This is a genomic window from Pelagihabitans pacificus (genome assembly GCF_009371985.2).
In the GTDB taxonomy this organism is placed as follows: Bacteria; Bacteroidota; Bacteroidia; order Flavobacteriales; family Flavobacteriaceae; genus Pelagihabitans; species Pelagihabitans pacificus.
Genome location: NZ_VIKU02000001.1, coordinates 1,209,951 through 1,267,621, shown reverse-complemented (window position 1 = coordinate 1,267,621; position 57,671 = coordinate 1,209,951). Strand labels below are relative to the sequence as shown.

Below are 57,671 nucleotides of genomic sequence, written 5' to 3'. Positions count from 1 at the left end.
GCTGTTTTGCTAATTTTATCACGAATAACGGTTTATGAGAAAGCTTTACATATTTTTTATTTTGGCCGGTCAGTTAGTCTGGGCGCAAAATGGTGGGGACAATAACGAATCTGCCTTTAAGCCCGGGGAATGGCTAAAGTTTCGTATGCACTACGGCATTTTGAATGCCAGTTACGCCACATTGCACGTAAAGTCGGACAAAATCGAAGATGTTCCGGTGTACCACGTGGTCGGAAAAGGCAAGACTACGGGATGGGCCAGCATCTTCTTCAAGGTAGACGACACCTACGAAAGTTATTTTGGGAAAAAAGATGGTAAACCCTATAGATTTATAAGAAAGATTTACGAGGGGGGGTATACCAAGGATATTGAAATCGATTTCGACCATGAAAAGGACAAGGCAATTCTGAACGACAAAAAAAACAAGAAAAAGCATAATTTTGACCTTCAGGATAGCGTACAGGATTTGATCTCGGCTTTTTATTATCTTCGAAACAATTATGATCCCGGAGAGTTGGTCGAAGGCGAGGCCGTTAAGCTAAGGATGCTATACGATGATGACGGTATATTCAACTTTAAACTCAAGTATTTGGGCACCGAAGTATTGAAAACCAAATTCGGTAAAGTGGAATGTTATAAATTTAGGCCTTTAGTACAGTCCGGAAGGGTCTTTAAGGAAAAAGAAAGTCTTTCGTTGTGGGTGTCGACCGATGACAACAGAATTCCTATAAGGATCAAGGCAGATTTGGCGGTTGGGGCCATTAAGGCAGATCTCGATGCCTATAACGGACTTAAACATCAATTTAAGATAATAATGGATTAGCCTACATATGGACAAGAAGGAGCACATCGAATCCCAAATCTCAAAACTTGAGGAAAAGTACAAGGATTCGGGACAAGACTTAAGCTCCTATCTAGACGGTCTGCTATACCAGCGCTATCTCACCTACTGGGATTATATCCATTTAGATACATTGTTGAGCTTACAGGTACCAAGGACCTACTTCCCCGATGAAGAGATTTTTATCATGTACCATCAGATTACCGAACTCTATTTCAAGCTGATCTTGCATGAACAAAAACAACTGGTCGACGACAAGTCGCAGAATCTGGATTTTTTTATCGAGCGGGTAAGAAGGATCAATAGTTACTATCAGGCATTGATTTCCTCTTTTAGCATTATGATCAGAGGTATGGAGCGGGAGCAGTTTCTTCAATACCGTATGGCACTTTTACCGGCAAGCGGATTTCAATCGGCCCAATACAGAATGATTGAGATTTATGCGACCCCGATGGAAAATTTGGTCCACCATACCGAAAGGGCTCTTTTTTCTTCCTCAAACAGCATTGAGGAACTCTATGAGCATATTTATTGGAAAAAAGGAGCTACCGACCTTACCACCGGGGAAAAAACCTTGACCTTGAAACAGTTCGAGTATCGTTACACGCCGCGTTTAATACGAATCGCAAAGCAGGTCAAAAACAGCACTATCTATCACAAATTCCTACAATTACCCGAGGAAAAACAAGATAATAAAGTCCTTATTGAGGCGTTAAAGAATCTGGATATCAACGCAAATGTAAACTGGCCACTGATGCATCTTGGATCTGCCCACCGTTATTTGGGTAAGGATAAACAGGAAATCAATGCCACTGGCGGTACGAACTGGAAAGAGTATTTACCACCAAGTTTTCAAAAAGTCGTTTTTTTTCCTAAACTGTATACAAAACAAGAGTTAAATAATTGGGGAAAGCAATGGGTAGACCATATCTTTAACCCTCAAAAAGCCAAAGGCGTAAAATGAACAAATTCTGGGGCATTGTTTTACTGACTAGTCTTTTCGTTTCCTGTAAACAGGAGAAACTGTCGGAACCCGTAAAAAAAGAAATTGCCGAAGTAACAAAGGTGGTGGAAAAAGTGACCGCCAAACAGTTCGGATTCAATCTAGATGATTTTAAGGTAAAGATCGATACGGTAAAACGCGGTGATAGCTTTGGCGAATTGATGCTTTCCTATAAGGTAGACTATCCAAAAATCGCAAAGATTTCCCAAGACTTTAAAGATACCTTCGACGTTCGAAGAATTAGAGTGGGGAAACCCTATATGATACTGCAATCAAAAGATACTTCGGAAACCGCACAAGTATTCATTTATGAGAACGACCCCATCAATTATACGGTCGTGGATTTACGGGATAGCGTTGTCGCCTATAAAGAAAGGAAAAAGGTAAAGTACGTGGAGCGGGAAGCCTCCGGCATTATAGAAACATCCTTATCGGAAGCTATCCTAGCACAGGGAATCGATTACAATGTAACCAACAACCTTTCGGAAATATATGCTTGGACCGTTGATTTCTTTAAGCTTCAAAAAGGAGACAAATTCAAGGTGATTTATAAGGAAAAATTTATCAACGACTCGGTATATGCGGGAGCCGGACCAATCGAAGCTGCCTATTTTGAGCATAACGGTCGGCCTATTTATGCTTTTGCCTATGAGAACGACTCCTTGAAGAATATTGTGGATTACTTTGATGAAGAAGCCAATAACCTGCGAAGAACATTTTTGAGGGCTCCCCTAAAGTTCGGCAGATTGTCGTCGCGGTATAATTTGAAAAGAAGAATCCGTTATTACGGTAATCGCGTCCGACCCCATAGGGGAACCGACTATGCCGCCCCGGTAGGTACCCCTATATTGGCTACGGCAGATGGTACCGTAACCGAATCGACCCGTAGGGGGGGCAATGGAAAGTACGTAAAAATTCGTCATAACGGCACCTATTCTACCCAGTACCTTCATATGAGAAAACAAAAAGTGAAAAGAGGCGATTTTGTACGTCAAGGGGATGTTATCGGCTGGATAGGTATGACCGGAAATACCAGTGGCCCCCATGTGTGCTATCGTTTTTGGAAAAATGGTCGACAAGTAGACCCGCTTCGTGAAGATCTTCCCAAGGCCGAACCGCTGGCTGAAAGTTTACAGCCCGGCTACTATGAATATATCGAACCGATAAAAGATCAGCTAGATTGTATGGTCTATCCCGAACCGACGGAGGAAGAACAAAACGAAGATATGCTGACCCTCAATTAGTGACCGTCGGATTACGATTTCGTTAAGGGCTCCTGATTTCTAGGGAGAATGATTACTTTTGTTTCCCGTTTCGGGGAATAATATAATGATTCGAAAACCCTAAAATCATAAGATGGCACTAGCTAGCACCGATCCTACAACAACCGCTGCCTGGAAGAAACTACAACAACACCATAAAGATACCAAAGAGCAGCAGCTCAAGGAGCTCTTCGCTTCCGATCCAAAAAGGACCCATAATTTGAGCTTGAAATGGAACAATTTTTTGGTAGATTTTTCCAAGAATAGAATCACGGACGAAACATTGAACCTATTGATGCGTTTGGCCGATGAGGTGCAACTGAAAGCCGCTATCCAAAAATACTTCGATGGGGACACCATCAACGAGACCGAAGGAAGGGCGGTACTGCATACGGCACTTCGGGCGCAACCTACCGATACCATTTTGGTGGATGGTAAAAATGTAGTGCCGGAGGTGTACAAGGTTAGAGCCCATATGAAGACATTCTCGGAATCAGTGATTTCAGGAGAAAGAAGAGGATTTACGGGAAAGCCCTTTACCGATGTGGTGAATATCGGTATTGGGGGTTCTGATTTAGGGCCGGCAATGGTTGCCGAGGCTCTCAAGTTTTATAAAAACCACTTAAGGGTACATTTTGTCAGTAATGTCGATGGTGATCATGTTCGGGAAGTATTACGGGAGTTGAACCCTGAGACTACGCTCTTTGTCGTTGTATCCAAGACCTTTACCACCCAAGAGACCCTAAGCAACGCGACCACCATTAAGAAGTGGTTCTTACGGCATGCCGCACAGAAAGATATTGCCATGCATTTCGCCGCTGTATCGACCAATACTGAAAAAATAGCCGAGTTTGGAATAGCCCAGGAGAACGTATTTCCCATGTGGGATTGGGTAGGAGGCCGTTTTTCACTTTGGAGCGCTGTTGGACTTTCCATTGCCTTGGCCGTCGGGTATGACCATTTTGAATCATTGCTCGAGGGTGCCAATGAAATGGATAGGCATTTTAAAACCACGGCTTTTGATGAGAACATTCCGGTGGTCCTGGCGCTCTTGAGTGTTTGGTACAACAATTTTTATGGGGCGGAAACGGAGGCAATCATTCCCTATTCCCAATATTTAAGTCGATTTTCGGCCTATTTGCAGCAGGGAATTATGGAAAGTAACGGTAAAAGCGTCGACCGGAAGGGAAAGCGGGTCGACTACCAAACCGGGACCATCATTTGGGGCGAGCCGGGTACCAACTCGCAACATGCCTTTTTTCAACTGATCCATCAGGGAACCAAATTGATTCCTACCGATTTTATTGGGTTCAAACAATCGTTATATGGTGAGACCGACCATCATCAGAAACTAATGGCCAATTTTTTCGCTCAGACCGAAGCCCTGATGAACGGTAAAACCGAGGATGAGGTGAGGAGCGAATTGCAAGCGAAGAATATGTCGGGAAATGAACTGCAAAAGTTACTTCCATTCAAGGTATTTGAGGGAAACAAACCGACCAATACGATTTTGATCGAGAAACTTACCCCTAGAAGCTTGGGAGCCTTGATCGCCCTTTATGAGCATAAGATTTTCGTACAAGGGGTCGTCTGGAATATTTTCAGCTATGACCAGTGGGGGGTAGAATTGGGTAAACAGCTGGCGGGGACCATCTTGAAAGATATCCAGGGTTCGGAAATTAGCGATCACGATGCCTCTACAATGCAGTTGTTGCAATCTTTTAAGAAATAAAATACTACTTCCGTATTTCTTGATAAACTCTGATAACTTCCTGTTTTTCAATATTCAGGCTTGCCAATTTTATGTTAAATTTGCGCCAGCTAATTTAACATTAGCTTAATGCGGAAAGGCAAAAAATACTGCACTTTTGCGGAAAATTAAGCTAAATAAAACACGAGAACAGATGAGACAAAAGTACTTCGCATTGGTTGCGTTTTTCATGACCGCCATTGCATTTTCACAGGGTGTTACCACCTCGGCTATCGGTGGAAAAGTAACGGATAATACTGGGGAGCCTCTATTTGGTGCGAGTGTCGTCGCAGTGCATACACCTTCTGGCACTAAATATGGTGCGGCTACTGATTTTGATGGATTCTACCGCATATCTGGAATGCGTTCCGGAGGACCGTATCAGATAACCTATTCGTACGTTGGTTTTAATGAGGATACCAAAGAAGGTATTTATCTGAACCTCGGTGCTACCAATAAAATAGATGTTCAATTGGCCGAGTCGGCTACTGCCTTGGAGGAAGTGGTCGTAACGGCGACTTCCAATGGGGTTTTTGGTGCCAACAAGACAGGTACGGAGACCAACATCTCACAACGCCAAGTTGCGGTAACCCCTGCCGCATCGCGTAGTTTGGCAGATTTTGTGCGTTTAACGCCTCAAGCCCAGTTAACGGAGGGCGATGATGGGTTTTCAATTTCCCTTGCAGGACAGAATAACCGTTACAATGCCATTTATATAGATGGTGCGGTGAATAACGACGTATTTGGATTGGCAGGGTCCGGTACCAATGGAGGTCAAACCGGTGTGAATCCTTTATCGGTAGATGCCATTGAGACTTTCCAAATCAATATCGCCCCTTTCGATGTAAGACAATCTGGATTTTCCGGTGGTTCGGTGAACGCGATAACAAGGTCCGGTTCCAACGAGTTTGAGGGGTCTGCATATTTCTTTACAAGAAACGAGAATTTGGTTGCTAAAACTCCGTCCGCCCTTGTGAACGAAGGAGACGAGCGCGAAAAGGTTTCCGATTTTTCGGCTAATACGTATGGTGTTCGTATCGGTGGCCCAATTGTCGAGGACAAACTTTTCTTCTTCGTTAATTATGAACGAAACGAGACAGAAATCCCCCAGCCATTCATCTTTAGCAATTATACTGGACGCTCTTCAGAAGCCGATTTGGGAAATCTCAGTAATTTTTTACAGACCAACTACGGGTACAATCCTGGCATTTTCGACAACAACACCCGAACTTTGGAAAGTAATACCGTAGTCGCCAAGTTGGATTGGAATATCAATGAGAACCATAAAATGTCTTTGAGACACAGCTATGTTGGAGCAGAAAATTTGGAGGCGAGAAGTTCTGGAAATAGAAATATCGGTTTTATCAACGGCTCCGAGTTTTTTGAATCAAATACCAATTCAACGGCGTTGGAGCTAAATTCACGTTTTGGAAACAAGTTTAGCAACAACTTGGTAATCGGGTACACGGCAGTTCGAGATGATAGGGATCCATCAGGAGACCCTTTTCCAACCGTTGACATTCAGGATGGGAACGGTACCATTTCATTTGGATCGGAGCCTTTTTCCACGGCCAATTTGCTGAACACCGATTATTTGACAATTACCAATAATTTTGAAATATATGCCGGAGCCCATACGGTTACCCTTGGGGCAAACTTGGAGTTTGCTACGGTTAAGAACTTGTTTTTCGCATTCAATTACGGAGATTATACCTTCGAAGATCAATTTGATGACGATGGTAACCTGTTATCCAGTGGACTCAACCAATTCCTAACAGGTGAAGATGCCGATGTTTATCAGCATGGGTATTCTTTAGTGGGTAACGGTTCCGTAGGTGATGAATCGAGCGGTTCTGCCGATTTTAAAACGTTTCAAGCAGGCTTTTACGTGCAGGATGACATACAATTGACAAGCGATTTCAAGGTGACCTTGGGTGCACGTATCGATATCCCGCGATGGGAAGATGGTACGGTCAATGAAGATTTCAATACGCGAACCGTCGCATTGTTAGAGGGCGCCGGGAAGAACCTTCAGGGAGCACGGGTAGGCCAAGGAGTCGGTACCGCCATGTTTGCTCCAAGATTGGGATTCAACTGGGACCTCAATGGCAATAGATCAACGCAGATTCGAGGTGGTCTTGGAGTGTTTACCTCGAGATTACCGCTGGTTTGGCCAGGAGGTAGCTATAATAACAACGGGGTAACCGGAGGTTTTATGTTCGAATTCGGTCAGGAGTTCGAACCAAACATCAATGACCAATTTGAAGATCCAGCACCTGGTTCGGGCGGTCTGGGGGGTAATATCGATTTGATTGCCGAGGATTTCAAATTGCCACAGGTAATGAAATACAATATAGCCGTTGATCAGAAGCTTCCTTTCGCAGGATTGATATTTTCAGCAGACTTTTTGTATACCGATATTATTACGGATATCTATTATGAAAATCTCAATATAGGGGCTCCTGAAGGATTCTATCAGGGTGCCGACAACAGACCGTTTTACAATCGTTCCAACAGGATCGACGGCACCTATCAAGGAATTTACTTGGCATCCAATACAGGAGGGGGCGACGCGACCAACCTGACCTTGACCCTGAGAAAACCTTTTGAAAACGGTTTTGCAGGGTCGGTGTCTTATACGTACGGGGAATCCAACAAGATTTTTGATGGTACCTCATCACAAAACAGTTCACAATGGAGAAATATCCAAACGGTCAACGGTAAGAATTCCAACCTGCCCGTAACGCGGTCCGATTTTGCTCTGGGGAACAGGATTGTGGCAGACGCCTCCTATCAAATAAGATGGAATGACAATCTAAAAACAACAGTGGGACTGTTATACCAAGGATTTCAAGGGGCTCCCTATAGCTTTGTCTATAATGAAGGACGTGACTTGTTGAACGATGACTCTAGGGATAATGCCCTCATCTATGTCCCGGCAAGTCAGAGCGAAATCAGCCTCGTAAACTTGACAGACAGTAGCGGAAACATTATAGCAACCCCGGAAGAACAATGGGCCGCATTGGATGCCTTTATCGAAAATGACGATTATCTAAGTGAAAGACGGGGAACGTACGCCGAAAGAAATGCTACCCGAGGTCCTTGGAGCCACATCGTGGACTTGAAATTTTTACAGGACTTTAGCTTAACTTTCGGGGAGAAGAAACATACGTTCCAAATATCTGCCGATATCTTCAACTTTACCAACTTCCTTAACAAGGATTGGGGTAGGCTCAAGTTTGTGGGTGAAGAAGTTCGACCATTGACTACCGTATCTACAGGGGACGTACCTACCTTCAACTTGAATACCGGTGCCGTTAATTTGGACGGATCTCCCAACTTTTTGGAGTTCGACGATGAAGGGATACAATCTTCTAGATGGCAGGCGCAATTGGGTATCCGTTATATATTCAATTAAGTTGAGCCGTTGGTTTGAAAATGTATACATAGGACTAAACCCCGACTTAAGTTCGGGGTTTTTTATGCCCAAAAATCATTACATTTAGTTCGTAAAATCAAAACCTATGTACGAAACCATACAAGCCGTTCATTCCTATCTCGCCTATATAGTACTCGCCCTCCTCTTCTTGGCCGTGGCCAATGCCCTTATCGGATGGATGGGGAATAAAATCTTCAATCTGAACAAAGATTTTCGACTCAGCCTTTTCACGTTGATCCTATCACATATTCAACTGGTAGTCGGGCTTATCGTATTCTTTATTTCCCCCAGTGGATTAAAGGCTATCCAGACTTTGGGTATGGGTGGACTGAACGCGCCGGCCCGTTTGTTGGCCGTTGAGCATCCCTTTATCAATATCGTCGCTATTGTACTGATTACCATCGGCTGGTCGCGCCATAAGAAGTTTATGGAAGGCAAAAGAAAATTCAAGAGTATCGCCATTTTCTATGGCCTGGGACTCATCCTTATCCTTAGCCGTATTCCTTGGAATCAATGGTTTAACTAGTCCTACTGGTTTCCGTGTAGACGGAAATCTGGGTAGGTGTAATTCGAATTTAAAAAACCAACCATGAAAAGTTATCTGCTTCTTACAATCCTTCTTTTCTCGACGCTGCTCTGCGCCCAACAAAAATTACTCTTTAACGGTAACGACCTTAGCGGTTGGACCGTTTATGGCACCGAGTTATGGTATGTCGAAGATGGGGAGTTGGTCTGCGAGAGCGGCCCGGATGCACAATACGGTTATCTGGGAACCGATGGGCATTACAAAGATTTTGAGTTGTCGTTGGAGTTCAAACAGGAGGCCGATGGAAACAGTGGGGTCTTTATCCGTTCCACGGTCGAGGGTACCAAGGTAAGCGGTTGGCAGGTAGAGGTAGCTCCCCCTGGCCATGACACCGGAGGTATCTATGAGTCCTATGGTCGCGGTTGGTTGATCAAACCCGCTCCCGAAAAAGACAAAGTACTCAAAAAAGGGGAATGGAACCAGATGAAAATCCGCGTGGTAGGTGATACGGTTACCTCGTGGTTAAACGGAACCGAAATGGTAACCCTTACCGATGAAAAAATCGGCGCCGGGGAAGGCGGTATCGCCCTCCAAATCCATGATGGCGGTGGTATCAAGGTGAAATGGCGGAATATTAAAATACAAGAATTGTAATTCCTGTAATCCCACATCATACCTTGTCCGTGATGTATTGACAAGGGAAATACAAGAGCGCCGACCGGCGTATTGGTCGGCACCTGAACACCGATCCTTCCTAAACAAAAGGCGTTACTTTTCCTTATTAGGTATTTTCTTCTTTATCAGATACACATACACCGGAAAATGATCGCTGTACCCACCTATGTAAGTGCCTCCGGCATAGGTACGAAAAGGGTATCCCTTGTAGCGCCCCTTCTTGGTCACCAAATAGGGAGCGGTAAAGACATCGGCTTTCCAATACCGAAAGCCTTCACCTTCCTGTCTCACCAGATTGGAAGTGAGCAATAGTTGGTCGAATAAATTCCATCGGTCTCTGTAGGCCAGGGAACCGATACCTTTTGTAAACAGATTTTCCATAGGGTTGAATAACTCCCCTTCTTCCAATCGCTTTTTCTTTCCTTCGGTCTTCAATACCTTTTTTAGGCTGTCATCGATGGGGTCATCGTTCAGATCACCCATACTGATTATTTTGGAAGATAGATCCAATCGCCGTAGGGAATCAATGATACGCTTGTTCAATTTCGCTGCCGCTATTCTATTTGGTTTACTGCGCAATTCGCCGCCACTTCTGGAGGGCCAGTGGTTGACTATAAAATAGATCTTTTCATTATCAAGGAGACCACCGACCACCAACTGGTCCCGGGTATAGTTACGTTCTTCTTCCTCGTCAAAAATTAGAAGTCGATGGCTGGCAAAGGAGACGGGTAAGAAAGCTGCCCTCTTGTAAAGTAATGCGACATCGATTCCCCGTTCGTCGGGCGAATCAAAATGCACGATACCGTAATCTTTGTCACGTAGGTTCCTATGGTTTACCAAATCCTCGATTACACCGAGATTCTCTACCTCGCAGATTCCTATGATATCCGGTGAGGTCTGGGTCACTTCTTTGCCTATTTCGGAAAGGACCTTGGAAATGTGGAACACTTTTTTCCAATACCGCTCATCCGTCCATCGATCTTTACCCTCAGGAGTTCTATCGTCATCAAAAGTCAAGGAGTCATTTTCGGTGTCGAACAGGTTCTCCACATTATAGAAGGCAATCGTTCGTACTTTATATTGGTTACCTTCCTGCGCGGTTATATGATATACCGTAAGGAAGAAGAAAAAAGTAAGAATAAATTTCATAAAATAAAGCATACATCATTGTTAATTAACGAAAAAACTGTCAATTATAAAGGATTAATCGCTAATCTCTGGCAATTTATGGATATATTGAAGACGATTGACCAACCAACCTTTAATACATGCGGTTATTCATCGCCCTATCCTTTACCTTGTTTTTCTTACAGGGTGTTTATGGCCAAGAAACGGTCGAAATCAAGGGAACCGTTCTGAGCAGCCAATCCCAGGAACCTTTGCGTTTGGTACAGGTGACTTTGGAAAGTGCTGGAGTTACCACGACCACGGATACTATGGGTGGTTTTCAGCTGATGACCGAACGGGAGGGGAGTTACATTATGCAAATTTCCCTACAGGACTACATATCAAAACGAATTCCTATAGAGCTCGAAGGCAACAATATCGATATGGGCGCGCTTTATCTCGAAAGTGATATCACATCCGAACAGACCGACAATCTTATCTCATTGACCGACTCCGAATTGTTCGATGACGAGGTTAGCGCGAGTTCTACCGCCTTGCTGCAAGGAACGAGGGATGTTTTTCTAAATACGGCCGCTTTCGATTTTGGTCAAGCTTTTTTTCGCGTTCGTGGGTACGACTCTCAAAATGGTAGGGTACTGATTAACGGGATTCCCATGAACAAGTTTTTCGATGGTAGGCCTCAATGGAACAATTGGGGTGGGCTTAACGACGTGACACGAAATCAACAATTCACAAATGGTTTAGATCTATCGGATTTCACTTTTGGAGGTATCCTGGGTACCACCTATATCGATACCCGACCTTCGGGACTACGGCCCGGAATGCGCATCTCTTCCTCGGTGTCCAATCGCACGTATGCAGGTAGGGTGATGGCGACCTACACGTCAGCACAAGAAAAGGGACTGGCCTATAGTTTTTCCGGTTCCAGAAGATGGGCGAACGAAGGCTATATCGAAGGTACGCTCTATGACGCATTTTCATTTTTCGGAGCGGTGCAATATGCCTTCAACGACCAAAATAGCATTAACTTGACCGGTATTTTCGCCTCCAACAGACGTGGACGTTCGTCTGCGATCACCGAAGAGGTATTTGAACTTGTCGGCAATCGGTATAACCCGTATTGGGGGGAACAGGGAGGTGATATCAGAAATTCCAGGGAACGCAAAATAGCGGAACCCATGCTACTATTGAATCATTATTATGAATCGGAGAAGTTTAACCTAACTACGGGAATCGCCTATCAATTCGGCACCAATGAAAGAAGCAGGCTTGGGTACTACAATGCTCCCAATCCGGACCCTAGTTACTATCGGTACTTGCCTAGTTTTTATATCAATAGCCCGATCGGGGCCAATTTCAGAAGTGCACAGCTTGCCGAGGAAGGTTTTTTAATCGATCCGCAACTGGACTGGGACAAAATGTATAGGGCAAATACGGGAGGGAAAGCGGCCTATGTGCTGTATGATGACACGGTCGATAACCACCGTTTAAGCGTAAATACCATTGGGAACTGGAATATCTCCGACAAGTTACAAGGTGATTTTGGCCTAACATATCAGCAACTTAAATCGGATAATTATGCACAAATCAATGATTTATTGGGCGCGATTTTTCATGAAGACATTGATCCTTTTTCAAATACCCTAAACGACCTAAACGGTATCGTACAAAAAGGGGAAGGTGCTATTTTCAACTATCGGTATCGAATCGTGGCCTCCCAATTCAACAGTTTTGCCCAGTTGCGCTACAAACGAAATAAATGGAACGCATTTCTTGCGGGAAATTATTCGGCAACCAATTATCAACGGGAGGGTCTTTTTCAAAATGAACGATTCATTGAAAGTTCCCTTGGAAAAAGTGAGATGGTACAGTTTATCGATTACGGCCTCAAAAGCGGGTTTACCTACTTGATAACTGGAAGACATTGGATTACTGCCCAAGGAGCTTTGTTGACCCGCCCCGTGGTGTTACAAAATGTTTTTGTGAACCCGAGGGAAAATAATCAAATCGTTCCGGATATCATGAGCGAGAATATATCAACAGTAGATTTAAACTATTTTCTTCGCCTTCCCAAACTAACCGGAAGGCTTAGCGCATTTTATACCCGTTTTCAGAATACTACCGATATCAACTTCTTTTTTGTGGATGCGGGTGTGGGTTCCGATTTTGTCCAAGAAGTACTGACCAATTCAGACAAGCTACATAAGGGGTTGGAGTTAGGGTTGGAATACCAATTGTCTTCCTCGGTTAAAGTAAGCTCGGTTGCAGCTGTGGGTAGTTATCGCTATGCCAGTGACCCGGACGTATCCATTAATTTTGATACGGCAGGTGCCTCCGAAGATGTAATCAATCCCGATGGAAATATCGATTTGGGAGTAGCTCGTATAAAAAACCTAAACTTGGGACAAGGCCCACAACAGGCTTTCTCTTTGGCCATCGAATACCGAGATCCCAACTATTGGTGGTTGAAGGCAAGTGCGAACTATTTGGCCGATAACTATGCCAACATTTCGACTATCACCCGTACCCAAAGCTTTTATCTTAATCCGGAAACTGGACGACCCTTTCCCGATGCCACCCAAGAATACGTTGATAAGTTGTTAAGACAAAAACCCTTGGACAATTTTTATTTGCTAAATCTGGTCGGGGGTAAATCCTGGTTGAAAAAAGGAAAGTATCTCAGTGTGTTTGCAAGTATCAACAATGTATTCAATACGGTCTTCCGAACGGGGGGCTACGAACAAAGCAGGAATGGCAATTTTGAACAGTTACGGCAAGATAACCTTAGCGGTGTGCCGTCTTTCGCCCCCAAGTATTGGTATGGCTATGGACGTACCTACTTTTTGAATGTGGCATTCAGTTTTTAGAGGACCCCGCATCGGGCTACTGTCACCGCAAGGGTACTTTAGGGGTATAGTATGGATATTGATTAGAAAAGCGAGCGCATCAAAACAGTAGCAATGAGTGGAAAAACAATAGTTATTTGGTCGGTGGCCCTGTCACTTTTAAGCTGTGTCAAAAATCGTAACTTCGACCTGCCGGAAAGTGATTGTACCAGCGAATTGGTTGCCAATAGCACCTATGCGGAGGTTAAGGGTTTATATATCGACCAAACCGTACAGATACAGGAAGATCTGGTGATTGAGGGGTATGTGACTTCTTCCGATAAAGCTGGTAACTTCTTCAATATCTTGCATTTTCAAGATTTGCCAAACAACCCAACAGCAGGTTTCCAGATAGAAATCGATGTGCGGGACTCCCATCTGTTTTATCCCCCGGGAGCGAAAATATGGATCAAACTAAAAGGACTTTATTTAGGAAAGAGCAAAGGTGTTTTCAAGTTAGGCGGTGTCTTTACCTCTTTTGGGAACATATCGGTCGGGAGATTGCCTAACACCGTTGTCGACCAACATATTTTTGTTTCCTGTGATGAACCTGCCGCCTTGATTCCGACTGCTTCCGAAATAACAGGATTGAACGAATCCCTGACCAATACCTTGGTGCAATTGCCAACTGTTGAAATCACTGCGGAGGAATTGGGCCAAAACTTTGCCTTGGAACAGGAAGAGACCGAACGCACCCTGGTAGACTGTTTGGACAATGAACTAGTGCTGTTGAATAGCGGTTTCGCGGATTTTCAAGCCGAGTTGCTACCGGAAGGCAACGGGACCATTTTGGGCGTGCTTCTCCGCGAAAATGAGGAGTATTCCTTGGCCATTCGAGATTTGGGCGATATCGATTTTTCAGGGGAACGTTGTGAGGAGGTCATCGATGAATTTACTTCGAACCGATTGTTTATTTCAGAACTGGCCGACCCCGATAATAACACCGGGGCACGATTCGTAGAGCTGTATAATTACGGTACCGAAGCACTTCCCTTAAAAGGTTGGCAACTGCAACGTTATACGAACGAAAAAACAGAGTTGAGCTCAACCATCGATTTGTCGGCTCTTGTCATTGGGCCGGAAAGTACATTGGTGATTTCCCCCAATGCCGATGAGTTCGAGGCAGTCTACGGTTTCGCCCCCGATTTGGGTGTGGGCACTAATAGTCCTGCCGACTCCAACGGTGATGACAACCTGGTGCTGGTAGATCCTTTCGGTACGGTTATAGACGTTTTTGGAGTCGTGGGAGAAGATGGTTCGGGCACCAATCACGAATTTGAAGATGGTAAGGCTTTGCGTCGATTGGACATAACGCAGGGCAACGCCATTTATACCTTTGGTGAATGGATCATTTACAATGATACTGGTGAGGATGGCACTATCAACCAACCCCAGATCGCCCCGGACGATTTTGGACCGGGAAAAAGGGATTGACCATAAAAATACTTTAGCAAGGGTTATCCAAAATTCTGAAGCACCTTTTCCAAGTCTTCCGGTGATACCGGTTTCAGAATGTAGTTGTTGACCACTTCGTAGTCCTTGATCCGTTCGAGGTCACGAGGGTCGATGGAAGAGCTGATGATATAGATAACTACCTTCTCCCGATTGTGGTTGGGTATTTTTACGAAGTCTTCCAAGAACTCCCACCCATTCATGATAGGCATGTTCAAATCCAAAAAAATTACCTCCGGCAAGTCCTCCCCCCTAGTGGTGATTTCATTTAGGCCATCGATGGCATCCTGTCCGTTGTTGAAGACCAAGATCTGATTACAGAAATTTACCTCGTTCATCATGCGCTTGGTTCCATAGATGAAGATGGGATCGTCATCGATGATACAGGCACTTTCAATTTTTTTCATTGTCATCATAGCGTTGGTGTTTTTATGTTTGTTGAAAGTAGAGCCGAAAGTTAGTACCAACGCCTACCGCGCTGGTCACCTCGATTTGACCGTTCATGGCCTCCATTTGGTTCTTTGTTATGAAAAGTCCTATACCTTTTGCATCTTTATGCTTGTGAAAGGTCTTGTACATGCCAAACAGCTTTTTACCGTGTCGCTCCAAATCAATTCCAAGTCCGTTGTCCGAGAAGGTGACGACCAATTTTCCATCTTCCTCATTTTCTGCCTTTACCGAAATTACCGGCGGTCGTTTGGGCGAGGAGTATTTGATACTATTGGTGAACAGGTTCAAAAGGATACTGTCCAAATAAGCAGGAATCGCATTCACGGTCATTTCTTTTGCCACCTTCACTTTGACCGTTACTTCTTTTTCCTTTAACAGTAATGCCAGATTCTTTTGAACACCTGAAATGGTATCCAGGAGATTTACCGATTTCATTTTGTCGATGGCACCTGTTTTTACCTGCACCACCTCGTTTAAATGAAGGACGGTTTCGTTAAGGCTCTCCGTGGCATTGCCAAGCATATCTAGAAGATTCTTTCTTTCGTTTTCATCCTCTTCTTGCGACAAGAATCCCGATAACATGGAAAGATTGCTCGAATGCGATCGTAGGTTGTGGGAAACGATGTGGGCGAAGTTCAACAGGCTATTGTTCTGTTCGCTGGTGATGTCCAATAGGTTTTTTAGTTTTTTTTCGGCCCTCTTGTCCTCGGTAATATCCCAATTGGCCCCGACCATTCGAACGGGATTTCCGTTTGTGTCCCTACGCACCGTTGATTCCGCTTTGATATATCGTATTTCCCCATTGGGCCAGATGACCCGGAATTCGGCATTGAATTCTTGGACCCCCGCAATGGCCATTTCAACCCCTTTTTGGGAACGCTCCTTGTCATCCGGATGTACAGCGGCTTCCCAAGCTTCGACCACACCACCGAAGTCGGAAGGTTTGATGCCATATAGTTTGTACATATTGTCGTCCCATACCAAGTTGTTATGAACAATGTCGTAGTCCCAAATACCTATTTTGGCGGCATGAGTGGCAATGGCCAAACGGTCGGAAACCGTTTGGTATTCCAATTGCATTCGTTTTTTTTCGTCGATGTCCTGAAAAGTGCCATAAATACGAACGCACTTTCCGTTTATTGTTTCGGCCTCTCCCTTGGCCCGTACCCAGACCTCCCTTCCCGTGGCGGTGATGATGATAAGTTCTGTATCCCATGGGGTTCCTTGGGTCATTGCCTCGGTTACCAAACGGGTTATTTCGTTCCGATGCCAGCCTTCCTTATAGAAGTTGATACCCTCTTCAAGATTGGGTTCATAGTCTTCCGGCACTTCGTGGATTTCCCTGGTAATCTGCGTCCAGTAGACTTTGTTGGAAGTCATATCCACCTCCCAACCCCCAATACGCGCAACGCTCTTGGCTTTTAATAAGAGTTCCTCCTTTAATTTCTCCTCGGTGATATCCTCTTGTACCATAATCAGGCCTCCTATTCGGTCTTCCTCGTCTCTCCAAGGTTTCATTTTCCATTTCAGCCATTGTACGGTGCCATCCGGATGTATAAATTTTTGTCCGTTATTACTGTTGGATGCACCCGCTAGGCAATCCACATGAATTTGCCTTAGCGTTTTAGGAGTGTTTGGCGCAATATCATATAAGGATTTTCCCTGAAGCGTTTGACGTCCTTGGCCAAATTTAATCGACCAGATATCAGAGTGGCTGATAAAACACATTTGGGTATCGAAAATGGCCACTGCCATTGGGGAATCCTTGATCAAAAAGTTGGTGGTTAATGTTTTCAATGGGGATGGTTTTTGCTGTTTAAAGATAGCGTTATTCCCAATAACGTAGGAATATACCGTAAAATTGTTTCATTTTTACCTATATTTTATTGGCTTTTGATGCTTTTGACTCGTGCTTAGCGCTAATTTCGGTCGATGGTTATACCGTGAGGCAAAATCTGTAACTGTGGAAAGCATAGCTTCTGAAAATGAATCGGCAGTTGTTTCGGTTCATTATTCTTACTTTTAGGGTATGCAAAACACGGAAGCTTTTTTCAATGAAATCAGAAATGGCAACCTGAAGGCCCTTCAAGAAATGTTGCTCGAAAACCCGGATTTCATCAGTGTCAGGGACCAACGTGGCAGTACACCCTTAATTCTTGCTACCTATTACGGCCATGCGAAGTTGGTAGATTTGCTCCTAGATCAAGGAGCCGTTATCGATGCAAAAGATGCCTCGGGCAATACGGCCCTAATGGGCGTCTGTTTTAAGGGATATACCGAAGTCGCCAAGAAACTGTTGGAGAAGGGAGCCAACGTAAACGAACGCAACGCCATGGGAGGCACTTGCCTAATTTATGCCACTACCTTTAACCGCTTGGAAATCGCGCGATTGCTTCTGGAGCACGGTGCCGATACCTCCGTCAAGGATGGTAGGGGCCACACGGCATTGGACCATGCCAAGATGCAGGGGATACCCGCCTTGATCGAACTACTGCAGGCCAGATGACATCTAGTATTTATGGGTGGATACTTAAAGAAGAATTAAGTGAGGGTTTCTTTAAAAAGAAGGTAGCTAATAAGATATGGGCGGTAGCAATTTAGATGGATTTCGGCAATTGGAACTTATCAAACGAATCAAGGCCTTGGCAGATACAGGGCTGATTTATGCGGAGAACGGCTACGACCGGGAACGGTATGAGGAGCTTATGAACATCAGTTTGCAATTGATGGCCCATACTGCCGACCGACCCTTGGCGGTCCTTAAGGATTTTTTCATGCCCGCGAACGACTACCCCACCGTAAAGGTCGATGTACGCGGTTTTGTGCTGAACGAGGCCGATGAAATCTTGATGGCCAAGGAAAGCGTTGATGGGAAATGGGCCATTCCCGGCGGTTGGGCCGATGTAGGGGACTCCCCCTCAGAAGCCGTGGTCAAGGAAATTTATGAGGAGACCGGTCTCACTACGAAGGTCGTTCGGTTATTAGCGGTATACGATAAAAAATGCCATCCACATCCGCCACAACCTTTCTATATTTATAAGCTGAATTTCCTTTGTAAGATAACAGGGGGTAAATTAAGGCATGGTTTTGATATGCAGGGGGCTGCCTTCTTTCGGCTCGACACACTTCCCGAACTATCCGAAGACCGTATACTAAAATCGCAATTGGAACATTTATATCAACTGGTCAAAAATCCCGATAGTCACGTATATTTTGATTAATATGGAAGAAAAACTACAGGTAGCGTTGGTACAAAGTGAGGTGGTCTGGGAAAATCCCGACGCTAATTTTGAACATTTCTCCCAACAGCTCGATAAGATTTCAAAAGCGGCCGACCTTATTCTTTTGCCTGAAATGTTCACGACAGGCTTTACCATGCACCCGGAGAAGATTGGAAATGAATACGGAGGCCTTACCCTGGATTGGATGCGACAAAAAGCGATTGAAAAAAAAGCCGCCTTGGCGGGAAGCCTTCCCTTCTACGAAAACGGCAGCCATGCGAATCGATTATTTTTCGTATTACCCGACGGCAACTACTATCAATACGATAAACGACATACTTTCACCCTGGCAGGGGAAGATAAGGTCTACAAAGCGGGAGCCGAACGATTGATCGTATCTTATAAGGGATTCAAAATCTGCCCCATGATTTGTTACGACCTTCGATTTCCGGTCTGGGCGAGAAACACGGTAGACTACGATGTATTGTTCTATGTGGCCAATTGGCCCAAACCTAGGATTGCTGCCTGGGATACTTTGTTAAAGGCACGCGCCATTGAAAACATGGCCTACTGCATCGGTCTGAATCGGGTAGGAACCGATGAAACAGGCTTGGAATACCCAGGTCATTCAGCGGTTTATGATGGTCTTGGGGAGCAATTGGTTTTTTCTATGGATGCAGAAACCCGTTATGCTACCTTGCACAAAGAACACCTAGAGACCATTCGAAAACAATTGCGGTTTTTGGAGGATAGAGATCAATTCACTCTATCAACGTGAACGTTTCTATCATCTCCCAATTGGCCCTGAGTTCAATCGGTTTGGGATAATAACTTACTTTTTCGGGCTGAAGTCTTTGAAGAAAATTTCCCGTATCCCATTTCCTGTTTTGATTCGTGTCAAAAATAACGCGAACGATATAGATTCCGGGTTCGATGTTGTTGAACTGAAAGGCACGAGGTTGCTCCGCGTATTGCTCTATTTGGGTTTCCCCCTGTTCATTGGTCAACTGCAGAATTAGGGGGTAGGTAACCGCACCTTCAAGATTCACGGTTAGATTGGCATAATCGGCCGGACTTTTCGTTGAAAGACTGTACAAAAGACTGTCGTTGGTTCCTTCGAAAAAATCGGTGATGGCCCCGGGCAATAATTCGATGTTATAGGTTTGGTTCGGCTCCACTTCAAAGTCGAAATCGACCTTGTTTTCAATCGAATCCAAATCTACTTGGAAAGGTACTGGTATGGAGTCCTTGTCAATGACCTGTATTTGAGTCGAATCGATGGAGGTCAATGGAATGTTCGCGGCAATGTGAAAAGAGTCGTTAAAATTATAAGTACCCCTGAAGTTGGGGTTCAAGACCAAGGAGTCGATAGCGACTTTTCTTGTTTTTACATTGAATGTGTCGATGCGTTGGTACGCTTCATTGGTTACGGTAAATAGGATAGAATCCGTTTCAAAGGGCGTAAACCAAAAATTCAATGTGTCTTTATCCCGCTCCCTTAACACTTTGGTGCGAACAGTGTCGGGTAGTGCGCTCATCGGTTCGATTTTGACCTCCTTACCATCTCCATAGTATCCGAAAATGATTTTGTTGCTAGCGGCAAAACTAGGCACCGAAAGATTGTAGTCGGGGATTTCCCTAAAAAGGTTCAATAAGTAGGTCGAATCGGTAGGAATTGAAATCGTGTCCTCTACGAAGCCGATTTTATCCGTGTTTTGGTCAAAAACATTGTTCTTGGCCTCATCTTTTAAAGCGAATAAGGCATACCTACCCTCCTTGATATTGCTAATTTTGAAGATAATGGCACTGTCTAGGGTATTGGTAATATAGTTGGGGGGCCTTTGAAAAACGGTTGAATCGGTATACATACTATCTATTTCATATAGCATTACACTAATGAAGTCGTCGGCCTTTTTGTTCAATGCATCCTTCACGACCCCATTGAGAGTCAACGAATCGATAAAATCCCCAGTGGAAAAAACATAGGTCAGAAAGGGATACGGATTGCCCTCGTTATTGTCTACGATACTCTGCCCGAAGTTAAAGGTATAGGTGGTATTTTCCTTTAGCGTATCCTTTATCGTAACTTCTACCACTTTGCCGGTGCCACCTTGGGGGGTGATTTCCGGTAGGTATTTCAAAGGAGGGGATACAATTAGTTGCTCTTGCAGGTTCTCGAGCTTAACGTATTCGTCGAAATAAAGCTTTATTTTGTTTGTCTTGAAATTGACGGTCATATTGTCGGGATCCGATCGTAACAATATCGGGGGGGCTTCATCTTTCGGACCGCCAGTGGGGCTTCCCCTTTTAGCACATTGCCACAATGCGGAAACCATAAAGAATAAAAATAACCCCGCTAAAAAACGTCGCATCATGATTATTGCCTTGCTAGCCGCAAAGAAACGATTTATTTGCAAAATGTGCGGGTACTCGGAACCCCTGGGTCATAAAAATATGTTATTTTACTAGGTAAGTGGCACTACTGCCATACTCGTCAGGTAAACACCGATGCCGGGAACCTGTAGGAGCGCCTCGGTGCAGATTTCCATGGTTGCCCCAGTAGTGATGACATCGTCGACCAAGAGTACGTTTTTGTTTTTGAGCGCTTTCATATCAGATAGGATGTAAAGTGCCTTATTGTTTTGCCAACGTCCGATTCTTCCTTTTTTGGTCTGGGTTTTGGTATTGGCCGTTTTCAAAAGTAGGTCATCTACAAAAGTGGCCTCGAGGTGGTGAGCAAGCTTTTTGGCAAAACCGGTCACTTGATTATAGCCCCTTTTCCTTAATTTTTTGGTGTGCAAGGGAACGGGAATAACAAAATCGATAATACCTTGCAGACCGGGATCTTCTTTCAAAATTTGACCGTACCAATCCCCCAAAAAGGGTGCTAATTGTTCTTGATTTCTGTATTTCAGGTGGTGAATAAGGTGCTGAACCACGCTATTTTCCCGATAAAAAAGAAAAGAACTTGATTTTTTAACATCAATTCTTCCATAAAATATACGGTCAACGGAATTTTCTGCGTTAAAGGTATACTCGGTGAACGGCATATCGTTTCGACAAATGGTACAAAGTAGTTGTTCTCCCCTGTATAAATGGGCATTACATCCAAAACACACCTTGGGTAGTATCGTGGAGTTGATATCATTTAGTATATTTGCTAGATTGGAGAAGAACAAATCTTAACGCTTTAGAACCTACTTAACGCTCACCTGATTAATGAATAGTCAAGATACTAAATTCAATTATAAAATCATCTTTGCTGCCTTGGTGGCCGTAATCTTGGGTATTCTAATTGCCTTTTATTACAGTTATGCCCAATCCAAGACCCAGATTAACTACTTGGAAGAAGAAAAGGCGCTCCTGATAAAGGATCTTACCTTAATGAAAGCGGATGTTGATCGCCTAACTGCCCGCGACGAAGTGAGTACGATTGAAATTCAAAACGCCAAATTTAGGGTACAGGAACTTCTCGATTCCGTTGGGAGGCTTAATTTTACCGTTGAAAGGTTGAGGGAGTACAAAACGGAGCTCAGAAGGCTTGAAGCCAAAAACGACAGTCTACGGCTTAAGAATAATTTCTTGAAATACAACAACATGCTCCTTGCGGATAAGTACGAGGAGACCAGGAAGCAGATCGAGGAACTACGGGGCAAGAGTAGTTCGTTGGCCGAAGCCGAGGCGTTACAGCGCAAAAAAATATTGGAGTTGAACAAGCAACTCAAAATGAAGAGCTACCTCAAAATACAGAACGCCCAGGGCAGTGGGTTTCGCCTGAGGGGTGGCAGGCCCATCCAGACCAATAAGGCCTCTACCATCGAAAAGTTACGGGGAACGGCGATTATTTTGCCCGATCCCACCGCCAGCGGTACCGAAAAGGTGATTTACTTCCAGTTTTTGGGTCCGAACATGCAAATAATAGAAGACAATGCCAATACCATTACCGTAAACGGAAATGTCTATAGCAAACGGGTCGAGTTTCTTTTTGATGGGGAACAAACCCAGGTAAACGACTTTGTAACCTTCCCCGAAGGTTCATTGGAACCGGGTACCTACACGCTCAATGTTTTCGAGGATGAGCGACTCTTGTCCTCCTCGGAATTTCAGCTAAAATAATTTGTAAAATTCTCTCCGCTCTCTTAGGGTAAAATTCTATTTTTGCCCAATGGCAAATCAAGAAGATATTTTTAAGAAGGTAATCTCCCATGCAAAGGAGTATGGGTATGTATTTCAATCGAGCGAAATTTATGATGGTTTGAGTGCGGTGTACGATTACGCGCAGAACGGGGCTGAACTCAAGAAAAATATTCGGGAGTATTGGTGGCGAGCCATGGTGCAGCTTCACGAAAATATCGTTGGTATCGACGCGGCCATTTTTATGCACCCAACGACTTGGAAAGCTTCGGGACACGTAGATGCCTTCAACGACCCCTTGATCGACAATAAAGACTCGAAAAAAAGATATCGGGCCGATGTTTTGGTCGAAGATCATACCGCCAAAATAGAGGCCAAAATCGAAAAAGAAGTGAAGAAAGCCGCCAAGCGTTTCGGCGATGCATTTGACAAAACCCAATTTTTGGCGACAAATCCACGGGTTTCCGGATACCAAAATCAAATAGATACGATTCTGAAAAGACTGGCAAAGTCGTTGGAAAATGAGGACTTGGCCGATGTGAAAGCGCTGATCGAGGAATTGGAAATTGCATGCCCCGTATCGGGATCCCGGAATTGGACCGATGTCAAACAATTCAACCTGATGTTCGGGACCAAGTTAGGGGCTTCGGCCGATACGGCGATGGACCTTTACCTGCGACCGGAAACTGCCCAAGGTATTTTTGTCAATTTTTTGAACGTTCAGAAAACCGGGCGTATGAAGATTCCATTCGGCATCGCCCAGACCGGAAAAGCGTTTCGAAACGAAATTGTGGCCAGACAGTTTATTTTTCGGATGCGGGAATTCGAACAGATGGAGATGCAGTTCTTCATCAAACCCGGCACCCAAAAAGTTTGGTACGACTACTGGAAAGAGGCTCGATTAAAATGGCATCTATCCTTAGGGTTGGGCGAGGAGAACTACCGTTTTCACGATCATGAAAAACTGGCGCATTATGCCGATGCTGCCGCCGATATCGAGTTCCGGTTTCCCTTTGGCTTCAAGGAGTTGGAAGGCATTCATTCCCGAACCGATTTCGATTTGGGCGCCCATGAGAAATATTCCGGTAAGAAATTGCAGTATTTCGATCACGAGGAGAATGAAAGCTACGTGCCCTACGTAGTGGAAACTTCTATCGGTCTCGATCGGATGTTCCTGGCCGTGTTTTCACATGCCCTTGAAGAAGAGGAATTGGAAAACGATACTAACCGAACCGTCTTAAAGCTTCCGGCCGTATTGGCGCCTACCAAGGCGGCCGTATTACCGTTGGTCAAAAAAGATGGTCTGCCCGAAATCGCCCATCAAATCGTGGATGAGTTGAAATGGGACTTCAACGTTATCTATGATGAAAAGGATGCCGTTGGAAGGCGTTACCGACGACAGGATGCCGCTGGCACACCTTTTTGCATTACGGTAGATCACCAAACTTTGGAGGACCAAACCGTAACGCTACGTCATCGGGATAGTATGGAACAGCAGCGGGTAGCCATTCCCGAGGTGGGCACTATTATCGCCGAGGCCGTCGACATGAAGACTTGGTTGAAGAAAATTTAGTCGTTGGTTACCAGGGAACGGGGTTTGTTTTATTTTGTTTGCCTGGTAGCATCCGGGTGGTACCATTTGCCATTCTACGAAAGTACAAAGGTTCAAGGTAGTAGTAGGGTGAACTCGAAACTTGGAACGCTGCGAAAGACCATTAAACAGCTAGGCCATAAATTATGCACTTTGTTAAGTCCTTTTTTTATTTGTTGCCTACTTGCTTAAATAATCAAAAATGTTTTCTCCGAGTTCCTCCCCGTATTCTGAATTGGTAAATACTACAAAACCCTATTTTTTTTCGGTGTTGAACAAATACCAACAGGTAAACCCATCATTACTGCCACTATGGAAGTATGTGTTCTGATAATCGTTATCTCCGGTAATGTATCCTAGTGAATAATAATAAGTTACACCGGAATCCGATGTATGAAGTTTTGAATGATGTTTGAATAATTCATTGTAGCTATTACCGGTTAATAATTCTCTGTTCATTACGCCTACCATCCATTTTGAAAAATCAATTGATTCGGTGTGAATTGACGAGGGTGCGACGAATATTCCTTTATCTTTTTTATACCAGTAGTTGTTTTTTAAATCAATCCAATTATTGTCCTTATCTTAAGGTTCTGCTTTATTTTGTTCCATATATTCGGTGGGAATAAATACCGTATGCTCCATGTTCAAGGGTTTGGCTACCTTATTCTGAAATTTACTTTCTAAATCAGCCCAATTTCCTCCATCCATTTCTTTCAAAACCATCGCTAGATATTGATAGCCTTCTCCAGAATATTCAAAATCGGTTCCAGGCTCAAACTTAATTTTCAACTTTTTGTCCGGTTCATTTTCTCGCCAGTTCGGAAATCCGGAACGATGACTCAACACCATGCGTGCGGTTATTGCTTTGTATCTTTCATCATGGGCAATATCAGGATATGCCAAATATTCAAATAAAGGTTTATCCAAATCCAACCTACCTTCTTCAACATATTTCATTACAAAAAATGAGAATATCGATTTTGATATCGAGGCGCCCTCAAAAATTGTTTTCTTAGTGACTTTTATCTTTTCTTCAAGATTGGCATACCCATACGTTTGATGATGGACTATTTTCCCCTTATTAATGATAGCTAAAGACGCTCCGGGGATTTTCAACTCCTGCATTTTTGTCTTGACATGATAATCGATTGAATCTTTTAAGATATATATGCCTTGAAAATTTTCGATTTCTTCTTTCCCAGGAGAAGAACAATTGTTTAATTGGATAAAAGAAATTACAATAAAAAGTAAAGGACTTAATCTATATTTTAACAAAACAGCGGTTTTTTTAAGATTTATATGTAATTACCTGTATAGACGTAGGTTAACTAGGAAAGGTTGCCTGAGTGTTATTTAATATCTTAAATGAGCGTCTAACAAGAATATAGATTATTCTATTCTACAGCGCTATAATGCCGATAATTCGGTCAAATCCCCTTAGAAAGAAGTAGCTACGGGAGAGTAGCAGTAGGTCACGCGTGTAGTATCCATTTACAGAAGGTATTATGACTTGCTCAATGGTGTATTGAATAGCTATTCAGCGTATGGGTTTTATTGCTTTTGAATGCGGTGGCATATGTTTCCGATCCGCCCATTTCAGAGAACACTGGCAAAGAATGTCACAGTCGATACCCGAGTCGAAGCCCTCCGTAGCAGTTTCGGGCATCCCCGGGATAGAAATAGCGGGGTTCGTTGCCGCCAAAAGCTTGGGTGTTGATCAGCACGGATTGTGCGTAGACCGTGTCGAACAGATTATTGATTCCGAAGTCGGCTCCCAGCGTAAACCGATCCGTCAATTTATGTTGGTAGCCCAAGCGGGTGGTTACTACGGTAAAGGGATCGCTATACAGGTCGGCTTCGTCGGTCAAGGGAATTTCACCAACATGCTGTAGCGTGGTATTCCAATAAAAGTATTCTAAAAACCGCACTTGCAAGCCTGCGGTCACCCGATGGTCGGGCACTCCGGTGAGCGGATTTCCAGAGAAATCCTGCCCCTCATCGTTGAACTCCACAAATACATGGTCGTTAAAGGTATAGTTCAAAAAAGGGGTCAACTGTAGGCTTTTGGAGAGCTCCCAGTGGTAGCTCAACGCAAGTTCCAGTCCGCGATGTCGCGTTTTACCGGCATTCTTACCTACGAATTGGTCTTCATTGATTCGTTCCCCGACGAGTAGGTTATCGATATTCATCTGATACAGCGAAAAGTCAATGGCGAGTCGCCTTTGACCTAGGAACAGCCGTGTGCCCAATTCGTAATTAACTCCGGTTTCCCGGGCGATGTCCGGGTTGATGACCCCATCGGGCGTTAAGGTCTCCTCTAGGGTCGGATTGGAAAAACCACGGCTTACATTTCCGTAGATTTCGTAGTGTTCTGAAACTGCATAATTGAGGTTCACACTCGGCAAGACAATGACCTCAAAGTTTCTTTCGGCACTTTTATTGTCGGTTCCGGTATTGAACAAATCGCGGTAATCGTACTGGGTGTTGTTCACATTGAGTCCGAATTGGGCCGAAAATCGTTCCGTAAATGGAAGCAACAGGGTGCCAAAAGCATTCCATTGGCTCCGAAACTCCTTGTTGCGGGCAAACTGTGCACCTTTTAGACTTCCATTACCATTGTTGTCTTCCCACAGGTTTCGAAACTCGTCCCAATCGTACTCATCCTTGAAAAGCTCGGCCCCAAAAGTATAGCGTGCCTTCGAAGTGCGAAGGCCAAAATCTCCCGTAAACCGTGTTCGCAGTCCGAAACCCTTGGTAATTTCATCCAAGATGCCGAAGGGCCGCGCTTCTTCCTTATCCAGATAATTGTAAAAGAGGCTCGTGGCATTTTCCAATCGGTTATTGAATCGATGTGAAAAGGTAAGGCCTGCCAAGGTATAATTATTGGCTTCAAAACCTTCGGATGCACGCCAAGTAAAGGTCGCTTGTTGTGGGTCCTCGGCAAAAGCGGTCGCTCCCAAGGAACTCGGAATTTGAGCGGTAAAATCGATATGGTTCACCAAAACGGAGATCTTGTTCTTTTCATTGAGCTGGTATGAAGTGTTCAATAAAAAGCCATCGCGTTCGAAATTGCTGTTTTGACGATACCCATCGGTTTCCATATGGCCGTACTGTACTCCTAGTCGAAGCTTCCCATCGAAATGATTGAATGATAGGTTGTTTTTTAGAAGTCCGAACGAGCCAAGGGTGAGATTATTGGTAACGTTGGTCGACCGCCCCAATGCCTCCTTTGGGTTTAAAATAATGGCGCCCCCCAAATTCGTCCCATAGGCCGTGCCCTTTGGCCCTTTAATGACTTCAATTTGACGTAGGTTTTCCAAATCGTAGGCCTCGATGCTCGAAAAACCGGAACCATCGGTCACCGGAATATCCTCGTAATACATGCGTAATTTATCCGTTCCGAATAGGGTGCGCGCACCGATGCCTCGAATGGTAATGCGATTGGTGTTCAAGGCCCCCGAGAGTACATAAACCCCTGGAATCTGGTTGATTGCATTGACCATCGAAACTGGACTGTAGTTCTGGAAGACCTTGGCCGAAATTACTTCGGAAGGGACTACCCCCGTGGCATTTTTTTTCTTCAGGGCGTCCAATAGAACTACCTCATCCAGTTGGGTAATGCTATCGATGGGTATGGAATCTTGGGCGTGGACAACGCCAAGGAGTAAGAAAATCGGTAAAAAAGCCCTCATAGTTGGTTTTAGCACGACTAAAAGTAAGGTTTAAAATCGAAATCCGATCGATAAACCGCCTCGAAACAAAAAGGCATCCACCTCGTCTCGATCGGTAATCGTCCGTCCCAAACCACCGTAAAGTTCAAAAGTGAGTTTTTGGTTGAAGGTAGCCCATTTTCTGCCGAACCCAAGGCCAATGGCCGTTGCCCCATAATCGGTGTTTCTGCGGCCCAAAGTATCTTCATCGATGTCATCTTGCCCTGTAAAATACAATCCAAACGCTTCGGCGAAGAAGCCGCTTTTGGGCCGGTATCCAAAATAAGCCCTTAGGTTGGGACCAATGCCAAAATTACCATTACGCCCGGTAGCATCACCATTAAAATAAACCGTGCCTCCGATACTGGTATCTTCCGTGAAATAGTATTCATAGGAGCCTTCTACAGTGCTGTTTACCAGGAACTGCCCCATATTGAACTTTAATTCATGGTCGGTTCCGTATTGTTGATAGGCCTGTGCCATCGCTAGACTGGAAGCGGATAGAAAACCGACAAAAATCAGATATTTTTTCATTTGGAACATACTTTAGTAAAAGGAGGGTTACAAATGTTGTACCAAGCTCGCATCCAGGTTGATTTAGTATGCCGCCTGTTTTTCAAATCGTTGCTTTTTGGCTACTTTCGTCGCTCACCTAAAACTGGGGAATGAAAGTAGTATCCTATAACGTAAATGGTATCCGTGCGGCCTTGGGGAAAGGTTTTTTGGATTGGCTAAACACCGTGAATCCCGATGTGGTATGTCTTCAGGAAATCAAGGCACAGGAACACCAATTGGAGCTTTCCCTTTTTGAGGAGGCGGGGTATGGCCACAACTATTGGTTCAGTGCCCGGAAAAAAGGTTACAGCGGGGTAGCCATCCTATCCAAAAAGCAACCCGACCATGTGGAAGTGGGTACGGGAATCGAATATATGGATTATGAGGGTAGAAATCTCCGTGCGGATTATGGAGATATCTCCGTGATGAGTATGTACCTGCCCTCTGGAACCAATCTTGACCGTTTGGAATTCAAACTGCAATACATGGCCGATTTTCAACGGTACGCAGACGAACTTCGCAAAGAAAGACCAAACCTGATCGTTTTGGGCGACTACAATATCTGCCATGAGGCCATTGATATTCACGACCCGGTTCGCAATAAAAACGTTTCGGGGTTTTTACCCGTTGAGAGGGAATGGATCGGCAATTTCATCAAGAGTGGCTTTATCGATAGCTTCCGACATTTCAACAAGGAACCCGATAACTATACCTGGTGGAGCTATCGCGCCAATGCAAGAAACAATAACAAAGGCTGGCGATTGGATTACGGGATGGTTAGTGAGTCATTGGAAGATCGGCTCCAACGTTCTGTCATCCTATCCGAAGCAAAGCATAGTGACCATTGTCCGATTTTGGTCGAATTGGAAGCGTAGAAAACGATAGTGTTATAATTTGTAGATTTGTATTTCTTATAGACTGTTCCTAAATAATCGAATGAAATATACTACCCTGCCACATACCGATATCGAAGTGAGTAAGATTTGTTTGGGTACGATGACGTGGGGCAAACAGAATACCGAGGCCGAAGGGCACGAACAAATGGATTATGCTCTCGATCAAGGGGTGAATTTCTTCGATACGGCGGAACTTTATCCCATACCCGCCCACCCAGACCGCTATGCGGATACCGAAAAAATCATTGGCAATTGGTTTAAAAAAACGGGAAATCGCGATAAGGTCGTATTGGCGACTAAAATTGCAGGAAAGGCCGAGTTCTCAAAACATATCAGAACCACCGGTTTCACGAGGGAGACGATTATCAATGCGGTAGAAGGAAGCCTTGAACGTTTACAGACCGATTATATCGATTTGTATCAGCTGCATTGGCCCGATCGAAACACCAATTACTTCGGTCAACGGGGCTATACGCACAGTGCCAGCGATTATTGGGAAGACAACATTCATCAGGTATTGGAAACCCTCCGGGACCTGATTCGGGAAGGAAAAATACGACATGTAGGGCTGTCTAACGAGACTCCTTGGGGCGTTATGCGTTACTTGGAAGAGAGCAAGGTGCATGTAAGCCTTCCCAGAATGATTACGATTCAGAATCCGTATAGCCTTCTCAACCGTTTGTTCGAGGTTGGCAACGCCGAAGTGTCCCATCGGGAACGGATTGGTTTATTGGCCTATTCCCCATTGGGTTTTGGAGTTTTGAGTGGGAAATATTTAGGGGATAGGAAGCCCGACAAGGCCCGTATTACGCTGTTTCCAAATTATAAACGCTATAGCGGGGAAACGGCTACCCATGCTACCCAGCTGTATTACGAGCTGGCACAGGCCCACAATCTTTCCTTGGTACAGATGTCACTGGCCTTTGTAAATTCACGACCATTTCTTACCAGTAATATCATAGGCGCGACCTCAATGAAGCAATTACGGGAGAATATAGCCAGCATCGATATAAAGTTAAGCGATGAGGTATATCAAGGCATCGAAGCCATTCATGATAAGATACCGAATCCGGCACCTTAATATCTATCCGAACAACCCACGGACCACATCTTCGATTCGAGCGACCAATCGCACCTCGATATTGGTTTTCTTTAAACCAATTTTATTGTTCTTGGATACATAAATTGTTGTGAATCCCAATTTTTCGGCTTCTAGGATACGTTGGTCCACACGCTGTACTGGGCGTATTTCCCCGGCCAGCCCTACCTCTGCGGCGAAACACACTCCCTTTTCGATAGGGATGTCTTCATTGCTCGACAGAATTGCGGCGATGACCGCCAAATCGATAGCGGGGTCATCAACGGAGATGCCCCCGGTGATGTTCAGGAACACATCCTTGGCACCCAGCTTAAAGCCAGCACGTTTTTCCAATACAGCCAATAGCATGTTCAAACGCTTGGCATTGTACCCCGTGGTAGAACGTTGTGGTGTGCCGTAGACCGCAGTACTTACCAAGGCCTGTATTTCTATCATCAAGGGCCTCATGCCCTCGACTGTGGAGGCAACGGCCGTGCCACTTAAACCCTCATCGCTTTTCGAAATCAGTATTTCCGAGGGATTGTTCACCTGCCGTAGCCCACCACCTTGCATCTCATAGATACCCAATTCTGCCGTAGAACCGAATCTATTCTTCAAGGCACGAAGAATACGATATACATAATTTCGGTCTCCTTCAAACTGCAAGACCGTATCGACCATATGCTCCAAGATTTTGGGTCCGGCGATAGAGCCGTCCTTGGTGATGTGTCCGATAAGGATTACCGGGGTGTTTGTTTCCTTGGCAAACTTGATCAGTTCGGCCGTGCATTCCCGTATTTGGGAAATGCTTCCGGCTGCCGATTCGATATAGTCGGAATGTAAGGTCTGTATGGAATCGATGACCACGATGTCAGGTTCGGTCGCTTCGATTTGCTGAAAGATATTCTGCGTTTTGGTTTCCGTTAGGATGAGACAAGTTTCACTATTTGGATGAATCCTATCGGCCCGCATCTTGATCTGCTTTTGGCTTTCCTCCCCGGAAACATAAAGCGTTTTATACGGAAGCCTTAAAGCGATTTGCAGTAAGAGGGTACTTTTGCCCACCCCGGGCTCTCCGCCCAGTAGTACCAATGAACCGGGGACCAACCCACCCCCAAGTACGCGGTTGAATTCCAGGTCGAAAGTGTCAAGACGCACCTCCCTTTCCGTGCTAATTTCGTTGATGCGCAGTGGTTTGGGCCTTTTTCCAAGCTTTTCGGAATGGGTCTTCCAAACGGTTTTTTCCGCTTTTTGAACCACCTCTTCAACAACCGTATTCCATTCTTTACAGGCCGAGCATTGTCCGACCCATTTCGCGAATTGCGTACCGCAGTTTTGACAGAAAAAAGTAGTTTTGGTTTTAGCCATGACCGGGATTTCGGATGGGGCCAAAGATAAAACTTTGAGTTGGAACTACAGGGAATCGGAAACCCTCTGTTTTAAACAAAGATGGGATACGGTTTTTTTCTTTGGGTTATAATGAACCGCTTTGGTAAGCAACGACGTGATGTCGACACGGTGTTACCTGTTGTAAACACAAAAGGATTTTGAAAGAAAGGGCCTAGTACCCAAAATCTGCCTTTAATGCGTCGATTTTTTCGAGTGCCATTTCCTTGGTGAGAAAGTCTATCTCGTCCATACCGAAGGCTTTTTCGAAGGTTTTCAAGGCTTTTTTGGGTTCACCCATCTGTTCGTAGTACTCACCCTCGAAATAGAAACCCAACATATAACCGGTAAATTCGGTTTTACAGAGATCCGACAAAGGTTTAAGCGATTCATAATCTTCCTTTTTGCGAATGCCCGCATAAATGGCCATGATGTCGTTCAGCTCCACAGGTTTTTGAAGGCCGAAAAGGTCCTGTATGCTTTTATACTTGTCTTGAAGGTACTGGAAAACAGGTTCTTCGGATGTTAGTATTTGCTCCCTGTATTCCTTGGGGCTGATCGGTTTGAACATTCCGAAAATATTATCAAAGGCCCTGCCGATACCATAGGTGGCAATCGATATGTGATCGGCACCGGGGTATTCGTCGTAATAGTAGAACAAACTCTCTTTTTCGATGGCTTTAATGGCTTTGTCCATTTCCTTGATCCGGGCGGTATAGTCATTTTTTTCCCCTTCCATAATTAGTTGGTAGAAGATTTTCTTGTTGTGTTCGGCCAAACGGGCAGGCACGTTGGTTTCCATTCCGGGGGCCAAGGTGGGAGAGATGCTTACATAAGCATTAAAAAGGGAATTCTCCTTATACAACCAGTAGTTTTCAAAATTGGCGGTAATATCGTAACCGATGATCATCTTGAAGGGCGCGGTATTGTAATTCAAGTCGAGATACGGAATCAATTCCATCCCCAAAAACTCAAAAAATTCCTTGCCTTTTTCCGAAGGGAGGCCATTTTCTTCAAAGGCGCAATCGTCGAGTCGTACACTGTTTTCATTTTGGTTGATTCCTACAACGATCATATCCGGCATACCATGAAATTCGCTGTAAAACTTAGCGTTGGCCACCACTTGATCGTACAGATATTCGGCATCGAGTACAATCACCAAAGGATATTTCTTTTTTTCGTCGTAGTCTTCGGGAATATAATACAGTACTTCCCTGCGCTCTTGCAGTTTGAAGGATTCGAATATTTCTTGGGTTACCTGTGCGTTTGCCCCAAAGCACAAAAACAAGGCAAAAAAGGTGATAATACGTTGCATGGCTGATTTTTTGATTCGAAAAGACGCTTATCTGTCTTTGTTCCATAACGGTAATACAAGAAAAGATATTGCCCCGAACACTACGATCATCAGGGTTTGGGAAATCCACATTATCCAGCCGAAGGCCGTCCCGGAAACGGCGCTGATGCTAAAAATTTCAAGAGACTTGCTTACGGCTACCGGATAGGCCAAAAAACCACCGTTGGTGGTCATCATGGCAATAGCTCCGCCTACGAAGGCAATAAGGAGGGCCCCCAAGGAGGCGTCGGTTGTTTCGGGCACCGTGAATTTAACGACCCAAAACATGGCAAAATAGGCAAACCAGATAAAAATAGTATGTGCGATAAAGGCCCATTTGTTCCTCATCTTACCGATACTAAGAATCCCCTCCATCATATTTTTCAAGAAAGACTTGACCTTCAAGGCAAATCCCGCAGTAGATTTCCTAATCAACCGTATCGCTATGAACAGGCCAAGAATCCCGATAAGAAGTATCGACAGACTGCCTACAATGCCCAAACCACTTTCTTTCAAGAATCCGAGAATCAGTTCTGTTTGAAAGAGCAAAGCGGTAATAATGATAAGTAGGAGCATAAGCACATCGACCACCCGCTCGGTGACAATGGTGCCAAAACCTTTTTCAAAAGGAACATCTTCATATGTTGTTAGGGCTGTGGCCCTTAAAAATTCACCAGATCTGGGAACTCCCAAATTCGTCAAATAGGCGGTAAGGATGATCAATACATTATTGGTAATCTTCGGACGATAGCCCATCGGCTCCAACAAATAGTTCCAACGGATAGCCCTTGAGACATGGCTTAGCATGCCTATGAGCACGGAGACCATTATCCAGATTGGATCTGCTTTCTTGATATAGCCAAGAATCTGTTCCCTTTGCGCTTCGGTCGTTGAATAATAAAGATACCATACCAGGAAGATTCCTAGGGCAATGGGGATAATTATTTTCAAGGATTTTTTTAGGGATAGGGTCAAAATGGAAGCAGCGTCATAGTTAGAAGGCCCGAAAGTAGACCGTTATCCACAAAAATAAAATAAAAGGGACGAATAATTTTGGAATATCCTTATTCCAGTAAATTGTTCTCCTCATTGGGGAATATCAACGCGGGGTTGAAGGTTTTGGCTTCCTCTAAAGGCATCCAAGCGTAGGCAATGAGGATCAAGACGTCTCCCACGGCCACTTTTCTGGCTGCTGCCCCGTTGAGGGTAATTTCACCACTTCCCCTAGGACCCGGAATGGCGTACGTTTCCAAACGCTCGCCATTATTGTTGTTTACGATCTGTACCTTTTCTCCCTGTATGAGATTGGCAGCATCCATCAAATCTTCATCAATAGTAATGCTACCGATATAATTAAGGTCCGCGCCGGTCACCTTTACACGATGTATTTTCGATTTTACGACTTGAATTTGCATAGTCATAGGTTCAATAATTGAGGGCAATGTTGTCTATAAGTCGAACATCATCCGCATAAACGGCGATAAATGCCCGATATTTTTTGTTCCGTTGCTTTTTTGTTTCCATAGAAAGTGTATCCGCATCTGCAATCACGAAATACTCCAACTCAAGATCGGCATGGTTTTTAAACTCATTGGTAACCCAATCCGTTATTTGTTTAGCACTTTTCATGCCAAATTTTTCCCTGGCAGCAATGAGGGTTTTATATATAAAGGAAGCCTCTTGCCGTATGGTTTTGGACAGTCTTTTATTTCTGGAACTCATGGCAAGCCCATTCGATTCCCTGACAATGGGACAGCCTATGATTTCAACCGGCAAACTTTTATCGGCGACTATTTTTTTTATGATTTGAAGTTGCTGAAAGTCTTTTTCCCCAAAATAAGCCCTATCCGGAGCTACGAGCCGTAACAAGGTTTCCACAACAGTCCCTACACCGTTGAAATGGCCCTTTCGAAAGGCACCTTCCATAACCTTGTCCAAGCCATCGAAATCATAGGTGTTGGCCGTGATATCGTTTTGGTACATCTCTTCGGCTGATGGGGCAAACACAATAATTCGATCCGAAATATCCATAAGTACTGCCATATCGGCATTCAAGTCCCTTGGATATCTTTCCAGGTCTTCCTTATCATTGAACTGGGTAGGATTTACAAAAATACTTACCACCACCGAATCGTTCTCTGTAACCGCTTTCTCGACAAGTGTTGCATGCCCTTCGTGCAAAGCACCCATTGTAGGCACCAGTCCCAAACGTCCTTTGGGATCAAGGGCAGCCAAATGCGATTTTAATTGGTTTTTGGTCTTGACAAGTGGCATGGGTCTTATTTAAAAGCCAGCAAACTTACTACAAATACTGCTAATCTGCATAATTTTTGTAGTTTTGCAATTCTGTTTACACCGTTAACGAAACACAGCTTTTATGAATGGCAAAAAGATATTGTTCGTATCTTCAGAATTAGTTCCCTATCTCCCGGAAAATGAGGTGTCCTTGATGTCTTACGAAGCCCCCAGAATGGTGAATAGCAAGGGAGGGCAGATTCGAATATTTATGCCCAGGTATGGCAATATCAACGAACGTAGGCACCAGCTCCACGAGGTAATTCGATTATCGGGGATGAATTTGGTGATCAATGATATGGACATGCCCTTGATCATAAAGGTTGCCTCCATTCCACGGGAGCGGATACAGGTATACTTTATAGACAATGATGAATATTTTAAAAGAAAGGCTACCTTTAGTGATGAACAGGGAAATCTTTTTCCGGATAACGATCAACGGGCAATTTTCTTTGCGAAAGGGGTGGTCGAAACCGTTAAAAAGTTGAACTGGAACCCTGACATCATCCACGTGCATGGTTGGATGGCTTCATTATTGCCGCTCTATCTCAAAAAATACTATGCCGATGAACCGCTCTTTGCCGAGAGTAAAATAGTAACTTCGGTATACAAACAATCATTTGACGGTGCTTTGGATGCCGGCATGGTAAAAAAAATAGCTTTTGATGGTATCCCTGAGGATAGTATCGACCACCTTAAAACACCCACCTATAATAATTTGTTAAAAGTAGCTGTAGATTTTTCCGATGCAGTTATTTTAGCCTCGGAAGAAATTCCCGAAGATTTACAACAACACATTTCCAACCTTCAAATACCGGTGTTACCGTATGTCTCCTTACAAGAGTTCGAAGAGGCCTATGCAAATTTTTATAACACAGAAGTTTTAAAATAATCCGAATGACTTTTTTGAGTAGCGTAAAATCCCCTGCATTGGTGGGCCTCCTATTGTTGGTAGCATTTGTTTCTTGTGATGATGAATTGACGACGATAGGAGATCGGGTAATCGGTAGCGAACCTTTTTTTACGGGAAAGAAGGAATATGCCGTTTTTGCCTATAATAAAAGAATCGAGGCAGTACAGACCAACAAGCTTCCGGTATATCAGTTAGGGATTTATGACGACCCCGTCTATGGAAGGACCGAGGCACAGATTACCTCCCAATTGTTATTGACGACCCCGAATCCTATTTTCGGATCCTTTAGACCGGATAGGGAAGTTGCCGACCCCGAGAACCCCGCTCAGATTGCCGAAAATGAAACGGTGAAAGAAGTTTTTTTGTACATACCCTTTTTAACGAGAACAGCCACACCTCCCGATACCGACCGTGATGGGGTTCCCGACTCCCTGGACGACGAGCCGACCGACGGCACCAACGATTCCGATGGCGACAACATTAGCAACGCGGAAGAAACGGCTAATGGCACGGATCCGCTAGACGCGACATCCACCGAGGTTACCGATGAGAATCCTGCGAATACGTTCGCCAGGAGAGTTGATATCGACAGTATTTATGGTAATAGGGAGCAAGAGTTTACCTTAAAAGTACAGCGCTCCACTTTCTTTCTCCGCGACCTGGATCCGGCGACCGATTTTCAAGATCAACAAGAGTATTTCTCCACCCAGCAATTCGACCCATCCTTTGTTTCCGATTTGCTGTATGAAGACACCCAGAGTATAAGTGATAGGGAATATGTTTTTAGGAAAACCGATGATCCCAACACCGATTTGGATGAGTCCCTCGAAGTAGACCGTTTGCAACCGGGAATCCGCGTAGAATTGGATTCGCTTTTTTTTCAACAGAATATTTTGGATAAGGAAGGAAGTACCGAACTGTTGAGCCAGACGAATTTTTCCGAATTTTTAAGAGGAATACATCTATCATTGACCCCGAATGGGCAGAATGATCTTTTGATGTTACTGGATTTGGCAAGGGCCAACATAACCATTACCTATGAATATCAAAGAGTGGACACCAATGCCACCCTTTCCGATACATCGGATGATACGGTGGTAACCCAAGAGGGTACTTACGTACTTAATTTACTGCAAATTTCCGGGCAATCGGTAAATGGCAATGCGGTAAATACTTTTATAAACAACGCATATCCACAGGAGATACTCGATGATTTCGGTGACGATGTGGAGGCTTCCCGCATTTACCTAAAGGGAGGGGCCGGGTCGTACACCGAAATAAATCTCTTTGACGATGACGGGGATGAAGTTGCAGCGGGTATCGATGAGATTCGGTCCAATAATTGGATCATCAACGAAGCGAACTTGGTGTTTTATATCGATCGCGCTACCTTGGATGCCATGGGAGTCAATAATGAGGGAGATGATGCACCATCCCGCGAGCCTTTTAGACTTTATCTGTATAACACGGAAACAGGACTACCTTTGATCAATTTTGGGACAGAAAATACAGTTTCCCAAGATCTTTTTGGAAGTTTTTTGAACTATGATGGTATTATCCAGGAAGAGGACAGCAAAGGCATTAGATATGCGGTAAGGATTACCGACCACATCAATAATTTGGTCGTTAGGGAGGAAGATAATGTGAAGCTGGCACTAACGATTACACCCGATATAACAAGGTTGGCTACGCTAGACGCAATGGTGGAAGGTGATAACGGCTTGGAGGAACAGAACATTCCGATCGCTTCTACATTGACACCCGTGGGCACGATACTCTTTGGAAGCAATGAAAGCGTCGATGAAGAGGTGCGGTTGAAACTCGAGATTTTCTACACTGAGGCTAATTAAACCGCTTTTTTTTTGGTGAATACCATATGGTTGAATGAACTAAGTTTTTTTATCGCCTAGACATACCACTTGCAGAAAATTTACGTTCTACAACCGTTACACAAGACCACATTTGTACGTTTCTTGTACATTTGCGGATAAATAACGTATCCATAAACTAAAATCAAGGGAATATGTGTGGAATAGTTGGCTACATAGGGTATCGCGATGCCTATCCGATACTTATAAAGGGACTGCAGCGCCTAGAGTATCGTGGTTACGATAGTGCGGGTGTCGCATTGTTCGACGGAACGAACATCAACCTCGCCAAGACAAAGGGGAAGGTCGAGGACCTTAATAAGAAGGCTGAAACCGATATCTCCCTAAAAGGTACCTTGGGAATCGGTCATACTCGTTGGGCCACACATGGTGTGCCCAACGACATTAACTCCCATCCACACTACTCGAATTCCGGCAATCTTGTAATTATCCATAATGGAATTATCGAGAATTATGAATCGATAAAAAAAGAGCTGCTCAAGAGGGGCTACACTTTTCATTCGGAAACCGATACGGAAGTCTTGGTAAATCTGATAGAGGAAGTTCAAAAAACGGAGGATGTTAAATTGGGAAAAGCCGTTCAAATTGCCTTGAATCAGGTAGTCGGGGCGTACGCGATTGCTGTTTTTGACCTTAAAAAGCCCGATGAGATCGTAGTGGCTAAATTGGGAAGTCCGTTGGCTATCGGGGTAGGTGATAAGGAATTTTTTATCGCTTCGGATGCTTCTCCCTTCATAGAATTCACCAATAATGCCGTATATCTCGAAGACGAGGAAATGGCCATAGTGCGTTTAGGGAAAGAAATAAAATTGAGAAAAATAAAGGACGATGCCATTGCCTATCCAAATATTTTGGAGCTTCAGCTGAATTTGGAGGAGATAGAAAAAGGAGGCTACGAACATTTTATGTTAAAGGAAATCTATGAACAACCCCGGGCGATTTTGGATACGTATCGTGGGCGCCTTTTAGCAGATCAAGGATTGATCCGTATGGCCGGTATTGATCAGAATCTCGAAAAATTCCTGAATGCAAACCGGATTATCATCGTTGCCTGTGGCACTTCTTGGCATGCAGGACTTGTAGCCGAATATATTTTTGAGGACCTGGCCAGGATACCGGTTGAAGTCGAGTATGCCTCCGAATTTCGATATCGAAACCCTGTGATTACCGACAAAGATGTCTTAATCGCCATTTCCCAATCGGGAGAAACTGCCGATACCTTGGCAGCGATAAAATTGGCAAAGGAAAAAGGGGCTTTCGTGTTTGGAGTTTGTAATGTAGTAGGTTCATCGATCGCCAGGGAAACCGATGCTGGGGCTTATACCCATGCCGGACCGGAAATCGGGGTGGCCTCGACCAAGGCATTCACCACCCAGATTACGGTATTGACCCTCATAGCATTGAAATTGGCGAAAGAGAAGGGGGAGTTTTCGTCCTCTAAGTTTCATGAGTTCTTAACTGAATTGGAGACCATCCCGGCAAAGGTCGAAAAGGCGTTAGAGTCCAATACATTGATAGAGATCATCGCAGATGTATATAAAGATTCGGAAAACTGCTTGTATCTAGGCCGTGGCTATAACTTTCCGGTTGCTTTGGAAGGGGCACTAAAACTCAAGGAAATCAGCTATATTCATGCAGAAGGTTATCCGGCCGCGGAAATGAAGCACGGGCCAATTGCCTTAATCGATGAACAAATGCCCGTAATCGTCATCGCCACAAAAAAGGGTCACTATGAGAAGGTGGTCAGTAACATCCAGGAGATAAAATCCAGAAAAGGGAAAATCATTGCTGTCGTGACCGAAGGTGACAAACAAGTAAGGAGCTTGGCCGACCACGTGGTCGAGGTGCCCGAAACTTTGGAAAGCCTTACCCCGCTTTTAACCACTATTCCGCTACAATTGTTATCGTATCATATTGCAGTAATGCGTGGTTGTAATGTAGATCAGCCTCGTAACTTGGCAAAATCGGTGACAGTGGAATAACCAAGTTTTGACAAGATAATTTAAAAGGGTCGTTGGATTGGTTTCCACGGCCCTTTTCCCATGATTTATGAATGTGATATTTTACCGCTGTTATTTTTACGGATAATTTATTATGCATGCATACTTTTTTTCATTTTATGATTATCAATTTGAAAAAATCGGTATCTTGCCGGTAACTTAATAACTAACTTAATATTCAAAAGAATGAGAACAATTCTTTTTATGTCGCTTCTTCTGTTCGGAATCGTTGGTTTTTCCCAAACGAGGGTGAGCGGAACAGTGGTAGATCAGAACAACGAGCCAGTCCCCGGGGCCAATGTGGTTATCGTTGGCAAGGCTATCGGTACCGTTACCGATTTCGATGGTAATTTTTTGCTGGAAACTTCTGAGGTCCCCCCCTTTCAATTGAAAATCACAAGCATTGGTTTTACGGATGCTACGGCGGATGTGACCGAAAACAACCAAACGCTCTCTATCACGATTTCAGAGACGCAGACCTTTTTGGATGAAGTAGTCATATCTGCCTCCAGAACCCCGGAACGTATTTTTGAATCCCCGGTGTCGGTGGAGCGTTTTGGATTAAAGGAAATTAAATCAACTACCGCCGAGTCATTTTATGGTGGTCTACAAAATTTAAAAGGGGTAGACATCAACACCAACAGTCTTACCTTTCAATCGATTAATACCAGAGGTTTTGCCACTTTTGCCAATACCAGATTCCTACAACTGGTCGATGGAATGGACAACTCCGCCCCGGGATTGAATTTTGTTTTGGGAAACCTGGTCGGGATGTCCGAATTGGAGGTGGCAAGCGTCGAGATCTTGCCGGGCGCCTCTTCCGCACTGTACGGCGCGGGTGCTTTTAATGGTATGTTGTTCATGACCAGTAAAAATCCCTTCGATTATCAGGGAATCAGTACCTATTTCAAAACAGGGATTACCTCGCAGACCGCTGCAGGGGACAATACCTACTACGATTTTGGCATCAGGGCGGCCCATGCTTTTAGTGATAAACTAGCCGTTAAGGCCAATTTCTCCTACATGCGAGGGGAAGATTGGCATGCAGTGAACGATGTGGACTTGCTCAACCCTGGAAGAACCCGTTCCGACCCGGCCTATGACGGACTCAACATCTATGGGGACGAAGTCAGTACAGTATTGAATTTCGATGCGGCGGCCGGTTTGCCGACAGGCACCGTTGGATCGGCCACCGTTAGTAGAACTGGATATGCCGAACAAGATTTGACCGATTACAATGCGGAAAGCGTCAAATTCGACGGATCGATTTATTACCGACCCTTTGCCGATGATTTGGAAATCATCTATAACGGACGTGTAGGTCGTGGAAATACGATTTATCAAGGGGCCAACCGTTACTACATCAACAACTTTATCTTACAGCAACACAAGCTGGAAATTCGTAATGATAATTTCTTCATCAGGGGCTATATCACTTCAGAAGGTTCCGGTGATTCCTATGATATGCGTTTTGCCGCAATCAATGTCAATCGTGCCTGGAAATCCGATACGCAGTGGTTTACCGAGTATGCTCAAACCTTTATCGGTGCTAAATTGGGAGTCGGGACCGGTGTATTGGCCGACGATGCCACCGCCCATGCCGCTGCGCGTGCAGCTGCCGATACGGGTAGATTGGTCCCCGGAACCCCGGAATTTCAATCGGCTTTTAATCGTGTCATATCTGATGGGGACCTGACTACGGGAGCTAAATTTATCGACAATACAAAGTTGCGCCATGCCAATGGTAATTATAATTTCGGACATCTGTTGGGGGATAACCTCGATATACAGGTGGGAGGATCTTACAGGCAGTATGAACTCAATTCGAACGGTACCATCTTTACCGATATCGATGGGCCGATAACCTATGATGAATATGGCGCCTATACCCAGATTCAAGGTACGGTGGCCGATGACCGCCTTAAATACACTGGTTCCATCCGTTATGATAAAAATGAGTTTTTTGATGGATTTTTCTCGCCCAGGGGCTCTTTGGTCTATACTCTGGGAGCAAACAGAAATCACAACATCCGTGTGTCGGCACAACAGGGATTTCGAAACCCCACTACACAGGACTTATTTATTGGCTTGAATGCAGGAAGGGCGATTCTGGTGGGTTCCGCTATCGACAACTTGGATAGGGATGTCCGTACCTATGATTTAACCCCGGCTGGGCAAACCTTGACCGGTCAGCAATCGGTGACCATTCTAGGGAGGGCCGCCTATGAGAACGCTTTTTCCTTAAATTCGGTATTGACGGGCAACCCTACCGTGGTGAACACCGCGTTGGTGCAACCCGAGGAAATCACTGCTTTTGAGGCGGGTTACAGGGCACAAATAGGAAAAATGGCCATCGATATCAGTGGTTATTACAACGATTATGACAATTTTATTGCCAACACAACCGTTGTAGTTCCGCTGTACGGAGAGGCAGGTGATGGGGGGTTGTCGTTGTTGGCCTTACAAAATGGTGATAGCCAGCCCTATCAGACTTATACGAATGCCGAGGTTCCCATTACCTCCTATGGGGTTACCGCTGGAGTAGATGCCAAAGTCTTTGGCAATTTCGATGTGGGGGTCAATTACACCTTTGCGGAGTTCGATTTTGATCAAGCGGCTTTCCCTGATTTTAGGCCCTCTTTCAACACCCCGAAACACAAGGTAAAAGCTTCTTTTGGGAACACCGCCCTTTTCGAAAACTTTGGTTTTAATCTAAACTACCGATGGAGCGACGACTACTTCTGGCAGAATACTTTTGCAGATGGTCCTATCCCTTCCTTTAGTGTGCTCGATGCCCAGATCAACTATGAAGTACCGAGCATTAAATCGGTCTTTAAGGTCGGTGGCTCGAACATCCTGAACGAGGAATATTTTACCGCGGTAGGTACCGGATTGATTGGAGCGATTTATTACGTCTCTTGGACGATAAATCCATAAAAATTAGAAGATTACAATAGAGAAGGGCGGCATTTTTGGCCGCCTTTTTTATTGCAAAAAAAGGAAGTGAAACCATTTTCATTGTAACTATAAAATCCTATCTTTGCAGCCTGAAAAACACAACGGTTTTTCTACTGCTATAATCTCAATTTATAAATAGATACGTAATGTCGAAAGTTACAGGTAAGGTTTCCCAAATTATAGGCCCGGTGGTCGATGTTGAATTCCAGTCCGGTTCAGAGCTCCCAAAGATTTATGATTCATTGGAAATAACCAATGCAGACGGTACCACACTCGTATTGGAGGTACAATCACATGTAGGCGAGAACACTGTGAGAACCATTTCTATGGATTCTACCGACGGATTGAGCCGTGGAACCGAAGTGCTCGCAACCGGCGCTGCCATTCAGATGCCTATCGGTGACGATGTATACGGCCGTTTGTTCAATGTAATCGGGGATGCCATTGATGGACTTGGAAACTTGCCCAAGGCCGGAAAAGATGGTCTACCTATTCACCGGGCAGCTCCCAAATTCGAAGATCTTACTACTTCGACCGAAGTGTTATTTACCGGAATTAAGGTAATCGACTTGATCGAACCGTATGCGAAGGGTGGAAAAATTGGATTGTTCGGTGGAGCGGGAGTTGGTAAAACGGTATTGATACAGGAATTGATCAACAACATTGCAAAAGGCCACGGCGGACTATCCGTTTTTGCGGGTGTAGGGGAACGTACCCGTGAAGGGAACGACTTGCTGCGCGAGATGTTGGAATCGGGTATTATCAAGTATGGGGATGATTTCTTGCACTCGATGGAGGAAGGCGGATGGGACCTTACCAAAGTGGACAAAAAGGCTATGAAAGAGTCGAAGGCGACTTTCGTTTTCGGACAAATGAACGAGCCTCCCGGAGCACGGGCCCGAGTGGCACTTTCCGGTTTGACTATTGCAGAGTATTTCCGTGACGGTGCAGGGGAAGGCCAAGGAAAAGACGTATTGTTTTTCGTAGATAATATTTTCCGATTTACCCAAGCAGGTTCCGAAGTGTCAGCACTATTGGGACGTATGCCATCTGCGGTGGGGTATCAGCCGACCTTGGCGACCGAGATGGGAGCCATGCAGGAACGTATTACCTCGACAAAAAGAGGATCTATTACTTCGGTACAGGCAGTTTACGTGCCTGCGGATGACTTAACGGATCCCGCACCGGCGACCACCTTTGCCCACTTGGATGCTACTACGGTACTTTCTCGTAAGATTGCGGAGCTGGGCATCTATCCCGCTGTGGATCCCTTGGATTCTACCTCAAGGATTTTGACCGCCGAGATTTTAGGGAAAGAGCATTACGAGTGCGCACAACGCGTCAAGGAGTTGTTGCAGCGTTATAAGGAGTTACAGGACATTATTGCCATTTTGGGAATGGAGGAACTGTCCGAAGAAGATAAGTTGGCCGTAGGCCGAGCACGTCGGGTACAGCGTTTCTTGTCACAACCTTTCCACGTGGCGGAACAGTTTACCGGTATCCCTGGAGTATTGGTCGACATTAAGGAAACCATCAAGGGCTTTAATATGATTATGGATGGCAAGTTGGACCATCTTCCAGAATCGGCCTTTAACCTGAAAGGAACGATTGAAGAGGCCATCGAGGCTGGGGAGAAAATGCTCGCCGAGGCTTAAAAAAGTCATAGTTATGAACCCTGAATTCATAACTCATAACTGATAACTTAAAGAAAAATGTATTTAGAAATCGTATCACCAGAGGCCACCTTGTTCGCAGGTGAAGTCACTTCGGTAACCGTCCCTGGGGTAAACGGGGAGTTTCAGATGTTGACCGACCACGCCCCTATCGTATCGTTGCTTCAGGCTGGAAACGTAAAAGTCGATGGCGACTTGACCATAGACGAAGAGTATGAAGCACGATTTACCAAAGATGCTAATGGAAAAACGGTACTTCCAATTACCAGTGGTACTGTGGAGATGAAAGACAATAAGGTAATTGTGTTGGCCGATTAATCAAACTAACACATTAATAAAGAGCAAAAGCCATACGAAAATGTATGGCTTTTTTTATGGAATGTACTCTAGAATATCCTAGGGTTGGCAATCCAATTCCCTACAAATCGAGTCCAAGGTTGAAAACCGTATGGCTTTTGCTTTGCCGGTTTTCAGGATGGAGAGGTTTGCAGTGGTAATACCCATTTTCTCGGCCAGTTCATTGCTTTTCATTTTGCGTTTGGCAAGCATCACATCCAGGTGTACGATTATTGGCATGGTTATATGGTTAGGTGATTTTCTGTCTGTACAGTAAACCCTCTTCTAAAAACGGCCACTACGAATACTACGAAAATCCCAATTTATAAAAAAGATACATGCCTTTAGAGAGTGCCATTTTACGAAATGTTATATCAATGTATATTTGATCCATCACCACATTTTTGAATAAATAGGTACATTTGAATTATGCTCAAAATCCCTAAAAAGTTGCAACAAAAACTGTCTGAGAGGCAAGCAAACCATTCGTTGCGTGGACTACCCGTAATTAATGACGGACTTGTAGATTTTTCCTCAAACGACTATCTGGGCCTCGGAAAAAACGAAGCTATCGCCGACAGCGCATTGAAAATTTTTGAAAATGGGAAAGAAGTTCAGAATGGCGCAACCGGTTCCCGCCTACTCTCAGGAAATCACGGCCTCTATGCTACGTTGGAAAAAGCCCTGTCCAATTTCCATGAAGCAGAGGCCGCCCTTGTCTTCAATTCGGGCTATGACGCCAATCTCGGGTTTTTTGGCTGCGTTCCACAAAGGGGGGATCTGGTGTTCTACGACGAGCTTGTACACGCCAGCATCCGTGACGGTATTAAGATAGGGAACGCCAAAAGTTATAAGTTCAAACACAACGATATCGAAGATTTGAAATCAGCGCTTGTGCGAAGCCGAGCGGTAAGGAATTCCCATAGCGAAATCTACATCGTAACGGAATCGGTCTTTTCAATGGATGGGGACTCTCCAAACCTCTCTGATCTTGCCGCCTTCTGCAGAGGGGATGACCATCGTTTGGTAGTCGATGAAGCCCATGCTGTGGGTGTTATCGGAAACAAGGGAGAGGGGCTTGTACAGCAGTTGGGACTCCAAAATGACGTATTTGCACGCGTCGTTACCTTTGGCAAGGCCATTGGCTGCCATGGAGCGGCAATCCTAGGTAGCCATTCGCTAATCGACTATCTTATCAATTTTGCAAGAAGTTTTATTTATACCACAGGACTTCCGCCGCACTCCGTGGCAACCATTTTGGCAGCGTACCGCTTGCTCAATGGATCGGCCGGAGCCCATAAACGAAGACAGCTTATCGAAGCAATAGAATGTTTTAATACAGGGCTCGATTCCTATGACCTAAAAAATCATTTTATACCCAGTTCTTCGGCTATTCACTGCTGCATCGTACCGGAGATTGAAAAAGTTCGGGAAATTACCGATGAGTTACAGAAAAAAGGCTTTGACGTAAAGCCTATTCTTTCACCAACCGTGCCGAAGGGGCAAGAGCGGCTTCGCTTTTGTTTGCATGCCTATAATTCCCAACAGCAGATTTCGGAAGTACTAGCACATTTGTCAACCTTCATAATTCGCCGATGAAAGAGAAATTCTATACAATCGCCTCTTTCGAGTTTCCCGCCGACGTACAAATTATCAAAGGCAAACTAGAGTCAGAAGGAATAACGGTTTTTCTAAGGGATGAGAACACCATGAATTCCGATCCCGGTTTCAGTGCTGCCATCGGCGGCGTGAAATTACAGGTATATGCCAGTGAAAAAGACAAGGCACTGGCAATTTATAATGAGGTTCGTGCCTACGCCTTGGATGAGAATAATCGCCCTATCGTTTGTCCAAATTGCAAGGCCCAAAAATCGGAAGTTTATTACGACCGAAAGGGTATTTTCTACAAACTTTTTCCGTTTTTCGAAAAAAGAAAGTACAAATGCCTAAATTGTGGAATGATTACAAAACCCCTTTAATATGCAGCGAATTTTTGTTACCGGAATATCAACGGAAGTTGGAAAAACAATGGCTTCCGCCATTATTGCCGAGGCCTTGGAGGCAGATTATTGGAAGCCGGTCCAGGCAGGGGACCTTGACAATACAGATAGTCATAAGGTTGCCGCGTTGGTGTCGAATTCCAAAACAAAAATTCACAAGAGCAGCTTTGAACTTACTTCCCCAATGAGTCCGCACGCGGCGGCCGAGATTGACGGGGTGGTTATCGAGGCGAAGAACATTCATGAACCCCAAACCGACAACCATTTGGTCATCGAAGGTGCCGGGGGATTGTTGGTTCCCCTCAATGCGGAAGATACTATTCTGGACCTAATCATGCCCAATTACAAGGTGGTAGTGGTTTCCAGGCATTACCTTGGAAGTATTAATCATTCGCTCTTGACCATCAATTGGCTGAAGATGCGGGGATACGACGTCTCCTTGATTTTTAGCGGTAATGCCAATCCTCATACCGAAAATATAATTTTGCACAAGACAGGGGTTTCCCTAATTGGTAGAATTGAGGAAGAACCTACTTTCGATAAGGCGACCATACGGAAGTATGCCGATAAATTCCGAAATATATTACAATCACTCTAGGCGTTGATAAATATTCGCCAAGTCTACGGTGCTGACCAACTTGTAATGTTTTTTGAGGTAGGTATCGATATATCGATTTTCAGCTTTCAGTTTCTCGTCGAATACGAGTCTGTTCTTTCGGGTAACCACGATTTTGGGTCTTACACTGCCCATGATATATGCCAGCTCCTCAATGGCTGTTTTGCGTGGGTTGTCGAAATAAGGAAAAAGCTCATTTCTACAGATGTTACTAGGGTGTGTTGCGGCCATAGTGGGAGGAACGGCCCCCAACGGCCAATAGCCGATATGATAGCCTAAAAAGAGGACATTTTTTTCAGAAGGATAGTTTTTCGCTAAATAAGCGGGAACCGTAATGCCCTCGCCGTTATAAAAAGTACCTCGTTCTATTTTGTACTTTATGATTCGATAGTACTCGAGATAGCTTTCCGCAGGCACCAATAAAAGTAATAGTGCTAGAAATGGTTGGTGAATCCATTTTTTTGGGAATTGAAGACGACTGATAAAAATAGCGACCAAAATGATGAGCAAAGGATGCAATTGGATTAAATAATGACTGTTGATTCTTCCTGCTTTCGCAAAAGAGAACAGGACCCCAAAGATGGCTACGCTCACTATTTGAATTTTCACATCTTTAAAATTGAGATACTTTTTTCTCCATGTAAAAAGAAAAAAGGCGGTCAATACCAAAAATGTAGGGGCTAGGTTCAGCATTGAACTGCGTCGTGAGCCGGCATATTCCATGGAGGCCAAAACGACCGATTTCCACCAGACCCCGGGTTTTCCTTCCAAATAATAGGGTAACCAAGTAGATGCAATAACTAGTAGAATTCCAAGGCCATAGAATGCTACGTTTGCGATTCCCGTTGTGTATTCCTTCCTCCGAAAAAAATAAAAGAGCAGGTAAATGCCTATAAACAAGACGGCATACGCAATATTCAATTTTGTCATAATTGCCAGACCCATAAGCAATCCTGCACCAAGATACCTCCACCATTTACCAGGCCTTATCAAGAGGTAAAGGCCGGGCATCAAAAAAGCCATACACAGATGTTCGGACATAACTCCTTGGATGCTTCCGAACATACTTTGAAGGGCCACCGCGGCCATGGCGGCCCAAAGGGCTACTTTTTTAGAGCACATGGCCTCTCCTATCCTATAGGTAAAAAACGCGGAGGAAGCTACGAGTAAGGTTCCAAAAAAACGGATGGCCAAAAAGCTCTTACCAAAAACGTAAATAATACCGGCAAAGAACAGAAAAACAATAGGCGGTTTTAGATCCCATAGTTCGGTGTATGGCAAATGCCCATCTACCCACGACTGGCCCATTAAGATAAATGTGCTTTCGTCCCGATCGATGTAGTCCCGAAAGTAAAAAGGAAAACGAACCAGTGTAGCTATCGATAGAAGTACAAAGAATACCCCTTTGTTGGAAAGGTCGTTGTAGTTCGGGGATAGTGTTTTTATAAGCCTGTTTAGCATATGTTGTTTTGGGATGAATTTCCCATCTTTGCAAGATAGAGTAAATCCGGTATTCCATAAATAACCCACCCTTGAAAAATCTTTCCAAAAGAGACCAGAAACATATATGGCACCCTTTGACGCAGCACAAGTTACATCCAAAAATGTTGGGTATCGTCAAAGCAAAAGGGGCACTCCTATATGATGAAAACGGCAGGGAATATATCGATGGCATCTCCTCTTGGTACACTAGTGTGTACGGTCATTGCAATGCATACATTCTGGACCGTGTCTACCGACAGATGCAGCAATTGGACCAAGTTGTTTTTAGTGGATTTACCCACGAACCTGCAGTGCTTTTGTCAGAGGAATTGATTCAACTGCTGCCTTACAATCAGGAAAAACTCTTTTTTTCGGATAATGGATCGACCGCAACGGAAATTGGAATAAAGATGGCGTTACAATACCATTTTAATCGTGGTGAAAAACGATCGATATTGTTGGCCTTTGAAGACGGATTTCACGGCGATACCTTTGGGGCAATGTCCGTTTCCGGACTTTCGGTCTACAACGGCCCGTTTGAGGATTTCTTTATCGAGGTAGAGCGCATACCGGTCCCTACCGAAGACAATATCGAAACACTGCTGGCCCAATTAAAGGAAAGACTAAAGCAAAAAAATATTGCCGGGTTTATCTACGAGCCCTTGGTTCAGGGAGCCGCCGCCATGCAAATGCACAATGCACAAGGGTTATGCCGAATCTTACGCCTTCTCAAATTGAACGGGGTGATTACCATTGCCGATGAAGTGATGACCGGTTTCGGTAAGACGGGTACCTTTTTTGCCTCCGATCAGCTAACTGTAAAACCGGATATCATTTGTCTGTCGAAGGCTTTGACGGCCGGTATGGTGCCAATGGCGATTACCAGTTGTACGCAGCGGGTATACGACGCCTTTTATAGCGATGAAATTGCAAAAGGGTTATTTCATGGGCATACCTATACCGCCAATCCTTTGGCCTGTACCGCAGCCTTGGCAGGGCTTGAATTGTTGCAGTCAGCGGAGATGCAGGCGAATATTCGAAGAATTTCAAAGTCGCATAGCGTCTTCGACAAGAAGATTAAAAACCACCCAAAGGTAGCGCGTACAAGACAGTGCGGAATCATATATGCCCTAGACCTAGTTGTAGAAATGGAGCGCTATGGGAATCTTAGGGATAGACTTTTCGACCACTTTATGGACCATGGTGTATTTTTGAGGCCCCTGGGAAACACCATCTATATTTTAGCACCCTATATTACCTCTGATGAACAACTCGGGAGGATATATAGTGCCATCGAGAGCGCACTTGAATTAGTGGGGTAGCACTTTTTCAAAACTTCCTGGAAAGTGGCTACTACTTCGAGAGGCCTTGAAGTCAAATTAGGAATGGAGAGAAACCGGCGTTTGCCTCTAATTAGGTCAAAATTGGACCGATGCCTCTTTGAGCAAATCAATGGATTCATTGCCGCTTAGTTCGACCCTGATTTCGTGATAGGTCCAATCGTCTCCGACACTCGAGGCTTTGATATAAAGAATTCCGTCTCCGTTAGGGCCGGAAATGGGGATTCCCATGTCAGCTTTTCCATTGCCGTTGCGATAACTTAGATTTCCTTGAATCATTCCATCCTTAGCGATAGGGGAACCCAATAACCTGATAAGTCGCTCATCTTCGTTCACTTTTTCAAGGGCATATTCATAAGGGTCCGAACCTTCGAAGACAGAGGTTATTCCATAAAAAACAGAACCTATGAAAACAGCTATAAGTATCGCCATGGTAAGACATCCACCAATGGGCAATGCCCATTTCCAATTTCTTTTCCACCAATTTGGTCGAGGCACTAGTTCATTGTTCATTGTTTTTGATATTGATTGGGCTAGATGAAGATAAGAACTTTTATTTTTGCCCAAATCAAAAGCAATTGTCGATCCCGATTTCCATCACCGCTATTTCCTCAGTGTCCCCCTTAGGTACTTCCCTTGAGGAGGCTTGGCAAAGCTATCGGAGCGAAGCACACTTCATGACCCAGGCACCTTTTGGGGAACGGCAAGAGTGGGCGGCGTTTCTGGCACAGGATGCCAGGAAAGGGATTCTGGAAATTAAGCGATCCAACAATACGTATAAAAATCTTGATAGCTCCGTGCTCTATGCCATCAGTGCTTCCAGGAAGGCGATGGATATTGCAGGATGGAAGTCCGGTAGTGATTTTGGTGTTAATGTCGGTTCGTCCCGTGGGGCTACTACCCTTTTTGAAAGATATTACCGAGAGTTTTTGGACACGAACAAGGCATCTACCTTGTCGTCCCCTACCACGACCTTGGGGAATATCGCTTCCTGGGTAGCCCATGATTTGCAGACCAAAGGACCGGAAATTTCACACTCCATTACTTGTTCTACGGCCTTACATGCACTTTTGAACGGAGTGGCCTGGATCAAAAGTGGTATGGTTGACAAATTTATGGTGGGCGGCAGCGAAGCACCCCTGACCCCTTTCACAATGGCACAAATGAAGGCCTTAAAAATTTATACCTCCCTGCAAAGTGCTAAAATGCCCTTGGAAGATGCTAGCGAAGTATCCGTTAAGGAAAACCGAAGCTACCCCTGCAGGGCGCTTGATTTGACCAAAAAACGAAATACGATGGTCCTGGGCGAAGGCGCCTCCATGGCCTGTTTGGAAAAAGGGATTCCACCAGACGCTTTGGCGGTCATTGAAGGAGTAGGCTATGCGAGTGAGCCGTTGGAACACAATACGTCCATTTCAACCGATGCCAAGTGTTTTCAGCAATCGATGAAAAAGGCCCTTGGTGAAACTGAACCCGCAGAGGTCGATGTAATCGTGATGCATGCACCAGGGACCATTAAAGGAGATGCATCGGAATTCCGGGCCATTGAAAAAGTGTTTGGAAATAAACTACCGGCCCTCACTACCAATAAGTGGAAACTAGGGCATACCTTTGGTGCTTCCGGAATGCTAAGTATTGAAATGGCCCTATTGATGTTGGGGAATCAACAGTTCATCAAAGTACCATTTATTGCTTACGACGTTATACCCCGTAAGATTTCGAAAGTACTGGTCAATGCAGTCGGTTTTGGTGGAAATGCGGTGAGTGTTCTATTGAAAGTACCGGACTAGCCTATTTATATTGCTGGTTCCCGACGACGAACACGAAGTTTTTTTAATTAAGGAATTGGAATTTGTTATTTCAGCGGTAGAAAAACTATTTTTGAAACTCAATTAATCCATCTTCATGAGCAAAATAAGACACAACTGGACCAAGGAGGAGATTCTGGCAATTTATAACAAACCGATGATGGAGCTACTTTATGAGGCGGCTACCATCCACAGAAAATATCATAATCCCAATACCGTTCAGGTATCGACCCTGTTATCCATTAAAACGGGAGGGTGTCCGGAAGACTGCGGATACTGTCCGCAAGCAGCTCGATACCATACCGATATTGAAGGCAATGACTTGATGAGCGTACCCCAAGTGAAGGCCCAAGCCCTTCGTGCAAAGGCTTCCGGAAGTTCCAGGGTATGCATGGGGGCGGCGTGGCGGAATGTTAAGGATGGTCCCGAATTTGAACAAGTGTTGGAAATGGTACGCACTATAAATAAGTTGGATATGGAAGTGTGCTGTACTTTGGGGATGCTCACCGAGAATCAGGCCAAGCGTTTGGCCGAAGCCGGTTTATACGCCTACAACCATAATTTGGATACTTCCGAAGACTACTATAAAGACGTGATTTCTACCCGGGCCTTTGAAGATCGTTTGGAAACCATTGATAATGTGCGCAAAAGCAACGTGACTGTCTGCAGCGGCGGCATTATCGGAATGGGGGAAAAGTTGGAAGACCGAGCCGGGATGTTGGTCGCCCTGGCGTCGTTGAATCCGCAGCCGGAGTCCGTTCCGATCAATGCACTAGTGGCGGTCGAAGGTACGCCTATGGCTGATATGGAACCTGTTTCCATCTGGGATATGATACGCATGGTAGCTACCACAAGAATTGTAATTCCGGAGACCCAAGTTCGGTTGTCCGCAGGACGTACCGAAATGAGCCGGGAGGGGCAGGCAATGTGCTTTTTTGCCGGTGCGAACTCCATCTTTGCGGGCGACAAGCTCTTGACCACACCGAATCCCGATGTAAACGAAGATATGGAGATGTTCCAGTTGTTGGGTTTGAATCCGCAAAAGCCGTTTACAAAAATAGCGCAACCAAAGACCATTGAGGCCGAAGATTCGCAATTGCAACCCTTGGGAGAGAAACCTAAGTGGACACGACCAGGACATAAAATCGAAAGAAACGAGGAAGCGAAAGGGAAGGCCAAGTTGCTGGAGTAGCGTCGATATTAGCTTTATTTTAAGAAATTATTTTTTCGTTCTTGGTTACTTTTGGAGCTCAATAACAACCCGAATACCATTGAAGTTAGAAGAAATCCCAAGGGTACCTACTATTACCAAGGAGGAGTTTATTCAGCATTATTTCAAACCTCAGAAGCCCCTTGTCGTTGAACGGGCGGTCGAGCACTGGCCGGCTATCTCAAAATGGAGTCTGGACTATATGTCGAAGGTAGCAGGGCATAAGGTGGTCCCTCTTTATGACGATCGGCCGGTACATCACGAAGATGGTTTCAACGAGCCGCATGCTGAAATGAAAATGACCGATTACATCAATCTGTTGAAATCGGAACCTACCCGATATCGAATTTTTTTATGGAACATCTTTAAGGAAGTTCCAGCCCTGCAGAACGATTTCGACTATCCTGATTTTGGACTCAAACTACAGAAGAAGTTACCGATGCTCTTCTTTGGAGGAAGGGATTCGTACACTTTTATGCACTATGACATCGATTTGTCGAATATCTTTCATTTTCATTTCGAGGGAAAGAAGGAATGCATCCTATTTCCCCAGTCCGAAACCAAATATCTGTACAAGGTTCCCCATTCTTTGATTACGCATGAAAGTATCGACTTCTCACAACCCGATTTGGAACGATGGCCTTCGTTGCGAAAGGCCAACGGCTATAAAACCTACCTGAATCACGGCGAGATGCTCTATATGCCCGAGGGTTATTGGCATTATATGAAATACCACTTACCCGGATTTTCAATGAGTCTGCGATCATGGCCCAAGAAGCCTTCAAACTTTGCGAAAGGGTTATACAATGTGGTCGTTATGCGTAATTTTGACGTATTCATGCGAAAACTTCAAGGTCAGAAATGGATAGAATACAAAAACCTTAGGGCTATTCAACGTACCGAATGATGAGCACCTCATCGTATTTTGGTTATCTTTATATATCAACTTAAAATATTCAATTATGAAACCCAATGTTTTTGTTTTCCTTTTTATTTGTGTCCCGATATTTATTTGGGGACAGGCCTATTCAGGCAAAAATGACCAAAAGTTTCAGGTAGGTGCCAATGTGCAGAGCAACGGCTCTGGCATCGTCGCCTCTTATGATTATGGGTTAGGGGAAAATATTTCAATAGGGGCTATTTCTTCCTATTTACTGGGTGTCAACAGCTCCATAGATGACAGCACTAGGGAACGCTTCGACGTCAAGGCCCGGTTTAGTGCACATTTAGGCCCCGTAATTGGGATTAGCGATGCGTTCGACATCTATCCGGGATTGGATTTGGGGCTCAAGAATTTCGGCTTTCACACGGGGGCACGCTATTTTTTTTCCGACGGTTTTGGGGTGTATACCGAATTGGGTTTTCCAATAGCAAAATATGAAACAGACGCGCTAACACCGGCCGAAAAACTTCACAATCAGTTTGTCATTAATCTAGGGGCTTCGTTTAATTTCCTGTAAAGAATGGCCATTGCTTGCACTCTTCGCACCTCATGTTATGGGATGAGTTCCTTCGTCTTTTCGAAGATTAGATGGCTTTCCCACCCTCGGTACAAAAGGTAATCGACCAATTTTTTTCTTTTTTTTTGACGATTGGTTTCCTTTAAGGATGCAAGCCTTTTTTTGGCAAGGGTGTCCAAAGTTTGGAGGTATTCGGTGTCCTCGATTTCCGTAAGGGCCGATTTGATATTATAAGGGGAGATATTGCGCTGTTTCAATTCGTTCACGATGCGGTTTCTGCCCCATTTTTTTATGTTGAACTTGCCTCTTGCAAAGCTTCGGGCAAAACGTTCCTCGTTCAGGTAATTTTCTTGGATGAGGTGGGCAACGATTTGATCAATCGCCTCTGGGATCATTCGCATTTCCCTTAGCTTGGTAATTACTTCCTTATGGCAGCGCTCCTGATAGGCACAATACCCTTCCAACTTTTTGGTCGCTTCGAAAACAGTATACGTGCTATGCATTTACGATGGCTTTTCTAAATGGGTATCGGTACACTTTTAGGTAGTCGGACCGCAGTTCGATCGTAGTATCCGTTGCATCAAGACTTATTTCATATAGAAGTTGGTGCCCAGTATAATATGCTCCTTTCCGTCTGTTGCAAAAATATTCTTAATCACCGTGGCATCGTCAAAATGCAACTCAATTTGATTTCCATCGATACGATAGGTGCCCGACATACTACCGGTGCCCCCGCTTTTTGAAACTCGTGAGCTCGAAGTCGTAACGCTTCCGTTTGTCGAGGTATTACTGCCAGTACTCGTAGTTCCCGTTTTGTCTTTTGAAACGTTTATGTAGGTAGAGGAGTTACCTCCTTCGATACTGGCGAGTGAAAACGAACTGGTTTCAAAGGTTCTGTTTTTTCTAAGGATGAGTGTTTTGGTCGTAGTCGCGCTGCTGGCAGGTGTTCCACTGACCGAATATAGTTTCACTTTCATGTCATAAGTGGTATCGTTCGGACTGGGAGCATACAGCGTTGCCTCGTCGAATCTTTTGTCTTCTTTCCAGCGGATCCATCTTTTGGGCTCCTCTTTTTGGGATTGTTCAAAATTAATTTCGGAGGGCGGGCGAGTGGGATTTTTGAGCCCCCACCCATTATTTAATAAGAGCCAAGTGGTTTCCTTGTTGAACTTCCAAGTGCCGGAAAAGGTGTTATATTTTTTCTTGCCGTAGAGATGCACCATTCCGTGAATATCGGACGTCTGAATACTTTGGGAACGTAGTTCGGAGCAAAAAGGAAGTGAAAGAATCACACTGAGAAAAGACACCAAAATTTTCATGCTACTTTGTTTATGTAAACAATATACGCAAATCGTAAATTGTTGGACTATCCGTCGTATCCTGAACGAGCGATTGACTAAACAACATGCCGAAACTCAAAAAAAAAAACGACCCCCGGATACGAAGGTCGCTTTAAAATTTTAATAAATGGTTTTACCGTCTTTATTCTTAAAACGGTATTCGAGATACGTGTAGGCATCCCTAGGTTGTATTTTGATCCATTTTTTATGTTCCAAGAACCACTTGGAACGAATAGACGGAAATCCTTTGGTCAAATAAGCTGCAATGAACGGATGTATATTTAGGGTAATCTTATTGTCCTTTGCAGGGCCATTCAACAATTTCTCAAGATCTGAGTTGATTTTATCGATCAATACGATAGGGGCTTCTACTTCACCACCTGTCTTATTGGGGTTTTCCTCGGTTGTCTTGATGTTCATTTCGGGTCGCACGCGTTGTCGTGTAATCTGTATCAGACCAAACTTGCTCGGAGGCAATATCTTATGTTTGGCCCGGTCATCTTTCATCTCATTTCTAAGATGTTCGAACAACTTTTTTCGGTGCTGTGGTTTCACCATATCGATGAAATCGATAACAATGATGCCACCCATATCACGCAGACGCAATTGTCTTGCTATTTCAGAGGCGGCGAGCAGGTTAACCTCTAATGCGGTATCTTCTTGGTTGTTGGCCTTATTGGAACGGTTACCGCTGTTCACGTCGATGACGTGCAAAGCTTCGGTATGTTCTATGATCAAATAGGCCCCCTTACTCATGGAGGCGGTTCGGCCGAAAGAAGTTTTAATCTGCCTTTCAATCCCGAATTTCTCAAAAATAGGGACCTTGGAAGTATATAATTTAACTATGGACTCCTTTCCCGGTGCAATCTCTTGGACATAGTCCTGGATTTGACCGAAAAGCGTTTCATTATCAACGTGTATTCCTGTAAAGGAATCGTTGAATACATCCCTAAGAATGCTGGAAGCCCTGTTCACCTCTACCAAAACTTTCGATGGGGTGCGTGCTTTGTATAATTTCTTGCACATTGCTGTC

General features: G+C 44.5%; 49 protein-coding genes (1 of these 49 only partly in view). 30 read left to right on the top strand and 19 right to left on the bottom strand.

Features of this window, described 5'->3' with window-relative positions; translation table 11 throughout:
- Positions 1–34: 34 nt before the first annotated feature.
- The 7 genes from FK220_RS05605 (at position 35) to FK220_RS05575 (ending at position 9,475) form a co-directional block, all read left to right on the top strand.
- Positions 35–823 (top strand): DUF3108 domain-containing protein, encoded by a 789-nt coding sequence (locus FK220_RS05605; protein ID WP_152573276.1) that lies wholly within the window; start codon positions 35–37, stop codon positions 821–823.
- Positions 824–830: 7 nt separating this feature from the next.
- Entirely contained in the window at positions 831–1,805 is a 975-nt protein-coding gene (locus FK220_RS05600; RefSeq protein ID WP_152573275.1) for a tryptophan 2,3-dioxygenase family protein, read from the top strand.
- On the top strand, positions 1,802–3,088 hold the full coding sequence (locus FK220_RS05595) for a M23 family metallopeptidase (protein WP_152573274.1): 1,287 nt from the start codon (positions 1,802–1,804) through the stop codon (positions 3,086–3,088). Before FK220_RS05600 ends, FK220_RS05595 begins: the two co-directional genes overlap by 4 nt.
- 112 nt (positions 3,089–3,200) lie before the next feature.
- Entirely contained in the window at positions 3,201–4,838 is a 1,638-nt protein-coding gene (gene pgi, locus FK220_RS05590; RefSeq protein WP_152573273.1) for a glucose-6-phosphate isomerase, read from the top strand.
- A gap of 172 nt (positions 4,839–5,010) precedes the next feature.
- Positions 5,011–8,274: a TonB-dependent receptor gene (locus FK220_RS05585; protein ID WP_152573272.1), complete on the top strand. Its 3,264-nt coding sequence runs from the start codon at positions 5,011–5,013 to the stop codon at positions 8,272–8,274.
- Positions 8,275–8,380: 106 nt separating this feature from the next.
- Complete coding sequence (locus FK220_RS05580; RefSeq protein ID WP_152573271.1) at positions 8,381–8,821, top strand: hypothetical protein; 441 nt, start codon at positions 8,381–8,383, stop codon at positions 8,819–8,821.
- 63 nt (positions 8,822–8,884) lie between these two features.
- Entirely contained in the window at positions 8,885–9,475 is a 591-nt protein-coding gene (locus FK220_RS05575) for a 3-keto-disaccharide hydrolase (protein ID WP_152573270.1), read from the top strand.
- Between the two features lie 114 nt (positions 9,476–9,589).
- Here FK220_RS05575 and FK220_RS05570 read toward each other — a convergent pair whose 3' ends face one another.
- Complete coding sequence (locus FK220_RS05570) at positions 9,590–10,645, bottom strand: endonuclease/exonuclease/phosphatase family protein (RefSeq protein ID WP_238718904.1); 1,056 nt, start codon at positions 10,643–10,645, stop codon at positions 9,590–9,592.
- A 119-nt stretch (positions 10,646–10,764) separates the two neighbouring features.
- Here FK220_RS05570 and FK220_RS05565 point away from each other — a divergent pair, with 119 nt between their 5' ends.
- Together FK220_RS05565 and FK220_RS05560 are read left to right on the top strand one after the other, a co-directional pair.
- Positions 10,765–13,491, top strand: a complete 2,727-nt coding sequence (locus tag FK220_RS05565) for a TonB-dependent receptor (RefSeq protein ID WP_152573268.1) — start codon at positions 10,765–10,767, stop codon at positions 13,489–13,491.
- 93 nt (positions 13,492–13,584) lie between these two features.
- Positions 13,585–14,943, top strand: a complete 1,359-nt coding sequence (locus FK220_RS05560) for a DUF5689 domain-containing protein (protein ID WP_152573267.1) — start codon at positions 13,585–13,587, stop codon at positions 14,941–14,943.
- 23 nt (positions 14,944–14,966) lie between these two features.
- Here the strand turns inward: FK220_RS05560 and FK220_RS05555 are convergent, their stop codons facing one another.
- Both FK220_RS05555 and FK220_RS05550 read right to left on the bottom strand, forming a co-directional pair.
- The gene (locus tag FK220_RS05555) at positions 14,967–15,377 is read right to left on the bottom strand and encodes a response regulator (RefSeq protein WP_317168305.1); all 411 of its coding nucleotides are present in this window, start codon (positions 15,375–15,377) and stop codon (positions 14,967–14,969) included.
- A gap of 13 nt (positions 15,378–15,390) precedes the next feature.
- Positions 15,391–17,208, bottom strand: a complete 1,818-nt coding sequence (locus FK220_RS05550) for a PAS domain-containing protein (protein WP_152573266.1) — start codon at positions 17,206–17,208, stop codon at positions 15,391–15,393.
- A 232-nt stretch (positions 17,209–17,440) separates the two neighbouring features.
- Here FK220_RS05550 and FK220_RS05545 point away from each other — a divergent pair, with 232 nt between their 5' ends.
- The 3 genes from FK220_RS05545 to FK220_RS05535 all read left to right on the top strand — a co-directional run bounded on the left by FK220_RS05545 (position 17,441) and on the right by FK220_RS05535 (position 19,410).
- Positions 17,441–17,917 (top strand): ankyrin repeat domain-containing protein, encoded by a 477-nt coding sequence (locus FK220_RS05545; RefSeq protein ID WP_152573265.1) that lies wholly within the window; start codon positions 17,441–17,443, stop codon positions 17,915–17,917.
- A 76-nt stretch (positions 17,918–17,993) separates the two neighbouring features.
- The gene (locus FK220_RS05540; RefSeq protein WP_152573264.1) at positions 17,994–18,632 is read left to right on the top strand and encodes an NUDIX hydrolase; all 639 of its coding nucleotides are present in this window, start codon (positions 17,994–17,996) and stop codon (positions 18,630–18,632) included.
- Position 18,633: 1 nt separating this feature from the next.
- Positions 18,634–19,410 carry an amidohydrolase gene (locus tag FK220_RS05535; protein WP_152573263.1) on the top strand — a complete coding sequence of 259 codons (777 nt, stop codon included), beginning with the start codon at positions 18,634–18,636 and terminating at the stop codon, positions 19,408–19,410.
- On the opposite strand, the gene FK220_RS05530 is transcribed toward FK220_RS05535, so the two are convergent.
- Both FK220_RS05530 and FK220_RS05525 read right to left on the bottom strand, forming a co-directional pair.
- A complete protein-coding gene (locus FK220_RS05530) occupies positions 19,394–20,968 on the bottom strand; it encodes an Ig-like domain-containing protein (RefSeq protein ID WP_238718903.1) in 1,575 nt (524 codons plus the stop codon). The two genes, FK220_RS05535 and FK220_RS05530, sit on opposite strands and share 17 nt — an antisense overlap.
- 129 nt (positions 20,969–21,097) lie before the next feature.
- On the bottom strand, positions 21,098–21,682 hold the full coding sequence (locus FK220_RS05525; RefSeq protein ID WP_152573261.1) for a ComF family protein: 585 nt from the start codon (positions 21,680–21,682) through the stop codon (positions 21,098–21,100).
- 169 nt (positions 21,683–21,851) lie between these two features.
- On the opposite strand from FK220_RS05525, the gene FK220_RS05520 reads away from it, so the two are divergent.
- On the top strand, positions 21,852–22,748 hold the full coding sequence (locus FK220_RS05520; protein WP_152573260.1) for a hypothetical protein: 897 nt from the start codon (positions 21,852–21,854) through the stop codon (positions 22,746–22,748).
- Between the two features lie 49 nt (positions 22,749–22,797).
- Positions 22,798–24,339 (top strand): glycine--tRNA ligase, encoded by a 1,542-nt coding sequence (locus FK220_RS05515; protein ID WP_152573259.1) that lies wholly within the window; start codon positions 22,798–22,800, stop codon positions 24,337–24,339.
- Between the two features lie 603 nt (positions 24,340–24,942).
- On the opposite strand, the gene FK220_RS20035 is transcribed toward FK220_RS05515, so the two are convergent.
- From FK220_RS20035 to FK220_RS05500, 3 genes are all read right to left on the bottom strand, one after another.
- On the bottom strand, positions 24,943–25,635 hold the full coding sequence (locus FK220_RS20035) for a serine hydrolase domain-containing protein (RefSeq protein WP_238718902.1): 693 nt from the start codon (positions 25,633–25,635) through the stop codon (positions 24,943–24,945).
- A gap of 344 nt (positions 25,636–25,979) precedes the next feature.
- Positions 25,980–28,052 (bottom strand): TonB-dependent receptor family protein, encoded by a 2,073-nt coding sequence (locus FK220_RS05505; protein ID WP_152573258.1) that lies wholly within the window; start codon positions 28,050–28,052, stop codon positions 25,980–25,982.
- Between the two features lie 30 nt (positions 28,053–28,082).
- Complete coding sequence (locus FK220_RS05500) at positions 28,083–28,604, bottom strand: hypothetical protein (RefSeq protein WP_152573257.1); 522 nt, start codon at positions 28,602–28,604, stop codon at positions 28,083–28,085.
- 131 nt (positions 28,605–28,735) lie between these two features.
- Here FK220_RS05500 and FK220_RS05495 point away from each other — a divergent pair, with 131 nt between their 5' ends.
- Both FK220_RS05495 and FK220_RS05490 read left to right on the top strand, forming a co-directional pair.
- Positions 28,736–29,500, top strand: coding sequence for an exodeoxyribonuclease III (locus FK220_RS05495; RefSeq protein ID WP_152573256.1), 765 nt, complete (start codon positions 28,736–28,738; stop codon positions 29,498–29,500).
- Positions 29,501–29,561: 61 nt separating this feature from the next.
- Entirely contained in the window at positions 29,562–30,602 is a 1,041-nt protein-coding gene (locus FK220_RS05490; protein ID WP_152573255.1) for an NADP(H)-dependent aldo-keto reductase, read from the top strand.
- Positions 30,603–30,605: 3 nt separating this feature from the next.
- Here the strand turns inward: FK220_RS05490 and radA are convergent, their stop codons facing one another.
- From radA to panC, 5 genes are all read right to left on the bottom strand, one after another.
- Positions 30,606–31,967, bottom strand: coding sequence for a DNA repair protein RadA (radA, locus tag FK220_RS05485; RefSeq protein ID WP_152573254.1), 1,362 nt, complete (start codon positions 31,965–31,967; stop codon positions 30,606–30,608).
- Between the two features lie 193 nt (positions 31,968–32,160).
- Positions 32,161–33,300 (bottom strand): alpha/beta hydrolase, encoded by a 1,140-nt coding sequence (locus FK220_RS05480; RefSeq protein WP_152573253.1) that lies wholly within the window; start codon positions 33,298–33,300, stop codon positions 32,161–32,163.
- Between the two features lie 27 nt (positions 33,301–33,327).
- Positions 33,328–34,269, bottom strand: coding sequence for a lysylphosphatidylglycerol synthase transmembrane domain-containing protein (locus FK220_RS05475; RefSeq protein WP_317168304.1), 942 nt, complete (start codon positions 34,267–34,269; stop codon positions 33,328–33,330).
- Between the two features lie 113 nt (positions 34,270–34,382).
- Positions 34,383–34,733: an aspartate 1-decarboxylase gene (panD, locus tag FK220_RS05470; protein ID WP_152573251.1), complete on the bottom strand. Its 351-nt coding sequence runs from the start codon at positions 34,731–34,733 to the stop codon at positions 34,383–34,385.
- Between the two features lie 10 nt (positions 34,734–34,743).
- Positions 34,744–35,592: a pantoate--beta-alanine ligase gene (gene panC / locus FK220_RS05465; protein WP_152573250.1), complete on the bottom strand. Its 849-nt coding sequence runs from the start codon at positions 35,590–35,592 to the stop codon at positions 34,744–34,746.
- Between the two features lie 103 nt (positions 35,593–35,695).
- On the opposite strand from panC, the gene FK220_RS05460 reads away from it, so the two are divergent.
- From FK220_RS05460 to FK220_RS05435, 6 genes are all read left to right on the top strand, one after another.
- Positions 35,696–36,505 carry a glycogen/starch synthase gene (locus FK220_RS05460; protein ID WP_152573249.1) on the top strand — a complete coding sequence of 270 codons (810 nt, stop codon included), beginning with the start codon at positions 35,696–35,698 and terminating at the stop codon, positions 36,503–36,505.
- 5 nt (positions 36,506–36,510) lie between these two features.
- The gene (locus tag FK220_RS05455) at positions 36,511–38,376 is read left to right on the top strand and encodes a DUF4270 family protein (RefSeq protein ID WP_152573248.1); all 1,866 of its coding nucleotides are present in this window, start codon (positions 36,511–36,513) and stop codon (positions 38,374–38,376) included.
- Between the two features lie 173 nt (positions 38,377–38,549).
- Positions 38,550–40,397 (top strand): glutamine--fructose-6-phosphate transaminase (isomerizing), encoded by a 1,848-nt coding sequence (gene glmS, locus FK220_RS05450; RefSeq protein ID WP_152573247.1) that lies wholly within the window; start codon positions 38,550–38,552, stop codon positions 40,395–40,397.
- 204 nt (positions 40,398–40,601) lie between these two features.
- The gene (locus FK220_RS05445) at positions 40,602–43,352 is read left to right on the top strand and encodes a TonB-dependent receptor (RefSeq protein ID WP_152573246.1); all 2,751 of its coding nucleotides are present in this window, start codon (positions 40,602–40,604) and stop codon (positions 43,350–43,352) included.
- A gap of 167 nt (positions 43,353–43,519) precedes the next feature.
- Positions 43,520–45,028 carry a F0F1 ATP synthase subunit beta gene (gene atpD / locus FK220_RS05440; RefSeq protein ID WP_152573245.1) on the top strand — a complete coding sequence of 503 codons (1,509 nt, stop codon included), beginning with the start codon at positions 43,520–43,522 and terminating at the stop codon, positions 45,026–45,028.
- Between the two features lie 57 nt (positions 45,029–45,085).
- A complete protein-coding gene (locus FK220_RS05435) occupies positions 45,086–45,364 on the top strand; it encodes a F0F1 ATP synthase subunit epsilon (RefSeq protein WP_152573244.1) in 279 nt (92 codons plus the stop codon).
- Between the two features lie 78 nt (positions 45,365–45,442).
- Here FK220_RS05435 and FK220_RS05430 read toward each other — a convergent pair whose 3' ends face one another.
- Positions 45,443–45,622: a helix-turn-helix domain-containing protein gene (locus FK220_RS05430; RefSeq protein ID WP_152573243.1), complete on the bottom strand. Its 180-nt coding sequence runs from the start codon at positions 45,620–45,622 to the stop codon at positions 45,443–45,445.
- A gap of 189 nt (positions 45,623–45,811) precedes the next feature.
- Here FK220_RS05430 and FK220_RS05425 point away from each other — a divergent pair, with 189 nt between their 5' ends.
- The 3 genes from FK220_RS05425 to bioD are packed head-to-tail and all read left to right on the top strand — an operon-like array spanning position 45,812 to position 47,980.
- Complete coding sequence (locus FK220_RS05425; protein WP_152573242.1) at positions 45,812–46,981, top strand: aminotransferase class I/II-fold pyridoxal phosphate-dependent enzyme; 1,170 nt, start codon at positions 45,812–45,814, stop codon at positions 46,979–46,981.
- Positions 46,978–47,361, top strand: a complete 384-nt coding sequence (locus FK220_RS05420) for a putative signal transducing protein (protein WP_152573241.1) — start codon at positions 46,978–46,980, stop codon at positions 47,359–47,361. The genes FK220_RS05425 and FK220_RS05420 overlap by 4 nt, the downstream gene beginning before the upstream one ends.
- 1 nt (position 47,362) lies before the next feature.
- Positions 47,363–47,980: a dethiobiotin synthase gene (gene bioD / locus FK220_RS05415; protein WP_152573240.1), complete on the top strand. Its 618-nt coding sequence runs from the start codon at positions 47,363–47,365 to the stop codon at positions 47,978–47,980.
- Here the strand turns inward: bioD and FK220_RS05410 are convergent.
- Positions 47,972–49,459 carry an ArnT family glycosyltransferase gene (locus tag FK220_RS05410; protein ID WP_152573239.1) on the bottom strand — a complete coding sequence of 496 codons (1,488 nt, stop codon included), beginning with the start codon at positions 49,457–49,459 and terminating at the stop codon, positions 47,972–47,974. The genes bioD and FK220_RS05410 overlap by 9 nt on opposite strands.
- A 71-nt stretch (positions 49,460–49,530) precedes the next feature.
- Between FK220_RS05410 and bioA the strand changes: the two genes are divergently transcribed.
- Positions 49,531–50,802: an adenosylmethionine--8-amino-7-oxononanoate transaminase gene (bioA, locus tag FK220_RS05405; RefSeq protein ID WP_152573238.1), complete on the top strand. Its 1,272-nt coding sequence runs from the start codon at positions 49,531–49,533 to the stop codon at positions 50,800–50,802.
- A 96-nt stretch (positions 50,803–50,898) separates the two neighbouring features.
- On the opposite strand, the gene FK220_RS05400 is transcribed toward bioA, so the two are convergent.
- Positions 50,899–51,333 carry a cytochrome c oxidase assembly factor Coa1 family protein gene (locus FK220_RS05400; protein WP_152573237.1) on the bottom strand — a complete coding sequence of 145 codons (435 nt, stop codon included), beginning with the start codon at positions 51,331–51,333 and terminating at the stop codon, positions 50,899–50,901.
- Positions 51,334–51,398: 65 nt separating this feature from the next.
- Between FK220_RS05400 and FK220_RS05395 the strand changes: the two genes are divergently transcribed.
- The 4 genes from FK220_RS05395 to FK220_RS05380 all read left to right on the top strand — a co-directional run bounded on the left by FK220_RS05395 (position 51,399) and on the right by FK220_RS05380 (position 55,298).
- Positions 51,399–52,610 (top strand): beta-ketoacyl synthase N-terminal-like domain-containing protein, encoded by a 1,212-nt coding sequence (locus FK220_RS05395; RefSeq protein WP_152573236.1) that lies wholly within the window; start codon positions 51,399–51,401, stop codon positions 52,608–52,610.
- Positions 52,611–52,725: 115 nt separating this feature from the next.
- A complete protein-coding gene (bioB, locus tag FK220_RS05390; RefSeq protein ID WP_152573235.1) occupies positions 52,726–53,820 on the top strand; it encodes a biotin synthase BioB in 1,095 nt (364 codons plus the stop codon).
- 79 nt (positions 53,821–53,899) lie between these two features.
- On the top strand, positions 53,900–54,745 hold the full coding sequence (locus FK220_RS05385) for a cupin-like domain-containing protein (protein ID WP_238718901.1): 846 nt from the start codon (positions 53,900–53,902) through the stop codon (positions 54,743–54,745).
- A gap of 55 nt (positions 54,746–54,800) precedes the next feature.
- Positions 54,801–55,298 carry a DUF6646 family protein gene (locus FK220_RS05380; RefSeq protein WP_152573234.1) on the top strand — a complete coding sequence of 166 codons (498 nt, stop codon included), beginning with the start codon at positions 54,801–54,803 and terminating at the stop codon, positions 55,296–55,298.
- A 35-nt stretch (positions 55,299–55,333) separates the two neighbouring features.
- On the opposite strand, the gene FK220_RS05375 is transcribed toward FK220_RS05380, so the two are convergent.
- From FK220_RS05375 to FK220_RS05365, 3 genes are all read right to left on the bottom strand, one after another.
- Positions 55,334–55,801 carry a regulatory protein RecX gene (locus FK220_RS05375; RefSeq protein ID WP_152573233.1) on the bottom strand — a complete coding sequence of 156 codons (468 nt, stop codon included), beginning with the start codon at positions 55,799–55,801 and terminating at the stop codon, positions 55,334–55,336.
- Positions 55,802–55,885: 84 nt separating this feature from the next.
- Positions 55,886–56,617: a hypothetical protein gene (locus FK220_RS05370; protein WP_152573232.1), complete on the bottom strand. Its 732-nt coding sequence runs from the start codon at positions 56,615–56,617 to the stop codon at positions 55,886–55,888.
- A 141-nt stretch (positions 56,618–56,758) separates the two neighbouring features.
- Positions 56,759–57,671 carry the 3' portion of an Rne/Rng family ribonuclease gene (locus tag FK220_RS05365; RefSeq protein ID WP_152573231.1) on the bottom strand. Its footprint extends 635 nt past the window's final position, so only the last 913 of its 1,548 coding nucleotides appear in the window; the start codon falls outside the window, past its right edge; it ends in the stop codon at positions 56,759–56,761.

Bases quoted from the DNA above. Each gene is read 5' to 3' on its own strand.
- FK220_RS05605 (WP_152573276.1), top strand. From the start codon at position 35: ATGAGAAAGCTTTACATATTTTTTATTTTGGCCGGTCAGTTAGTCTGG.
- FK220_RS05600 (WP_152573275.1), top strand. From the start codon at position 831: ATGGACAAGAAGGAGCACATCGAATCCCAAATCTCAAAACTTGAGGAA.
- FK220_RS05595 (WP_152573274.1), top strand. From the start codon at position 1,802: ATGAACAAATTCTGGGGCATTGTTTTACTGACTAGTCTTTTCGTTTCC.
- pgi (WP_152573273.1), top strand. From the start codon at position 3,201: ATGGCACTAGCTAGCACCGATCCTACAACAACCGCTGCCTGGAAGAAA.
- FK220_RS05585 (WP_152573272.1), top strand. From the start codon at position 5,011: ATGAGACAAAAGTACTTCGCATTGGTTGCGTTTTTCATGACCGCCATT.
- FK220_RS05580 (WP_152573271.1), top strand. From the start codon at position 8,381: ATGTACGAAACCATACAAGCCGTTCATTCCTATCTCGCCTATATAGTA.
- FK220_RS05575 (WP_152573270.1), top strand. From the start codon at position 8,885: ATGAAAAGTTATCTGCTTCTTACAATCCTTCTTTTCTCGACGCTGCTC.
- FK220_RS05570 (WP_238718904.1), bottom strand. From the start codon at position 10,645: ATGAAATTTATTCTTACTTTTTTCTTCTTCCTTACGGTATATCATATA.
- FK220_RS05565 (WP_152573268.1), top strand. From the start codon at position 10,765: ATGCGGTTATTCATCGCCCTATCCTTTACCTTGTTTTTCTTACAGGGT.
- FK220_RS05560 (WP_152573267.1), top strand. From the start codon at position 13,585: ATGAGTGGAAAAACAATAGTTATTTGGTCGGTGGCCCTGTCACTTTTA.
- FK220_RS05555 (WP_317168305.1), bottom strand. From the start codon at position 15,377: ATGATGACAATGAAAAAAATTGAAAGTGCCTGTATCATCGATGACGAT.
- FK220_RS05545 (WP_152573265.1), top strand. From the start codon at position 17,441: ATGCAAAACACGGAAGCTTTTTTCAATGAAATCAGAAATGGCAACCTG.
- FK220_RS05540 (WP_152573264.1), top strand. From the start codon at position 17,994: ATGGGCGGTAGCAATTTAGATGGATTTCGGCAATTGGAACTTATCAAA.
- FK220_RS05535 (WP_152573263.1), top strand. From the start codon at position 18,634: ATGGAAGAAAAACTACAGGTAGCGTTGGTACAAAGTGAGGTGGTCTGG.
- FK220_RS05530 (WP_238718903.1), bottom strand. From the start codon at position 20,968: ATGGTTTCCGCATTGTGGCAATGTGCTAAAAGGGGAAGCCCCACTGGC.
- FK220_RS05525 (WP_152573261.1), bottom strand. From the start codon at position 21,682: ATGCCGTTCACCGAGTATACCTTTAACGCAGAAAATTCCGTTGACCGT.
- FK220_RS05520 (WP_152573260.1), top strand. From the start codon at position 21,852: ATGAATAGTCAAGATACTAAATTCAATTATAAAATCATCTTTGCTGCC.
- FK220_RS05515 (WP_152573259.1), top strand. From the start codon at position 22,798: ATGGCAAATCAAGAAGATATTTTTAAGAAGGTAATCTCCCATGCAAAG.
- FK220_RS05505 (WP_152573258.1), bottom strand. From the start codon at position 28,052: ATGAGGGCTTTTTTACCGATTTTCTTACTCCTTGGCGTTGTCCACGCC.
- FK220_RS05500 (WP_152573257.1), bottom strand. From the start codon at position 28,604: ATGAAAAAATATCTGATTTTTGTCGGTTTTCTATCCGCTTCCAGTCTA.
- FK220_RS05495 (WP_152573256.1), top strand. From the start codon at position 28,736: ATGAAAGTAGTATCCTATAACGTAAATGGTATCCGTGCGGCCTTGGGG.
- FK220_RS05490 (WP_152573255.1), top strand. From the start codon at position 29,562: ATGAAATATACTACCCTGCCACATACCGATATCGAAGTGAGTAAGATT.
- radA (WP_152573254.1), bottom strand. From the start codon at position 31,967: ATGGCTAAAACCAAAACTACTTTTTTCTGTCAAAACTGCGGTACGCAA.
- FK220_RS05480 (WP_152573253.1), bottom strand. From the start codon at position 33,300: ATGCAACGTATTATCACCTTTTTTGCCTTGTTTTTGTGCTTTGGGGCA.
- panD (WP_152573251.1), bottom strand. From the start codon at position 34,733: ATGCAAATTCAAGTCGTAAAATCGAAAATACATCGTGTAAAGGTGACC.
- panC (WP_152573250.1), bottom strand. From the start codon at position 35,592: ATGCCACTTGTCAAGACCAAAAACCAATTAAAATCGCATTTGGCTGCC.
- FK220_RS05460 (WP_152573249.1), top strand. From the start codon at position 35,696: ATGAATGGCAAAAAGATATTGTTCGTATCTTCAGAATTAGTTCCCTAT.
- FK220_RS05455 (WP_152573248.1), top strand. From the start codon at position 36,511: ATGACTTTTTTGAGTAGCGTAAAATCCCCTGCATTGGTGGGCCTCCTA.
- glmS (WP_152573247.1), top strand. From the start codon at position 38,550: ATGTGTGGAATAGTTGGCTACATAGGGTATCGCGATGCCTATCCGATA.
- FK220_RS05445 (WP_152573246.1), top strand. From the start codon at position 40,602: ATGAGAACAATTCTTTTTATGTCGCTTCTTCTGTTCGGAATCGTTGGT.
- atpD (WP_152573245.1), top strand. From the start codon at position 43,520: ATGTCGAAAGTTACAGGTAAGGTTTCCCAAATTATAGGCCCGGTGGTC.
- FK220_RS05435 (WP_152573244.1), top strand. From the start codon at position 45,086: ATGTATTTAGAAATCGTATCACCAGAGGCCACCTTGTTCGCAGGTGAA.
- FK220_RS05430 (WP_152573243.1), bottom strand. From the start codon at position 45,622: ATGCCAATAATCGTACACCTGGATGTGATGCTTGCCAAACGCAAAATG.
- FK220_RS05425 (WP_152573242.1), top strand. From the start codon at position 45,812: ATGCTCAAAATCCCTAAAAAGTTGCAACAAAAACTGTCTGAGAGGCAA.
- FK220_RS05420 (WP_152573241.1), top strand. From the start codon at position 46,978: ATGAAAGAGAAATTCTATACAATCGCCTCTTTCGAGTTTCCCGCCGAC.
- bioD (WP_152573240.1), top strand. From the start codon at position 47,363: ATGCAGCGAATTTTTGTTACCGGAATATCAACGGAAGTTGGAAAAACA.
- FK220_RS05410 (WP_152573239.1), bottom strand. From the start codon at position 49,459: ATGCTAAACAGGCTTATAAAAACACTATCCCCGAACTACAACGACCTT.
- FK220_RS05400 (WP_152573237.1), bottom strand. From the start codon at position 51,333: ATGAACAATGAACTAGTGCCTCGACCAAATTGGTGGAAAAGAAATTGG.
- bioB (WP_152573235.1), top strand. From the start codon at position 52,726: ATGAGCAAAATAAGACACAACTGGACCAAGGAGGAGATTCTGGCAATT.
- FK220_RS05380 (WP_152573234.1), top strand. From the start codon at position 54,801: ATGAAACCCAATGTTTTTGTTTTCCTTTTTATTTGTGTCCCGATATTT.
- FK220_RS05375 (WP_152573233.1), bottom strand. From the start codon at position 55,801: ATGCATAGCACGTATACTGTTTTCGAAGCGACCAAAAAGTTGGAAGGG.
- FK220_RS05370 (WP_152573232.1), bottom strand. From the start codon at position 56,617: ATGAAAATTTTGGTGTCTTTTCTCAGTGTGATTCTTTCACTTCCTTTT.